This is a genomic window from Lampropedia hyalina DSM 16112, from assembly GCF_900129055.1.
In the GTDB taxonomy this organism is placed as follows: domain Bacteria; phylum Pseudomonadota; class Gammaproteobacteria; order Burkholderiales; family Burkholderiaceae_C; genus Lampropedia; species Lampropedia hyalina.
The window spans coordinates 1-57,297 of the sequence record NZ_FQUZ01000021.1; the positions used below are offsets into that span (position 1 = coordinate 1).

51 protein-coding genes (1 of these 51 only partly in view) are annotated in these 57,297 nt (G+C 60.0%); 19 read left to right on the forward strand and 32 right to left on the reverse strand.

Going from position 1 to position 57,297, the window contains the following annotated elements; genetic code table 11:
- The 3 genes from BUE21_RS09320 to BUE21_RS09335 form a co-directional block, all read left to right on the forward strand.
- Positions 1-315: integrase core domain-containing protein (locus tag BUE21_RS09320; protein WP_234971103.1), on the forward strand; the 315-nt coding region annotated here is incomplete at its 5' end.
- A complete protein-coding gene (locus BUE21_RS14520) occupies positions 315-1,175 on the forward strand; it encodes a PKD domain-containing protein (RefSeq protein WP_407656060.1) in 861 nt (286 codons plus the stop codon). The genes BUE21_RS09320 and BUE21_RS14520, both read left to right, overlap by 1 nt.
- Positions 1,176-1,663: 488 nt before the next feature.
- Complete coding sequence (locus BUE21_RS09335) at positions 1,664-1,954, forward strand: helix-turn-helix domain-containing protein (protein ID WP_143164482.1); 291 nt, start codon at positions 1,664-1,666, stop codon at positions 1,952-1,954.
- Positions 1,955-2,005: 51 nt separating this feature from the next.
- On the opposite strand, the gene BUE21_RS09340 is transcribed toward BUE21_RS09335, so the two are convergent.
- The 3 genes from BUE21_RS09340 to BUE21_RS09350 form a co-directional block, all read right to left on the reverse strand.
- Positions 2,006-2,482 (reverse strand): FKBP-type peptidyl-prolyl cis-trans isomerase, encoded by a 477-nt coding sequence (locus BUE21_RS09340; RefSeq protein WP_073356419.1) that lies wholly within the window; start codon positions 2,480-2,482, stop codon positions 2,006-2,008.
- A gap of 83 nt (positions 2,483-2,565) precedes the next feature.
- Positions 2,566-3,390 carry a zinc ABC transporter permease subunit ZnuB gene (znuB, locus tag BUE21_RS09345; RefSeq protein ID WP_073356420.1) on the reverse strand — a complete coding sequence of 275 codons (825 nt, stop codon included), beginning with the start codon at positions 3,388-3,390 and terminating at the stop codon, positions 2,566-2,568.
- Positions 3,380-4,291 carry an ATP-binding cassette domain-containing protein gene (locus BUE21_RS09350; RefSeq protein WP_073356421.1) on the reverse strand — a complete coding sequence of 304 codons (912 nt, stop codon included), beginning with the start codon at positions 4,289-4,291 and terminating at the stop codon, positions 3,380-3,382. The genes znuB and BUE21_RS09350 overlap by 11 nt, the downstream gene beginning before the upstream one ends.
- A gap of 96 nt (positions 4,292-4,387) precedes the next feature.
- Here BUE21_RS09350 and znuA point away from each other — a divergent pair, with 96 nt between their 5' ends.
- The 5 genes from znuA to BUE21_RS09375 all read left to right on the forward strand — a co-directional run bounded on the left by znuA (position 4,388) and on the right by BUE21_RS09375 (position 11,038).
- Positions 4,388-5,404, forward strand: coding sequence for a zinc ABC transporter substrate-binding protein ZnuA (gene znuA / locus BUE21_RS09355; RefSeq protein ID WP_073356422.1), 1,017 nt, complete (start codon positions 4,388-4,390; stop codon positions 5,402-5,404).
- Between the two features lie 114 nt (positions 5,405-5,518).
- The gene (locus BUE21_RS09360; protein ID WP_234971104.1) at positions 5,519-6,082 is read left to right on the forward strand and encodes an RNA polymerase sigma factor; all 564 of its coding nucleotides are present in this window, start codon (positions 5,519-5,521) and stop codon (positions 6,080-6,082) included.
- A 19-nt stretch (positions 6,083-6,101) separates the two neighbouring features.
- Complete coding sequence (locus BUE21_RS09365) at positions 6,102-7,298, forward strand: FecR family protein (RefSeq protein ID WP_073356423.1); 1,197 nt, start codon at positions 6,102-6,104, stop codon at positions 7,296-7,298.
- 138 nt (positions 7,299-7,436) lie between these two features.
- Positions 7,437-9,842, forward strand: coding sequence for a TonB-dependent siderophore receptor (locus BUE21_RS09370; protein WP_084523117.1), 2,406 nt, complete (start codon positions 7,437-7,439; stop codon positions 9,840-9,842).
- A gap of 74 nt (positions 9,843-9,916) precedes the next feature.
- Positions 9,917-11,038, forward strand: coding sequence for a YncE family protein (locus BUE21_RS09375; RefSeq protein WP_073356424.1), 1,122 nt, complete (start codon positions 9,917-9,919; stop codon positions 11,036-11,038).
- A gap of 90 nt (positions 11,039-11,128) precedes the next feature.
- Here BUE21_RS09375 and BUE21_RS09380 read toward each other — a convergent pair whose 3' ends face one another.
- The 10 genes from BUE21_RS09380 to mltG all read right to left on the reverse strand — a co-directional run bounded on the left by BUE21_RS09380 (position 11,129) and on the right by mltG (position 20,532).
- Positions 11,129-11,770: an NYN domain-containing protein gene (locus BUE21_RS09380; protein WP_143164484.1), complete on the reverse strand. Its 642-nt coding sequence runs from the start codon at positions 11,768-11,770 to the stop codon at positions 11,129-11,131.
- Between the two features lie 308 nt (positions 11,771-12,078).
- Complete coding sequence (gene dusA / locus BUE21_RS09385) at positions 12,079-13,113, reverse strand: tRNA dihydrouridine(20/20a) synthase DusA (protein WP_073356426.1); 1,035 nt, start codon at positions 13,111-13,113, stop codon at positions 12,079-12,081.
- Between the two features lie 150 nt (positions 13,114-13,263).
- On the reverse strand, positions 13,264-14,823 hold the full coding sequence (gene ahpF, locus BUE21_RS09390) for an alkyl hydroperoxide reductase subunit F (protein WP_073356462.1): 1,560 nt from the start codon (positions 14,821-14,823) through the stop codon (positions 13,264-13,266).
- A 163-nt stretch (positions 14,824-14,986) separates the two neighbouring features.
- Positions 14,987-15,550 (reverse strand): alkyl hydroperoxide reductase subunit C, encoded by a 564-nt coding sequence (gene ahpC, locus BUE21_RS09395; RefSeq protein WP_073356427.1) that lies wholly within the window; start codon positions 15,548-15,550, stop codon positions 14,987-14,989.
- Positions 15,551-15,750: 200 nt separating this feature from the next.
- Positions 15,751-16,488, reverse strand: coding sequence for an ankyrin repeat domain-containing protein (locus BUE21_RS09400; RefSeq protein WP_073356428.1), 738 nt, complete (start codon positions 16,486-16,488; stop codon positions 15,751-15,753).
- Positions 16,485-17,294 (reverse strand): TatD family hydrolase, encoded by an 810-nt coding sequence (locus BUE21_RS09405; protein WP_073356429.1) that lies wholly within the window; start codon positions 17,292-17,294, stop codon positions 16,485-16,487. The genes BUE21_RS09400 and BUE21_RS09405 overlap by 4 nt, the downstream gene beginning before the upstream one ends.
- 39 nt (positions 17,295-17,333) lie before the next feature.
- Positions 17,334-17,705 (reverse strand): PilZ domain-containing protein, encoded by a 372-nt coding sequence (locus tag BUE21_RS09410; protein ID WP_143164485.1) that lies wholly within the window; start codon positions 17,703-17,705, stop codon positions 17,334-17,336.
- Between the two features lie 36 nt (positions 17,706-17,741).
- On the reverse strand, positions 17,742-18,818 hold the full coding sequence (gene holB, locus BUE21_RS09415) for a DNA polymerase III subunit delta' (protein WP_073356464.1): 1,077 nt from the start codon (positions 18,816-18,818) through the stop codon (positions 17,742-17,744).
- A gap of 20 nt (positions 18,819-18,838) precedes the next feature.
- The gene (gene tmk / locus BUE21_RS09420; protein WP_073356430.1) at positions 18,839-19,543 is read right to left on the reverse strand and encodes a dTMP kinase; all 705 of its coding nucleotides are present in this window, start codon (positions 19,541-19,543) and stop codon (positions 18,839-18,841) included.
- The gene (mltG, locus tag BUE21_RS09425) at positions 19,543-20,532 is read right to left on the reverse strand and encodes an endolytic transglycosylase MltG (RefSeq protein ID WP_234971109.1); all 990 of its coding nucleotides are present in this window, start codon (positions 20,530-20,532) and stop codon (positions 19,543-19,545) included. The genes tmk and mltG overlap by 1 nt, the downstream gene beginning before the upstream one ends.
- Positions 20,533-20,659: 127 nt before the next feature.
- On the opposite strand from mltG, the gene ygfZ reads away from it, so the two are divergent.
- Positions 20,660-21,631: a CAF17-like 4Fe-4S cluster assembly/insertion protein YgfZ gene (ygfZ, locus tag BUE21_RS09430; protein ID WP_073356431.1), complete on the forward strand. Its 972-nt coding sequence runs from the start codon at positions 20,660-20,662 to the stop codon at positions 21,629-21,631.
- Between the two features lie 114 nt (positions 21,632-21,745).
- Here ygfZ and rpsI read toward each other — a convergent pair whose 3' ends face one another.
- Positions 21,746-22,141: a 30S ribosomal protein S9 gene (rpsI, locus tag BUE21_RS09435; RefSeq protein ID WP_073356432.1), complete on the reverse strand. Its 396-nt coding sequence runs from the start codon at positions 22,139-22,141 to the stop codon at positions 21,746-21,748.
- A gap of 11 nt (positions 22,142-22,152) precedes the next feature.
- The gene (gene rplM / locus BUE21_RS09440; RefSeq protein ID WP_073356433.1) at positions 22,153-22,584 is read right to left on the reverse strand and encodes a 50S ribosomal protein L13; all 432 of its coding nucleotides are present in this window, start codon (positions 22,582-22,584) and stop codon (positions 22,153-22,155) included.
- A 232-nt stretch (positions 22,585-22,816) separates the two neighbouring features.
- Here rplM and BUE21_RS09445 point away from each other — a divergent pair, with 232 nt between their 5' ends.
- From BUE21_RS09445 to cobT, 5 genes are all read left to right on the forward strand, one after another.
- Positions 22,817-23,743: a 23S rRNA (adenine(2030)-N(6))-methyltransferase RlmJ gene (locus BUE21_RS09445; RefSeq protein ID WP_073356434.1), complete on the forward strand. Its 927-nt coding sequence runs from the start codon at positions 22,817-22,819 to the stop codon at positions 23,741-23,743.
- 13 nt (positions 23,744-23,756) lie between these two features.
- Entirely contained in the window at positions 23,757-24,059 is a 303-nt protein-coding gene (locus BUE21_RS09450; protein ID WP_073356435.1) for an Rdx family protein, read from the forward strand.
- A 157-nt stretch (positions 24,060-24,216) separates the two neighbouring features.
- A complete protein-coding gene (locus BUE21_RS09455; protein ID WP_073356436.1) occupies positions 24,217-24,507 on the forward strand; it encodes an H-NS histone family protein in 291 nt (96 codons plus the stop codon).
- 751 nt (positions 24,508-25,258) lie between these two features.
- The gene (locus BUE21_RS09460; RefSeq protein ID WP_073356437.1) at positions 25,259-26,701 is read left to right on the forward strand and encodes a cobyric acid synthase; all 1,443 of its coding nucleotides are present in this window, start codon (positions 25,259-25,261) and stop codon (positions 26,699-26,701) included.
- 35 nt (positions 26,702-26,736) lie between these two features.
- Positions 26,737-27,810, forward strand: a complete 1,074-nt coding sequence (gene cobT, locus BUE21_RS09465; RefSeq protein WP_073356438.1) for a nicotinate-nucleotide--dimethylbenzimidazole phosphoribosyltransferase — start codon at positions 26,737-26,739, stop codon at positions 27,808-27,810.
- A gap of 157 nt (positions 27,811-27,967) precedes the next feature.
- Here the strand turns inward: cobT and BUE21_RS09470 are convergent, their stop codons facing one another.
- From BUE21_RS09470 to BUE21_RS09515, 10 genes are all read right to left on the reverse strand, one after another.
- A complete protein-coding gene (locus BUE21_RS09470; RefSeq protein WP_073356439.1) occupies positions 27,968-31,105 on the reverse strand; it encodes an efflux RND transporter permease subunit in 3,138 nt (1,045 codons plus the stop codon).
- 161 nt (positions 31,106-31,266) lie between these two features.
- Positions 31,267-31,722, reverse strand: a complete 456-nt coding sequence (locus BUE21_RS14525) for a DUF333 domain-containing protein (protein ID WP_234971105.1) — start codon at positions 31,720-31,722, stop codon at positions 31,267-31,269.
- 50 nt (positions 31,723-31,772) lie between these two features.
- Positions 31,773-33,203: a surface lipoprotein assembly modifier gene (locus BUE21_RS09480; protein WP_159435837.1), complete on the reverse strand. Its 1,431-nt coding sequence runs from the start codon at positions 33,201-33,203 to the stop codon at positions 31,773-31,775.
- 118 nt (positions 33,204-33,321) lie between these two features.
- On the reverse strand, positions 33,322-35,064 hold the full coding sequence (locus BUE21_RS14225) for a hypothetical protein (RefSeq protein ID WP_159435839.1): 1,743 nt from the start codon (positions 35,062-35,064) through the stop codon (positions 33,322-33,324).
- A gap of 93 nt (positions 35,065-35,157) precedes the next feature.
- Positions 35,158-36,114, reverse strand: a complete 957-nt coding sequence (locus BUE21_RS09490) for a hypothetical protein (protein WP_073356443.1) — start codon at positions 36,112-36,114, stop codon at positions 35,158-35,160.
- 417 nt (positions 36,115-36,531) lie between these two features.
- The gene (locus BUE21_RS09495; protein WP_073356444.1) at positions 36,532-39,216 is read right to left on the reverse strand and encodes a TonB-dependent siderophore receptor; all 2,685 of its coding nucleotides are present in this window, start codon (positions 39,214-39,216) and stop codon (positions 36,532-36,534) included.
- Between the two features lie 225 nt (positions 39,217-39,441).
- Complete coding sequence (locus BUE21_RS09500) at positions 39,442-40,512, reverse strand: FecR family protein (protein ID WP_073356445.1); 1,071 nt, start codon at positions 40,510-40,512, stop codon at positions 39,442-39,444.
- Between the two features lie 5 nt (positions 40,513-40,517).
- A complete protein-coding gene (locus BUE21_RS09505; protein WP_234971106.1) occupies positions 40,518-41,039 on the reverse strand; it encodes a sigma-70 family RNA polymerase sigma factor in 522 nt (173 codons plus the stop codon).
- Between the two features lie 174 nt (positions 41,040-41,213).
- Positions 41,214-42,947 (reverse strand): ATP-binding protein, encoded by a 1,734-nt coding sequence (locus BUE21_RS09510; protein WP_234971107.1) that lies wholly within the window; start codon positions 42,945-42,947, stop codon positions 41,214-41,216.
- Positions 42,948-42,986: 39 nt separating this feature from the next.
- Positions 42,987-43,781 carry a cytochrome C assembly family protein gene (locus BUE21_RS09515; RefSeq protein WP_073356467.1) on the reverse strand — a complete coding sequence of 265 codons (795 nt, stop codon included), beginning with the start codon at positions 43,779-43,781 and terminating at the stop codon, positions 42,987-42,989.
- A gap of 135 nt (positions 43,782-43,916) precedes the next feature.
- Between BUE21_RS09515 and ffh the strand changes: the two genes are divergently transcribed.
- Both ffh and BUE21_RS09525 read left to right on the forward strand, forming a co-directional pair.
- Entirely contained in the window at positions 43,917-45,299 is a 1,383-nt protein-coding gene (gene ffh / locus BUE21_RS09520; RefSeq protein ID WP_073356447.1) for a signal recognition particle protein, read from the forward strand.
- A 230-nt stretch (positions 45,300-45,529) separates the two neighbouring features.
- On the forward strand, positions 45,530-46,015 hold the full coding sequence (locus tag BUE21_RS09525) for a hypothetical protein (protein ID WP_073356448.1): 486 nt from the start codon (positions 45,530-45,532) through the stop codon (positions 46,013-46,015).
- A gap of 27 nt (positions 46,016-46,042) precedes the next feature.
- Here the strand turns inward: BUE21_RS09525 and BUE21_RS09530 are convergent, their stop codons facing one another.
- The 7 genes from BUE21_RS09530 to BUE21_RS09560 form a co-directional block, all read right to left on the reverse strand.
- Entirely contained in the window at positions 46,043-46,693 is a 651-nt protein-coding gene (locus BUE21_RS09530; protein WP_073356449.1) for a histidine phosphatase family protein, read from the reverse strand.
- Between the two features lie 25 nt (positions 46,694-46,718).
- Positions 46,719-47,336, reverse strand: a complete 618-nt coding sequence (locus BUE21_RS09535) for a DUF4136 domain-containing protein (protein ID WP_073356450.1) — start codon at positions 47,334-47,336, stop codon at positions 46,719-46,721.
- Positions 47,337-47,465: 129 nt separating this feature from the next.
- Positions 47,466-48,410, reverse strand: coding sequence for a tRNA 2-thiocytidine(32) synthetase TtcA (ttcA, locus tag BUE21_RS09540; protein ID WP_073356451.1), 945 nt, complete (start codon positions 48,408-48,410; stop codon positions 47,466-47,468).
- Between the two features lie 159 nt (positions 48,411-48,569).
- The gene (locus BUE21_RS09545) at positions 48,570-49,889 is read right to left on the reverse strand and encodes a hypothetical protein (protein WP_073356452.1); all 1,320 of its coding nucleotides are present in this window, start codon (positions 49,887-49,889) and stop codon (positions 48,570-48,572) included.
- Positions 49,886-50,833, reverse strand: coding sequence for a hypothetical protein (locus tag BUE21_RS09550; RefSeq protein ID WP_073356453.1), 948 nt, complete (start codon positions 50,831-50,833; stop codon positions 49,886-49,888). Before BUE21_RS09550 ends, BUE21_RS09545 begins: the two co-directional genes overlap by 4 nt.
- 248 nt (positions 50,834-51,081) lie before the next feature.
- Positions 51,082-53,349: a hypothetical protein gene (locus BUE21_RS09555; RefSeq protein ID WP_073356454.1), complete on the reverse strand. Its 2,268-nt coding sequence runs from the start codon at positions 53,347-53,349 to the stop codon at positions 51,082-51,084.
- A 27-nt stretch (positions 53,350-53,376) separates the two neighbouring features.
- Complete coding sequence (locus tag BUE21_RS09560) at positions 53,377-53,706, reverse strand: YkvA family protein (RefSeq protein ID WP_073356455.1); 330 nt, start codon at positions 53,704-53,706, stop codon at positions 53,377-53,379.
- A 337-nt stretch (positions 53,707-54,043) separates the two neighbouring features.
- On the opposite strand from BUE21_RS09560, the gene tkt reads away from it, so the two are divergent.
- The 3 genes from tkt to BUE21_RS09570 form a co-directional block, all read left to right on the forward strand.
- Positions 54,044-56,083: a transketolase gene (gene tkt, locus BUE21_RS09565; protein WP_073356456.1), complete on the forward strand. Its 2,040-nt coding sequence runs from the start codon at positions 54,044-54,046 to the stop codon at positions 56,081-56,083.
- Between the two features lie 118 nt (positions 56,084-56,201).
- Positions 56,202-57,290 carry a hypothetical protein gene (locus BUE21_RS14530; protein WP_143164486.1) on the forward strand — a complete coding sequence of 363 codons (1,089 nt, stop codon included), beginning with the start codon at positions 56,202-56,204 and terminating at the stop codon, positions 57,288-57,290.
- Positions 57,287-57,297 carry the 5' portion of a hypothetical protein gene (locus BUE21_RS09570; protein WP_143164487.1) on the forward strand. Its footprint extends 958 nt past the window's final position, so 11 of the gene's 969 nt are visible here — the first part of the coding sequence; the start codon lies at positions 57,287-57,289; the stop codon falls past the right edge of the window. Before BUE21_RS14530 ends, BUE21_RS09570 begins: the two co-directional genes overlap by 4 nt.

Below are 57,297 nucleotides of genomic sequence, written 5' to 3' on the forward strand. Positions count from 1 at the left end.
GGCCAGCGTTGCAAAGAAATGAAGGTAACGCCCTCCATGGGGACGGTGGGTGATGCCTACGACAACGCCATGGCTGAGAGCTTTTTTGCGAGTCTGGAATGTGAGTTGATTGACAGGAGAAGTTGGCCAACAAAGGCAGGAGCCAAGCGCGACATCTTTAGCTGGATCGAGGGCTGGTACAACCCGCACCGGCTGCATTCAGGCATCGGTTACCTGTCGCCTGTAGAGTTTGAAAAAAGGAGGAAAGGCAGCAAGAAATCTGTTTCCAAACCAACGCCAGAAATGGCCGATCCAGTGTTCTATACCCTCCGGTAATGTGGGGGAACTTCAGCAGTGACAGAGATGGGGATCCCTTGACCTATCAATGGAGCTTGGTGTCAGTGCCTTCCCTGAGTCAGGTAGCTTTGTTGAATGCAACTGTAGAAAGTACGAAGTTTACGCCAGATCAGCCTGGGACCTATGTGGTGGAACTGGTTGTCAATGATGGCCGTGCCGATAGTCTGCCCAGCCGGGTTGTGGTAACGGTAGATCCTGTCAATGCAGTTCCCACGGCGAATGCGGGTAGTGCAAGCACTATTCTTGTGGGCAGCAATGTGCTCCTGGATGGCAGAGCCAGCACGGATGCTGAAGGAGAAAAACTCAATTATCGCTGGACATTGTCTGGGCCTAGAAACAGCGTCGCAGTTCTCTTGGAAGCAGATACCGCGACTCCCAGTTTTCTTGCAGATGTGGCTGGCGATTATGTAGCAACCTTGATTGTCAATGATGGTGAACAGGATAGCGAGCCAGCACAAGTGGTTATCAAAGCAGCCAAGGGACTCAAACTCTATTCAAGTTCGGGTGAAAGTTCTTTGCCTTACTATGCACAGACTTCTAGATCTAGTGTCTCTATCGGCGGATCCAATGTGATGGATATTGACAGATTTAGATTGCAGGCAGAAATCGGCACTTACACGATCGTTAATGTATCGGCCACCACAAACATGAATGCACAATTAATCAATCCAAGATTTGACGGCTTGTATGAAGGTTTGGTCATTACACCGGGTAATGTTGCAGAATTTACACTGCGGTCAAACAAGACAAATGGCCAGACAGTGGAAATGACGTACCGCTTCACTATCAAGGAGACGGGTGAAACGTTTATCTATACGGGAAACTTCAATTTCCGGTGAGCAAAGCACAAAATTGTGCTGAACAGTGCCTTGGGGGGGATGCGGGCACAGTTCATCGGAGTTGATGGATTTTATTTGACGATCAGTGTTCGCGCTCGTTGTGGGCGTGGCCGTGGGTCACTTCCTATGCGGATGCGGGCGTATCGACAGCATGTGCGCCATGAAGCGCACATGCTTGCCAGCGAGCGGGTGGTGCCATTCAGCAGCACTTGCTGGCCTTGGATATCGTGGGCTATGCTTGCTCCCTACTTTCTAGGTACTGGCAAACTGGGTAAAAGAAACACGATGTAACCATAATGTGATCGCCCTGTCGTGACGGCATTGTTCCTTGTAAAAAGGTGTTTTTCTATACAAAATAAATGCATTGAATCAATCAATCTGTATAGAAAAATGTCGATATGAAGTCCTGCACCCTGTAACTGTATTGCCAGGATCAGTGGCATGACATGGCCGAGCATATGCAGGTGCTGGCCTGAGGAGGGAGTCGCATGGATAAACGCTACAAGGCCTTGAGCCTGCCGGAGCAGTTGCTGCTGCGCAAGCAGGCCATCGATGACGTGCTGGCCCACCCGGAGTGGACGCTGCCACAGTCCGTAAGGCACCTCAAGCGCACCATGCGCCTGACCAGCGCGGAACTGGCCGGCATGGCGGGTATTGCCCAGAAAACGTTGCTCGACATCGAGCAGGGACGCAGCAGTGGCAACGTGCAGACGCTCAACAAGCTGTTGGGTGTGCTGGGCCTGCAACTGGGTGTGGTGCGCAAGAGTGCCCGCAACTGACTGCCCTGTTGGGCCTTGCTGATCTGAGGCGCGCCCTGTGCCGCAAGAAAATCAATGGTGGTGGCCGTGTTCGCCGTGGGCGTGGCCGTGGGTCACTTCCTCGGCGGATGCGGGGCGTACCGACAGCACGCGCACCACGAAGCGCACATGCTTGCCTGCCAGTGGGTGGTTGCCATCCAGCAGCACTTCCTGGCCTTTGATCTTGAGGACGTGGTAAACCCGTTCGTTGCCTTCTGCATCCGGGCCACGCAACTGGCCGCCGACTTTCACACCCGCCGGAAACTCGGCGCGGGGGATGCTTTTGAGCAGGTTCTCGTCGCGCACGCCAAAGCCTGTTTCCGGTGGCAGGTCGATGGTGGTGGAATAACCCACCTCCTGGCCTTCCAGGGCGGTTTCAATGGCGGGCAGCAGGTTGTCGTAGCCGCCGTGCAGGTAGGCGACTTCTTCCACGCGCGATTGCAGCGGCTGGCCGTGGGCGTCGTCCAGACGGTAGCGGATGGTGACGACGGAGTCTTTTTGGATGAGCATGGTTGGCAGTCAAGTAAGAATGAATGAAAGGCAGGAATATACCGGCCTTTTGCCCTGTTTTCTCTCGCTTGGCACCGCAATGCTCAGAGGCGTTGCGTTCCGGCCTTTTGGCCCGCTGGCAGCCACTGCGGCCACGGCAGCAGGCTGCACAGGAACAGTCCCAGTGCCGCCACCACGATGGAGGGGCCGGAAGGCGTGTCCCATTGCAGCGACCCCCACAGCCCGCCTGAGACCGCCAGCATGGCCATCACGGCCGCCAGCACCGCCATGGCTTCCGGGGTGCGCGAGAAACGCCGTGCCGCCGCTGCCGGAATGATGAGCAGCGAGGTAATCAGCATGATGCCCACCACCTTCATGGCAATGGCGATCACTACGGCCATCAGCAGCATGAAGCACAGTTGTGCCCGTTGCGGATGCAGGCCTTCGGCTTCGGCCAGTTCGTGGCTGATGGTGGAGGCCAGCAGGGGCCGCCACAGCCAGGCCAGCAGGGCCAGCGTCAGCAGCCCGCCCGCCCAGATCAGGGCGATGTCGCCGGAGGTGACGGCCAGAATGTCGCCGAACAGAAAGGCCTGGAGGTCGATGCGCACCCAGTACATGAAGGAGACGATCACCAGCCCCAGGGCCAGTGTGGAATGCGACAGGATGCCCAGCAGCGCGTCGGTGGAGAGGGCGCGGCGGCGTTGCAGCAGCAGCAACAGCAGCGAGATGGCCGCTGCCACCACAAACACGCTGAGCAGCAGGGGAAGCTGCATCAGCAGGGCCAGTGCCACGCCCAGCAGCGAGGAGTGCGCCATCGTGTCGCCAAAGTAGGCCATGCGCCGCCACACCACAAAGCAGCCCAGCGGGCCGGCCACCACCGCAACGCCCAGACCGGCAAGCAGGGCGCGGACAAAGAAATCATCGAGCATGGGGGCGGGTCTCCGGGGTGTGCGCAGGCGCGGGCGGGTGAGGGTGGGGATGCGCGTGGGGATGGGTGTGGGGTGTGCCATCCTCCGGGCCGTGGTGGTGGCCGTCGCCGGGGTGGCAGTGGTCGGTGATGCTGCCGTCGGCGTGCTGGGTGCGGCCATCGGGCAGGTGTACATGGTCGTGGTGGTGCTGGTAGATGGCCAGTGCGCGGGCGGCGCGGGGGCCGAACAGGCGCAGGTATTCCGGGCTTTCGCTCACCACCTGGGGCGTGCCCCGGCAGCACACATGGCCGTTGAAGCAGATGACGGTGTCCGTCTCGGCCATGACCACATGCAGGTCGTGGGAAATCAGCAGGATGCCGCAGCCGGTGCGCTGGCGAATGTCACGAATGAGGTCGTAGAGCGCGATCTCTCCTGAAAAGTCCACGCCCTGCACCGGTTCGTCCAGCACCAGCAGGTCGGGCTGACAGGCGATGGCACGCGCCATCAGGGCACGCTGGAATTCGCCGCCCGACAGGTGCTGCACGGCGGCATGTTCCAGGTGCGCGATGCCGGTGGCTTCCAGGGCGGTGCGGATGGCGGCATCGTCCAGCCGACCGGCCAGCGTCATCAGGCGGCGCACTGTCAGCGGCAGCGTCCAGTCCACAGCCAGCTTCTGCGGCACATAGCCCACGCGCAGGCCGGGCATTCGTTGCACCGTGCCTTCGCTGGGGTGCAGCACGCCCACGGCCATTTTCGCGCTGCTGGATTTGCCCGAGCCATTGGGGCCTATCAGCGTGACGATTTCGCCACGGCGCACGCTCAAGTCCACCCCCCGCACCAGCCAGCGGCCTTCGCGCAATACCCCGGCGTTGTGCAGGGACAGTAAAACTTCATGAGAGGGAGATGAGGGCGGCGCAGCCATGAGAGTCTCTGAAAAAATGATATTGAGTTATTATTGTGACGATGCTGTCGGAAAACCGCAACAGACCTCCATTGTATGGATTCTCATCTCCTCGCCATGCCACTGAAAAAAATCACATTGACGGCCTTCGCGCTGCTGGCCTGCGGGCTGGCTCAGGCACAGACCGCTTCCGTGCCTGCACCTGCTCCTGTCGCTTCCACCCGCACTGCCCCGGCCGGGCAGACTGCGCCACGGGTGCTGGTCTCCATCAAGCCCATCCACTCGCTGGTGGCGGCCATCATGCAGGGCGTGGGCACGCCCCAGGTGCTGCTCGATGGCAATGCCTCGCCGCATACCTTCCAGTTGCGGCCCTCCCATGCCCGCCAGATTCATCAGGCCAACGTGCTGTTCTGGGTCGGCCCCGATCTGGAAAAGTTTCTGGAAAAACCGCTTCAGGCACTGGGCGACAAGGCTCAGGTGGTGACGCTGGCCGATGCACCGGGCCTGCAATTGCTCGATTACCGCAGTGGCGGAGCCTTCGAGTCGCACGACCACGATTCTGCGCACGATCGGCATGACCATGCAGACGACCACGACCACGACCACGGCGAAGGCAAGGACCTGCACTTCTGGCTGAACCCGCTGAACGCGCAGGCACTGGCAGGTGAAATCGCTGCCCGCCTCACCCAGGCCGACCCGGCCCATGCCGAGCACTACCAGCGCAATCTGCAAACGCTGCAACAGCGTCTGGCGGCACTCGACAGTGAGCTGTCCAGTCTGCTCCAGCCCGTGCAGGACAAACCGTTTGTCGTCTTTCACGATGCCTACCAGTACCTGGAGGCACGCTATCACCTCAACGTGAGCGGTTCCATCACCGTCAGCCCCGAAGTGGTGCCGGGTGCGGCGCGCATTGCGCAGATGCGCCAGAAAATCCAGTCGCTGGGGGCTGCCTGTGTGTTCTCGGAACCGCAGTTCGAGCCGCGCATCATCCAGACGCTGGTGCAGGGCACACCGGTGCGCACCGGCGTGCTGAACCCGGAAGGCGGAGAGTTGCCAGCAGGCGAAAACCTCTACTTCGACCTGATGCGCAGCAACGCCAAGGCACTGCGCGATTGCCTTGGTCAGGGCCTTTGAGATCGTGCGCGAATCCTGACCCTCTGCGGCGTGCCATCCCTCGCGGATAATACGCCTCTCGCCCGCTTGGACTGGCCCAGCCGCCGCCACGTCAGCCACCGGATTTTTTCTGTCATGCCCGTGATGGAGGATGGCGTGGCCAATTCACTCTCGACCCAGAACTACCAGGAACTGCTGAACTTCTGCACCCGGCACACCCGTAACCGCGATGATGCCGCCGACCTCGTGCAGGAAACCTATGCCCGCGCACTGGCCCTGATGCAGGCGCAATCTCCATCCACCGATGCCGTGCAGGATGTGCGCGCCCTGCTGTACCGCACACTGCGCAACCTCCTCATCGACCAGCACCGCCGCCGTCAGTTGCGCCAGCATGAATCACTGGAGCATCTGTCCGAAGCCGAATGGCCGCTGCTGCCTGCCCATCTGCAACCCGAGGCCGTGCTGGCATTCTCCCAGTACGCCCGGGCCATCGTCGCTGCCATCGAGAGCCTGCCGCCGCGCTGTCGCGAAGCCTTCGTGCTCAGCCGCTTCGATGGCTGGCCGCACCAGCGCATTGCCGAACACATGGGCATCTCGCGCAACATGGTGGCACAGCACATGGTGCGCGGCATTCTGGTCTGCAAGGCCGCACACCAGCGGTTTCATCAGTCTCCTCTGCCCGGTGTGGCCGGGCATTGAGCGTATCCCGCCTCATTCCATGCGCCACGTTCCTGCTGCCTCCTCCTGCCCTGCCTCTTCTGGTGATGACGAAGGGCTGGCCGACTTCCTCGCTGGGCAAGACCCGGTGGAAGTCGCTGCCGCGCACTGGCTGGTGCGTCGGCAGGAAGGGCTGAATGCCCAGGAGCAGGCCGAATACCAACACTGGCTGCAACAGGACGAAAAACACGCCCAGGCCATTGCCGAACTGGAAGAAGTCTGGGGCGATATGGACGCACTGCCCGATGACGACGTGCAGGCCCTCCAATCCGGCCTGCCACAGCGCGAGGAACGCCAGCCGTGCGGCCTGCCACCAGAGCCGCAAAATCTTCCCACTCCTGACCAACGGCCAGTCACAGCGGACATCGGCAGGCCGTCATCCAGAACACCCCCGCCCCGCATCCGCTGGCTGGAAACCCTGGTACTGCTCATCCCCCGTCTGGCGGTGCTCCTGTTCATGGTCACCATGCTGGGCGCGGGTTGGCTGGGTTGGGAAAGCTGGCAGCGCAAACCCACCTTTGTACAGGCTTTCCAGACCGAACGTGGCCAGCAGCGCAAGATCGACCTGCCCGATGGCAGTCGGCTCTGGCTGGATGCCGCCAGCCGTGCCGAAGTCGCCCTCTATCGCCAGCGGCGCGAAGTGGTATTGCCGCAGGGGCAGGCCCTGTTCAGCGTGCAGGCCAGCACCACCCAGCCGTTCCATGTGCTGGCCGGGCCGTTGCGCATCACCGTGGTCGGCACGCAATTCTCTGTGCGCAACGACCTGGTGACCGCTGCCGATGGCAGCACCACCGGCAGTGTCAGCGTCGTGGTGGAACAGGGGCATGTGCATGTGGCTCGCCTTGATGAGAAAGCCAAAAACGCCACATGGCCGCTGGAACTGGGCGCGGGCCATGCCATCACCACCGATGCACAAGGCCAGATCACCCGCCAGAGCACCACCGCCACCGATGCCGCCCCTTGGCGACAGGGCCGCGTCGTCTTTGACGGGGCAACCCTGGCGCAGGCACTGGCCGAGTTCGAACGTTATGGCAACACCCACCTTGTCATCCGCGATCCTCAGGTTGCTGCGCTCAGAATTCACGGCAGCTACAGCCTGCACGGCCTGCCATCCTTTGCCAGCGCATTGCCACAGGTACTGCCGGTGCGCCTGATACGCGGGGCGGATGGCAAGACCGAGATCGTGATGCGGCGGTGAAGCTCCAGGGTGTGCATCGACCCGAGAAGATATTGGGTTGTAATAAATCGTAATTGCATTCGTTGTCACCTCAACACAAAACCCCGTCGTGCGTCTTCAGTCCAGAACCCATTGTTTTTTTGGATGGAGAACCATTGCATGCAAGCCCGCATCTCGTTGAAGAAGTCCCCGCCTGGCCGGGGCCGCCGCAGTACCGCTGCACCAAAGGTCAGCACTGCCACTGAAAATCTGTTTTTCAGGCCCGCACCGCTGGCCTTGGCGATGGCACTGGCCGTGGGCGGGGCCGGGTATTGGCCGCAGGCCGTGCAGGCGCAGGCCGCCAGCCGCATCCAGATTGCTGCACAGCCGCTGGGCAGCGCACTCCATGAACTGGCGCGTCAGGCCGGGCTGCAACTCACCGCCACCCCTGATCTGCTGGCGGGCAAAACGGCACCGGCTGTGTCTGGAACCCTGACGGCACAACAGGCACTGAACCAGTTGCTGGCAGGCAGCGGGCTGGTGGCGAACATGGATGGCAATGCGGTGGTGATACGGCCTGCACCGACGAAAACCCCAACCCCGACCGGCAGTGCGGTGAATGCCTTGCCTGAAGTGGTGGTCACGGCTGCGCTGGACAACAGCGGCACCACCGAAGGCACGGGCAGCTACACCCAGACCGGCCCCAGCGGTGCCGCTACCGGCCTGGGCCTGAGCCTGCGCGAAACGCCGCAATCGGTCACGGTCATGACGCGCCAGCGCATGGATGACTTCAAATTGGAGACACTGACTGATGTGATGGAACAGACGCCGGGCATCACCGTCGTGCGCCAAGGCAGCCACGTTGGCTTTCAGGCGCGCGGCGCAAGCGTCAATTTGCAGACCGATGGCAGCCGCCAACGCTCCTCGGGCTACAGCTATTTCACCAGCACCAATTTCTCACTGGACAACCTGATCGACATTGATCGTATCGAAGTGCTCAAAGGATCCAATGGTTTGATTGCCGGCCAAGGCTCGACCGGTGGCACCGTCAATTTGGTCCGCAAGCGGCCGACACGCGAGTTTCAGGCGCGTGCACAAGCAAGTGCTGGCAGTTGGAGCAACTACGGCGTGCAGGCCGACATCAGTGGGCCGCTCAACGACAGTGGCACATTGCGTGGGCGACTGGCTGCTACCCTGAGTGATGGCAAGGGTTTCCGCGATGACGAAGAAAGCAAAGGCCGCGCCCTGTTTGGTACCGTGGAACTGGATCTCACGCCTGATACCACACTGGGAGCGGGGCTGACCTACCGCCAACGCGAAGAGCGCGCCATTTCACTCTGGTCATCCATTCCCATCTACGAGAACGACGTGTATGTCGGCACGCGTCCACGCTCGACCAACATGGGCGGGGCTTTGAGCGGTTACAAGCAAGACTCACTGAACGCTTTCGTGCGGCTGGAGCACCGTTTTGCAAACGATTGGACCAGCAAGGTACAGGTTGCACACGAGAACATTGAAATCCCGGAGATGCTGCTGTACGACGCGGGCGAAGACATCGCCCAGGCCACGCGCTACCTGGATACCAAGAACAAAACCTCCAGCCTGATTCTTGATGTCAAGGGGCCGTTGCACCTTTGGGGGCGCGAGCATGAGCTGTTGCTGGGTGCTGGCATGTACGACAACCAGTCCACGTTCGACTCCAACAATTTTGGCGCGAGCAAGCATGATCGAGAGCAGGCTTACGGCTATGCGGCTGGCCACTTCCGCCTTGCCGAACCGTTGAAGTTGATCACCGGCCTGCGCGTGACACGCTACAAGGCAAGCGATTTAACCTTGTACGGCAGCGGCGGCTACAACGAAAGTGGCGTGCTGACGCCTTATGCAGGTTTGGTGCTGGATGTCACACGCGACATCTCTCTGTACGGCAGCTACGCGAGCATCTTCACCCCTCAGACGGCACAGGACGAGCAAGGCCGCACTCTGGATCCACAAGAGGGCCTGAGCTACGAATTGGGCACCAAAGGTGAATTCTTCGATGGTCGCTTGAATGCCAGCATCGCGCACTTCTGGATGCGAAACGACAACGTTGCCGAGCAAACCGGCGGCAAGACACCCGGCGGAGCCGATGCCTACCGTGCAGTGATGGGGGCCAGCCGCCGGGGATATGAGCTGGAGTTTTCTGGCGAGGTGGCGCGCAACTGGCAAATGCAGGGCGGCTACACGATGAACAGCAGCAGCCTGAGCAGTGCCAGCCGTTATCCAAAACACCAGTTCAAGCTGGGCACGACTTATCGCTTCGGCGACGCGACCCTGCAAGGCCTCTCTGCCGGTATCGCAACGCGTTGGCAAAGCAAAACATCGGTCACCGTTGCCTCCAACGGCCGCTCCATCGAGCAACCCGCGTATTGGCTTCTGGATGCGATGTTGCGCTATCAGATCAATAACCAACTGAGCGTAAGTGCCAACATCAACAACGTATTGGACAAGAAGTATTTCTCCGACGTTGCCAACGCTTCAGGCTATGGGCTTGGTTACACCTGGGGCACCCCGCGCAGCTTTGACATCGGCGTGCGCTACGACTTCTGAGCCAACGCCCTGCATCTGCTCCCTCGGCTGCAAAGTGCAAGGGAGCTTTCTTTCTTCTTCCTGGATTTGCCCTCATGACGATCTCATCTTCCTCCTTCCCGCAACGCGCCCTGCGCCTGGGTGCGGCCGCGCTGGCCTCGCTTTGCCTGCTGGCCTGCACTTCGACTCCTTCCACACCATCGGCCGCTGCACCGGTGTCTGCCACACCATCTGCGGCCATCTCCCAGACCCGTCTGCGCGGCGTGTATGAGCTGGTTTACAGCAGCACCAACAATGCCATCTACGTGGCCAGCATGGGCGAACGCTTCGGCGACGGCAAGGGCGGCTTCATCTACCAACTGGATGCCAATACCCTTGCACTGCAAAAGACCATCGAGCTGCCGCTCAAGCCGTTCGCGCTGGCCATCGACAACCGGGCGGGCATTCTTTATGCGGGCCATTCGCTGGAGAGCACCATCACGGCCATCGACGTAGCCACTGGCGCGGTACGCGGCACGGCGCGGCTGGAGCTGTTGAACGATGAGGGCAAGGCCATTCGCACCCGGCAGTTGCTGGCCGATGAAGCCACCGGCACGCTGTATGTGGGCGGTGTCGGAAAGGGTGGCATTCTCTGGGTGCTGGATGGCCGAACACTGGCGCAAAAGCAGGTGTTGCGCTCGCCCGATGGCAAAAGCATCGGCCTTGTGCTGGATGCCGATGCGCAGCGTCTTTACACCGGTGCCACGGGCGCATTCGAGGTCATCGATACGCGCAGCCTCAGCCGTGTTGCCCTGCACACCGTGCCCAAGCCACCGGGGCAGGAAGACAGCTATGGCCGCTATTTCGTCAATCTGGCATGGGACAGCCGCACTGGGCGGTTGTTGGCGGCTGAATCCACCTATGCGGGTGAATTGTTTGTTTTCGATGCGCAGACCGGCAAGGTGCTGCACACGGTGGAGACGGGCAAATCGCCCGTGGGCATCCGCTTCAATCCGGTGCGCAATGAAGTTTATGTGGCCAACCGCGAAGGCGGCACCGTCACGGTGATCGATGCCAGCAGCTATGCCATCAAACGCCAGATTGCACTGTCGCTGCATCCCAACAGCCTGGCGTTGTCGCCCGACGGGCAGGTGTTGTTTGTGTCGGTGAAGCGGGAGTTTCCGAAACAGGGAGAGCTGGCACCGATGGAAAGCGTCGTGCGCATCGATCTGCGTTAAAAACGTAAACACGTTCTAACAACGGCTGGGTCGGTTGCCCATCACCCAGCCCCAGACCTGCTGGACGGGTCTGGGCTGTACTGGCAATGCTCAGCGGAACAGGTCGTCCAGCAGGTCGGCGCAGTCGTCTTCCTGGATGCCGTCGATCAGGTCGGAGAAGGGCAGGTGGTAGGCGGCTTCTTCCACCAGCCGTTGCGATGTCTTGGCGTAGTTGGGCAGGTCGAAGGAGGGAACCAGCACGCGCACGCCCTTGCTTTGCAGCTTGCGCACCAGCGGGGCGAAGTCGGATGCGCCGGAGAACAGCACGACCACGTCGAATTGCTTGTGGATGGCCAGGTCGTAGGTTTCCAGTGCCAGGTTGATGTCCACGCCTTTTTCCTCGGGGGGCGAGACGGCTTCGTTCATCGGCTGGTAGTGGGCGACCACGCCAGCCCACATCAGAACCTGATCCTGGAAGCGGTCGGTCTCAAGTTGCTTGAGGGGGTCGCGCGTGTTCTGCACGGCCTTGAGGGAGAAGCGACCCCGGAAGAAGTGTGCTTCGGCAATCTGGCATTGGGTCACGCGCCCATCGGTTTCGAGGGCGGCGATCTGGTGGCGCAGGTAGTTGTGCAGTGCGCTGATGTTGAGGTGGCTTTGGCGGTCGTGGCTGAAGCGGTAGTAGTTGCTGATGCGCCAGAAGAAGCTGCCATCGTAGATCACGGCGATATTGAGAACGGATTTAGAAGACTGCATGTAGTGTGCTGGTTGGATGAGATGGGTGTTGTGCAAAACGTCTGATTGTCAGAAAAAGCGATCAAAAATGAGTTGATGTTTGGTGGCAATCGAGGGTTTTGGCGGAGGTTTCCCTGGGGGTGAAAAAAAGAAACGTGGAGGGTATCCACGCACGATGCGGTGCTGGCATGGATGGTGTGGCGCAGATCGCAGGGAGTTCCCACGCCGACTTGCCGGTGCGGGTTGGCGAAGACAGCCAAGGATGACTTGTGCTGGCGACGGCCGAAAATGATAACAGCGGTGGGCATGTTTCGCTGTGTAAAGACCCGTCAGTCGGTACTGTGCGCATGGTGCAGGGCATGCAGCCGCTCCTGTACCGCGCGTGCAGGCAGGTGCTTGAGGCGGTGGTCGCTCCAGGTCTGCCGCCATTTGCGCGCACCGGGCAGGCCGCTGCGCAGTCCCAGCAGGTGGCGGGCGATGCTGTACCAGGAGGTGCCGTGCTGCTGTTGCTCGGCTTCCATGTAGGCGACCATTTGCGCCTCCACGGCTTCGCGGCTGCGGGCCGTGGCCGGGTCGGGGCTGCCGAAGAAGTGGCTGTCCCAGCCTGCCAGCCACCAGGGGTTGTGGTAGGCCTCGCGGCCTATCATGGCTCCATCGACCTGCTGCAACTGTGCATCGACTTCGGCGGTGGTGCGCAGGCCGCCATTGACGACGATGGTCAGGTGCGCAAAGTCCTGCTTGAGCCGTGCGGCCACGGCATAGCGCAGGGGCGGGATGTCGCGGTTTTCCTTGGGGCTGAGTCCTTGCAGCCAGGCGTTGCGGGCATGGACGATGAAGACCTGACAGCCTGCCTGGGCGATCTGGCCGACGAAGTCGCGCACAAAGCCGTAGTCTTCGTCCGCATCCAGGCCGATGCGGTGCTTGACGGTGACGGGCAGGTGCGTGGCATCGGTCATGGCCTTGATGCAGTCGGCCACCAGCAGCGGCTCGCGCATCAGGCAGGCCCCGAATGCGCCGCGCTGCACGCGTTCGCTGGGGCAGCCGCAGTTGAGGTTCACTTCGTCGTAGCCCCATTCCTGCGCCAGCCGGGCGCAGCGTGCCAGGTCGGCGGGTTCGCTGCCGCCCAGTTGCAAGGCGATGGGGTGCTCGCAGTCCGAGAAGCGCAGATGCCGTGCCACGTCGCCGTGCAGCAGCGCGCCGGTGGTGACCATTTCGGTGTAGAGGCGGGCGTGGTGGCTGAGCTGGCGGTGAAAGTAGCGGCAGTGCCGGTCGGTCCAGTCCAGCATGGGGGCCACGCACATGCGCCAGGGGCTGGGCGCAGCGGTGGCCACGGCAGTGTCGGTGGCAGGCAGGGACGTTGGCATCAGTGGGGTGTGCAGGCAATAGAAGGAGGTACAACAAAACCCCCGTGCTGCACATGACAGGACAGGGGCGTGGACAGAGCGGCGATTCTACTGGAGTGGCGGGCCACTCGCTTTCGCCCTGTTCTGCCACCGGGGTGGTGGCAGCCGGTTTTATGCCGGTGCGCTGGTGCGGATGAGGTGGTCGAAGGCACTGAGGGCTGCCTTCGCGCCTTCTCCGGCAGCAATCACGATCTGCTTGTACGGCACGCTGGTGCAGTCACCGGCGGCGAATACGCCCGGCACATTGGTTTTGCCGTGGGCATCGACGACGATTTCGCCCATGCGGTTCAGCTCCACGGTGCCCTTGAGCCAGTCGGTGTTGGGCAGCAGGCCGATCTGTACGAAGATGCCTTCCAGCGGCAGATTCTTCACTGTGCCGGAGACACGATCCTTGTAAGTCAGGCCATTGACCTTGCCTTGCGCGCCGGTGACTTCGGTGGTCTGGGCGTTGAGGATGACATCCACGTTGGGCAGGCTGCGCAGTTTGCGTTGCAGCACGTCGTCGGCCCGCATCTTGTCGGCAAATTCCAGCAGGGTGACGTGGGCGACGACACCGGCGAGGTCGATGGCGGCTTCCACACCGGAGTTGCCGCCGCCGATCACGGCCACGCGCTTGCCCTTGAACAGCGGGCCGTCGCAGTGCGGACAGTAGGTCACGCCCTTGGTGCGGTATTCTTCTTCACCGGGCACGTTCATGGAACGCCAGCGTGCGCCAGTGGCCAGAATGACGGTCTTGGCCTTGAGGCTGGCCCCGTTCTCCAGGCGCACTTCCACGCCGCTGTCGGTGGGCACCAGCAGCTTGGCCTGTTGCAGGTTCATGATGTCCACTTCGTAGTCGCGCACATGGCGTTCCAGGTCGGCGGCGAAGCGTGGGCCATCGGTCTTGGGCACGGAGATGTAGTTCTCGATGTCCACGGTGTCCAGCACCTGCCCGCCAAAGCGTTCAGCGGCCACGCCGGTGCGGATGCCCTTGCGGGCGGCATAGATGGCTGCGGCTGCGCCAGCAGGGCCGCCGCCGACGATCAGCACGTCGAACGGGTCTTTCTGGTTCAGGGCCTCGGCGGCACGGGTGGCCGCACTGGTGTCGATCTTGTTCACGATCTCGGCCAGTTCCATGCGACCCTGGCCGAATGGCTGGCCATTGAGGAATACGGCGGGCACGCCCATGATTTCGCGCTCGTCGATTTCCTTCTGGTAGAGCGCGCCGTCGATGGCGGTGTGGGTGATGCCGGGGTTGAGCACGGTCATCAGGTTCAGGGCCTGAATCACGTCCGGGCAGTTGTGGCAGGTGATCGAGTAGTAGGTCTCGAAGTGGTACTGTCCCTTCAGGCCGCGAATCTGCTCCTGAAGCTCTTGCGGTTCCTTGGAGGGGTGGCCGCCGATTTGCAGCAGGGCCAGCACCAGCGAGGTGAATTCGTGTCCCAGTGGCACACCGGCAAAGCGCAGGCCGCTGATGGTGCCGGGGTTGGTGATGAGGAAGGAGGGCTTGCGCTCGTTGTCGTCGAGGCGTTCGACGACGGTGATTTTCGTGCTCAGGGCCTTGATCTCGTTGAGCAGGCCTTTCATCTGGCGCGATCCCTCGCTGTCGTCCAGCGAAGCGACCAGCTCCACGGGCTTGGTCAGACGCTCCAGGTAGGCTTTCAATTGGGTTTTGAGGGTATCGTCCAGAATCGACATGGCAGGTTTCTCGCGCTAAAAAACGGTGTAAACGGTGGAATTGTTGTGGATTTAACAACAATCAGACGCAAGCTAGGGATTTCAGGGTGAAAAAAACCGGGTGACCAGCACCCGGCATGGCTCATGAAATAGGCGTCTGTCTCAATGGGGCAGTGGTTTAGATTTTGCCGACCAGGTCGAGCGAGGGAGCCAGGGTGGCTTCGCCTTCTTTCCACTTGGCAGGGCAGACTTCGCCAGGGTGGGATGCCACGTACTGGGCGGCCTTCACTTTGCGCAGCAGCTCCTGTGCATCACGGCCGATGCCACCGGCGTTCACTTCGATGATCTGGATCTTGCCATCGGGGTCGATCACGAAGGTGCCACGGTCGGCCAGACCAGCTTCTTCGATGTACACGTCGAAGTTGCGGGTGATGGTGCCGGTGGGGTCGCCAATCAGTGGGTACTGGATTTTGCCGATGGCGGGGGAGGTGTCGTGCCAGGCTTTGTGGGTGAAGTGGGTGTCGGTGGAGACACCGTAGATTTCCACGCCCAGCTTCTGGAAGGCTTCGTAGTTGTCGGCCAGGTCTTCCAGCTCGGTGGGGCAGACGAAGGTGAAGTCGGCAGGGTAGAAGAACACCACAGACCATTTGCCCTTCAGGTCTTGTTCGCTCACATCGATGAACTTGCCGTTGTGGAATGCGGTGGCCTTGAAGGGCTTGACTTCGGTATTGATTTGGGACATTGCGGTTTCTCTCCAGAGTGTATGAATGCAATCGATGGCAGTCCTGCTGCCTGTGCCGTGAAAGTCAGGAAACGACTTGTTTTCAGCGACAGACGAAGATTAACCCAGTTTTCATCATTGAACAAATAGATTGATTGGATTATCTCGATAGCTAATGGTAATCAAAAGGCCACGGGCTTGTCACACATGGCCGCAGCCGTTCAGCGGGGGCGGGCGGACAATTCGCGCTGGGCTGCCCATTCCTGCATGCGCGAGACCAGCCGGTCGCGGTTAGCGCGCAGGGCGAAGTCGCTGGCGGTGAGGCCCTGGTCGTTTTGCAAGGCGGTGTCGGCACCGCTGGCGATCAGCAGTTGCACCACGGCCTCGGAGCCGTAGCTGGCGGCCAGCATCAGCGGTGTGGTGTTGTTGGGGGAGCGGGCATTGATGGGCGTGCGATAGACCAGCAGCAACTGGATGATGGCCTGCTGCTCGTCGGTCTGGCCCGAGGCCGCGTAGTGCAGGGCGTTCCAGCCGGGGGTGTTCACGGCCGCGCCCCGGCGCAGCAGGTGCTGCACCATCTCCAGGTTGCCCGTCAGCGCGGCAATCATCAGGGGCGATTCCTTGCGGCGGTTGCTGAAGTTGATGTCGATGTGCTGGGACACCAGCAGCGCGTACAGTGCCTTGTCGCTGTCCAGTTGCAGCGCGAGGGTCAGCGGGGTCTGGCCGTCCGGGCCGATGACATTGACGTTGAGTGCCTGCTCTTCCAGCAGGCGGCGCAGTTGCCTGCCGTTGTTGCGCTTGACGGCGGTGAATATGGCTTCTTCGGGCTGGTCGTTGCCCCGTGCCACGGGGGGCAGCAGCCCTGCCATCCCTGCCAATGTGGCCAGCAGCACGGAGCGTCGGGTCATGCGGGCGCGCGGGCTGGGGCAGGGCCACGATGGCGGGGGCGCAGGGGTCATGGGGCGTTCACTCCCTGAAACAGAGCGTTGAAGTTCGCGCTGGTGGCTTGGGCCAGCTCATCCACGGCCATGCCGCGCAGGCCGGCAATGTGGTGGGCGACATGGGCGACGTAGGCGGGCTGGTTGGTCTTGCCCCGGTAGGGCACGGGTGCGAGGTAGGGGCTGTCGGTTTCCACCAGCATGCGATCCAGCGGCACGAAGCGTGCCACCTCCTGCAGCGTGCGGGCACTCTTGAAGGTGACGATGCCCGAAAACGAGATGTAGTAGCCCATGTCCAACACCTGCCGGGCCACGTCCTGGTCTTCCACGAAGCAGTGGAACACGCCACCGGCCTGGTTGTGGCGGCCATCCTCGCCTTCCTCGCGCAGGATGTGCAGGGTGGCGGCGGTGGAGTCGCGGGTGTGGATGACCAGCGGCTTGCGTGTCTGGCGGGCGGCGCGGATATGGGTGCGGAAGCGTTCGCGCTGCCACTCCATGTCGGCAATGCTGCGCCCGCCCTTGCGTTCTTCCATCTGGTAGTAGTCCAGCCCGGTCTCACCGATGGCAATGACGCGCGGACGCTGCGCCAGTGCGGTCAGCTCCTCCAGCGCAGGCTCATGCACCCCTTCGTTGTCGGGGTGTACGCCCACGGAGCACCAGAGGTTGTCGTGCTGCATGGCCAGGCCGTGGACGGTGTCGAATTCTTCCAGCGTGGTGCAGATGCACAGGGCGCGGCCGACCTGTGCGGTCTGCATGGCAGTGAGTACGGCGGGGATGTTCTCGATCAGGCCGGGATAGCTCAGGTGGCAGTGGGAGTCGGTCAGCATGGGGCGATGGTGTGCAGGGCAGGGCGGGGGAGCGCGTTCTTACACCGTATGGGTGGGTTTCTCGGAATTGAGGGCCGCGCCGAGTTTGTTTTCGATGGTATGGCGCAATTGTGCCGATTTTTCGTCGGCAGGGAAACGCACGCCCACGCCCTGGGTGCGGCCACCGGGCGCGCCCGCCGGGGTGATCCAGGCGACTTTGCCCGCAATCGCGTATTTCTGTGGATCGTCGGGCAGGCTGAGCATGACGAAGATGCTGTCGCCCATTTTGTAGGGTCGCTGTGTGGGCACGAAGATGCCGCCTTCCTTGAATAGCGGAATGAACGAGGCGTACAGTGCGGCCTTTTCCTTGATGTTGAGCTGGATGACGCTGGGGCGTACCGGACGCGATTCGGTGTCGGAAATGTCGGACATGGCGGAACTCCAGGGTTCGGGTCAATGAATGGGAGGCTATCGCCTGCGTCCCCAGTGTAGGGCGTTTCGGGCCTGTTCCACCAGGCTGGCCAGCATCAGTTCGGGAGCCAGCGGGTGTTCGGCGGTGCGGGCGGTCTGCGCCAGTTGCTGTGCCCATTGTCCCAGCGCGGCCCACGCGGTGCTGGCAAGGGGCGCGTCGGTGGCGGGTTGCCACGCGGTCAGGGACTGGGGCGGGAAGTAGCGTGGTGCGCCGCCTGCCAGCAGGCTGTGCAGGTCGTGGCAGAGTTTTTGCAGCACGCGCACGGCCTGCGCGGGCGGCAGCGGAGCGAGCAGGCCGGCATGGCCCTGCGCCAGTGCCTGGGGCAGGTTCAGCCAGTCCTGCACGTTCATGCCGCTGTGCGCCAGTGCCAGCGCGTCGAGTGGGCGGCCACCAACGATTTGCAGCAGCGTCGCCGCCTGCGCCTCGGCCACGCCGTGCCGGTGCAGCCAGTCGGCGGCTTCGCGGGCATCGGGCCACTGCATGGCCCAGGTGTGGCAGCGGCTGCGGATGGTGGGCAGCAGCCGGTCGGCGGCATCGGAAACCAGCAGAAATCGGGTGCCGCCGGGCGGTTCTTCCAGTGTCTTGAGCAGGGCATTGGCCGTGACGGCATTCATGTTTTCGGCCGGGTACACCAGCACCACCTTGCCGCGCCCGCGCGAATCGGTGCGCTGGGAAAAGGTAATCATCTGGCGCATGGCATCGACGCGAATATCGCGGCTGGGTTTGCGCTTGGTGGTCGATTTGGCTTCGCCATCGGCGGCATCGCCACTGTCCACCGTCCAGCCCAGTTCCAGTTGGTGGGCTTCGGGCATGAGCACCAGCAGATCGGGGTGGGTGCGCACGGCAATGGCGTGGCAACCGGCACAGTGGCCGCAGGGCGCGGCCGCCGGTGCATCGGGCGGGCGCGATTCGCACAGCCAGGCACGCGCCAGATACAAGGCCAGCCCGAACTGCCCCAGCCCCGAGGGGCCTTGCAGCAGCAATGCGTGGCCGGGCTGGTGCAGCAGGCGGCTGGCTTGCCGTGCCAGCCAGGGCATGTCAGCGGCATTGGTGGTGGCCGCCGCAGCGTTCATGGGGGTGGAGGTGGTCTTGCTCATGCGTACACAGGCGGCGTGGTGGGGCCGGACAGATAGCCGCGTTGCGCAAGGCACTGGCGCACCTGAGTGGCCACCTGCGCAATGGGCTGGTGGGCATCGATGCGGCAGAACCGCTCGGGAGCCTGCTGGGCGCGGCGGGCATAGCCAGCGGCCACGTTGGTGAAGAAGGCCAGCGTCTGCGCCTCGAAACGGTCGGGGGTGCGGGCCTTCTGCAAGCGTTCGGCCGCAATCGCCGGGGGCAGGTCGAACCAGAGGGTGCAGTCCGGCGACTGGAAGTGTGGGCTGTCTGCGGCTGGTGTGGTCTGCACCCATTGCTCCAGCCATTCCAGTGCCACCCAGTCCACGCCCCGGCCCGCGCCCTGATAGGCGAAAGTGGCATCGGTGAAGCGGTCGGACACCACCGTGTGTCCTTGCTCCAGAGCGGGCACGATGGTCTCCAGCAGGTGTTGGCGGCGGGCGGCAAACGCCAGCAGGGCTTCGCAGCGGGCATCCATGCCTTCGTGCAGCAGCAAGGCGCGGATTTTTTCCGCCAGTGGCGTGCCGCCGGGTTCGCGTGTCAGCACCACGGTGTGGCCAGCGGCTTCCAGGGCCTGGGCGATGGTGGCCAGATGCGAGGATTTGCCTGCGCCGTCAATGCCCTCGATGCTCAGGAACAGCCCTTTTCTGGCGGGGGTGGGCGCAGCAGTGTGGCAGGTGGGCATCAGCGTCCCCGGATGTAGCGATCGACTGCGCGGTTGTGCTCGGGCAGGCTGTCGCTGAACTGGCTGCTGCCATCGCCGCGCGATACGAAGTACAGCGCGGTGGTGGCTTCGGGTTGCACGGCGGCCAGCAGCGAGGCACGGCCGGGCATGGCAATCGGTGTGGGGGGCAGGCCCGCACGGGTGTAAGTGTTCCACGGCGTGTCGGTGTCCAGGTGCTGGCGGCGCAGGCGGCCTTCAAAGTCCGGCCCCAGACCGTAGATCACCGTGGGGTCGGTTTGCAGGCGCATACCGCGCCGGATGCGGTTGGTGAACACCCCGGCCACCTTGCCCCGGTCGCTCTCCAGCCCGGTTTCCTTCTCGACGATGCTGGCCAGAATCAGGGCTTCCTCGGCCGTGCGCAAGGGCGTGGCAGGATCGCGCTGGCTCCAGGCGGCTTCCAGCATATTGTCCATGGCCCGCATGGCCTGGCGCAGCACGGCCAGATCGCTGGATTTTTTCGCCACCGTGTAGGTATCCGGGAAGAAGCGGCCTTCCGCCGCCATGCCCGGCCGCCCGAGTTGTTCCATGATCTGCGCGGCCGTCAGTCCCTCGGTTTGCGCCAGCAGCGGCTGGCGTGCCAGAGCCTGGCGCATCTGGTGGAACGTCCAGCCCTCGATGAAGGTGATGCTGACCAGCGTCTGCTCCCCATTCACCAGACGTTCGAGCAAACGCCGGGGCGTGGTGCCCGGCTCCAGTTCATAGTAACCGGCTTTCAGCGAACGGCCATGACCGGAGAGGCGAAACCACAGATGCAACACATCCGGCGGAGCCTGCACGCCCGCTGCCACGGCAGCCCGTGCCACGCCCTGCGCCGACGCACCGCGCGGCACGGTCAGTTCGACGGGTGCATGTTGCAGCTTCAGAGGCTGTTGCGTCCACCACAGGCCATAGGCTCCCAGGCCGCCCAGCAGCAGGAGGATGAAAAAAATGAATAAAGCCAGCTTTCGCAGCAAGGGAGTGAATCCTCTGTTAAAACAGGTGGCAGATTCCGCCTGGCCGCGCAGTGATCGTGCAGTCATCAAGGGCAGGCGGATGTTCTGAAAGCATCGAATCATAAAGTAAACCAGCACTTCGACTATGGCCAATTCCTTTCACGGTATCGCCCCGATTGCCCATCTGGGCGTATTGCTTGCCAGCGGCGAGGACTCCCGCCAGTTCCTGCACAGCCAGCTCAGCAATGATTTCAAGCTGTTGGGGCACGACAAGGCACGACTCGCCGCTTTTCTCACCGCCAAGGGGCGGATGCAGGCCAGCTTCATCGGCCTGCGCCATGGCGAGCAGGACGTGCTGCTGATCGGCGACCAAAGCCTGCTGGCCGCCGTGCACAAACGCCTCTCCATGTTCATCCTGCGCAGCAAAACCCGCCTGACGGATGTATCGTCACAATGGCGGCTCTACGGACTGGCCGGGGATGCCGTGACAGCCCTCGCACCCCAGACCCAACAGCCCTGGGATGTGCAGCAGCCTGCGCCAGGGCAGTACGCCATCCGCCTGTACCCGGCACTGGGCGCAGAGCGTGCCCTCTGGCTCGCTGCGGCAGAGACTCCCGCGCCGGGCGAACTGAACCTGTCCGCATCGGACTGGCTGCACAGCGAGGTCGAAAGCGCAGTGGCCACGCTCAGCGCGCCGGTGATTGATGCCTTCGTGCCACAGATGCTCAACTACGAATCGGTGGGCGGCGTTCACTTCCAGAAGGGCTGCTATCCCGGCCAGGAAGTGGTGGCGCGCAGCCAGTTCCGGGGGGCCATCAAACGCCGCACCTTTGTGGCACACGGCCAGCAGGCCACTTCCGAGCCACCGATTGCCGCTGGCGATGAAGTATTCGCAGAACACCACCCCGCTGCCGATGCCTCGCCCTGTGGTCTGGTCGTGCAGGTGGCTCCCGTGGGCACAGCAGAGACCGGCGCATTCGCTGCACTGGTGAGCCTGCAAACCAATGCCGCCGAGGGCGAGCTGTCCGTGCGCAAGGCCGGTGCCGAAGCCGCCACCGCCCAGGCCGTGCCCATTACCCTCGCACCCCTGCCGTATCCGTTGCGCGACGATATTTGAGATGGGGGAAGGGCCTGCCTCAGAAGTGGGGCAGAGCCGTCCTTTGCCAGGCATGAAAAAAGCCACGCGGGCCAGAAACCAGCGTGGCTTTTTGTGCCGCAGCACCCAGGCGGATTAACGCTTGGAGAATTGCTTGCGACGGCGGGCGGAGTGCAGACCGACCTTTTTACGTTCCACTTCGCGGGCGTCGCGGGTCACATAACCGGCGGCACTCAGTGTGGGCTTGAGGGTTTCGTCGTAGTCGATCAGTGCGCGGGTAATGCCGTGGCGCACTGCACCGGCCTGACCGGATTCGCCACCGCCATTGACATTGACCAGAATGTCGAAAGTCTCGACATGATCGGTCAGCACCAGTGGCTGCTTGGACACCATGATCGAAGTCTGGCGGCCAAAATATTCCTGAATGTCCTTGCCATTCACGGTAATCTTGCCCGAACCTTTTTTGAGGAAGACACGTGCCACGCTGGATTTGCGGCGGCCGGTGCCATTGTTCCAATCACCAATTGCCATCTGAAAGCTCCTTAGATTTCAAGCACTTTGGGCTGTTGGGCGGTATGCGGGTGCTCTGCGCCGCCATACACCTTGAGCTTCTTGATCATGGCATAGCCCAGTGGCCCCTTGGGCAGCATGCCCTTGACGGCCTTTTCCAGCGCGCGGCCGGGGTGCTTGGCTTGCAGATCACGGAAGTTGATGGCCTTGATGCCGCCGGGGTGGCCGGTGTGGCGGTAGTACACCTTGTCCAGGTCCTTGTTGCCAGTGACCTTGAGTTTGGATGCGTTGATGATGACGATGAAGTCACCTGTATCAACGTGAGGTGTGTAAATGGCTTTGTGTTTGCCGCGCAGACGCAGGGCAACTTCGCTGGCTACCCGGCCAAGCACCTTGTCGGTGGCGTCGATCACAAACCATTCATGTTGCACCTCAGCGGGTTTTGCGCTGACTGTATAAGACATGAATAATCCTTTGATGGATGAATAACAACCCTTTTCCACGGTCGGTGCTCTTCTTGTGATGGAGCCTCTTAGGTGGGAGGTGCCATGCCGCACTGCAAGCGGTGCGGCGGGCATTTTGCTGCGGGGTCGTGCAATCGCTGCAAAACCCGACATTATAGCGTTCATTCAAATAAATCAGCCATTTTTTTCTGCGAAGCTCTTGCCCCCACGCCAGACCGCTACCATATCCGCCATGTTCAGTTATCGACACGCCTTTCACGCAGGCAACCATGCCGATGTGCTCAAGCACACGGCCCTGCTCTGCATTCTCCAGCACCTCACGGCCAAGGAAACCCCGCTCAGTGTGGTGGATACCCATGCCGGGGCCGGCCTGTACCGCCTCGACGGGGATTTTGCCCAGACCAGCAACGAGAGCGAGGAGGGGGTGTTGCGGCTGTTTGCCAGCCAGCCCGCTCCCAGGGCCGCTGCCATCCAGACCTATATGGCGGCATTGCGGCACTACAACCCCGGCATGGCCGATGGCGGCAAGCTGCGCATCTATCCCGGCTCTCCCGTGCTGGCCCAGCATTTGTTGCGTGCGCAAGACAAGCTGCACTTGTTTGAATTGCAGCCTGCCGACATGCGCGCGCTGCGTGGCAATACCGAGCAACTGCAAGCCAACAGCAGGCAGGTGCAGGTGTACCACGAGGACGGCTTTGCTGGCGCGTTGCGCTTGCTGCCACCTCCGTCACGCCGGGGCCTGTTGCTGTGCGACCCCAGCTACGAACTCAAGAGCGATTACGCCCAGGTGCATGCGTTCATCGGTGCGGCATTGAAGAAGTTTGCCACCGGCGTGTATGTGGTCTGGTATCCGATCATTCCCCGACCGGAAGCCCACGAATTGCCGCGCAAACTCAAGGCACTGGCGCGGCAGGCAGGTAAATCTTGGCTGAATGCCAGTGTCACGGTCAAATCCAGTGCAAAGTCGGGTATTCAGTTGCCTGGCGAGAAAGTCAAACGCCCTGGCATGGCTGCCAGTGGTATTTTCATCATCAACCCACCCTATCCACTCAAGGGCGCGCTGCAATCGGCCTTGCCGGAACTCAGCCGTGCCCTGGGGCAAGACCATCTGGCAGGATTCAAGCTGGAAAATGGTGAGGCCAGCAGCCAGCGTCCATAAATACACCATGTCCATGCCTTCCGAAACCATCGCCGCAGTTGAACCTCTGCCGCGTATTACCATTCGCTATTGCACCCTGTGCCAATGGCTGTTGCGGGCAGGCTGGATGGCGCAGGAGCTGCTCAATACCTTTGGCACGGCACTGGGTGAGGTCGCGCTGATTCCCGATACAGGCGGCATATTCCAGATTCACTGCAATGGCGTATTGATCTGGGATCGAAAAGTCGATGGCGGCTTTCCCGATGTCAAGACACTCAAGCAGCGTGTGCGCGATCAAATTGCCCCGGATGTTTCTCTGGGGCACATTGATCGTTAGGGAAGCTCTGCAATAGGGAGTCGTGTGGCCATGGAACCGCGCATGGCGTTGGACTCATGTAAAAACCCTGTATGGCGGGTAATGGTTATTTCGAGAGAATAAATCCATATATAATGGCTTCACTTCAATTATGGATAGTTTCCCAACAAGGAAAATCATGAGCAACCCTACACTCGACGAACTGCTGTCGCAACAGCAAACCCTCCAGCAACAGATTGACGAAGCACGCCTTCGCGAAAGCGGAGAGGCCCTGCAACAAATCAAGGCATTGATTAAAAAGTTTGACTTCACACCCGAGCAGGTGTTTGCTGCTGGCAAAAGCAGCACCGAAGTCAAAAAGGTTCAGCCCAAGTACCGCAATCCGGCTACTGGCGAGACATGGACTGGCCGTGGCAAGCCACCGCTGTGGATTCAGAACCAGGATCGCGAGCAGTTCCTGATTGCCTGAAACCCCGGATAAAAAACGGGCTGGCATTCACTGGCATGCTCATACAAAACCCCGCATTGGCGGGGTTTTGTATTGGAGCGTTTGCTTGTATTCTGAATCAGTGGTCGGGCTTCTGAAAGGTCTGCGCAGATACGCATTTTTCCGAGGAATTGCACGCTTCTCACACCATCTGTCCGACTTGTTTGGGTATCCAGAAACAAGGATGCGTGGGCCGGATCGAATCATTCAGTGTCTCCCTGGGGGCTGGACTATGGCTTCAATCCGTTTTGCCACTAGATATGGCCAAAAATACAAACTGTGCAAGGCATTGCGCGGGGCTTTCCGATTGACCGAGAACCCTGGTGTCTGAGTCGTGAATGGTATAAGGGTTAATGGTTTTTGGTCCGCATGGATTGCCACAAGCGGGTGTATTGGTGTGGTTCGCAGACCATCTGCCTTCTTCCTGCCAGCATCTTTCGTATTCGACGAATATGCACGATTGAAATCGTGGTTGGGGTTTGTAAAAAACATTTCCATCAGTAGGGTTTTGGGTTCTTGAATGGATTGCATGCAGTGATGGCAGTGGGAATGGGGAATTCTTCCGAAATGGTTTTTAATACCAGTGTGCGGATTGGTTGATGGGTGAGCATCAAAATGGCGTGGGTTTTTCTGGACTTTGCAGGTTTCTCGAATGGCTGATTCATTGCTTCCCCTACCCTTTCCTTCCTATTCATCTGGCGATGACCATTTGCCGCCGCGTGCCTTGTGCATCATGGTGCTGGGCACCAGCAGCCATGCGGGCAAAAGCTGGCTGGCCACCGCGCTGTGCCGCTGGTACAGCAACCGGGGCTATCGGGTGGCTCCCTTCAAGGCGCAGAACATGAGCAACAACGCCCGCGTGGTGGCTACGCCCGATGGTGGGCAGGGCGAAATCGGCAGTGCGCAGTATTTCCAGGCTCTGGCCGCACGCACGGTGCCCGATGTGCGCATGAACCCGCTGTTGCTCAAGCCCGAAGCCGATACCCGCAGCCAGGTGGTGGTGCTGGGGCAGGTGAGCGACACCTTCACACGCATGCCGTGGCGTGAGCGTGGCCCCCACCTCTGGCCGGTGCTGGCGCAGGCTCTGGATGCGCTGTGCGCCGAAAACGATGTCGTGGTTATTGAGGGAGCCGGTTCCCCCGCTGAAATCAACCTGCACGACAGCGACATGGTGAACATGCGCGTGGCTCGGCATGTGCAGGCGCATTGCCTGCTGGTGTGCGACATCGACCGGGGCGGGGCATTCGCCCATCTCTACGGCACCTGGGCACTGCTGCCACCGTCTGAGCAGGCATTGCTCCGGGGCTTTGTGCTCAACAAGTTCCGGGGCGATGCCGCCTTGCTGGAGCCAGGGCCGCAGATGCTGCACGACCTGACCGGCGTGCCGGTGGTGGCCACCATTCCGATGCTGTGGCAGCATGGTCTGCCGGAGGAAGATGGCATGTTCCACTCCGCTGCCCCGGCATCTGGCACGGTCAGCCCGAAGGCAGCACACACGCGCATTGCCATCGTGGCCTACCCGCGCATCAGCAATCTGGACGAGTTCCAGCCGCTGCACAACGTGGCCGGGGTGCAGCTGGTGTGGGCACGCACGGTGGCCGATCTGGCCGATGCCGACTGGGTCATCCTGCCCGGCTCCAAGGCGACGGTGGCCGATCTGCACTGGTTGCGCCAACAGGGCCTGGACCGTGCCATTGCCGACCATGCCGCGCAGGGGCGGCGGGTATTGGGCATCTGTGGGGGCCTGCAAATGCTGGGCGAGGCATTGGTCGATAGCCACGGTGTGGACGGCAATGCCCACGGTCTGGGCCTGCTGCCGCTGGTGACGCAGTTCGCCCCAGACAAAACCGTGCGGCACAGCCAGGTGCGCATGGGCACGCTTACCGGCGCGTGGCAGGCCCTGTCGGGGCTGGAGCTGCATGCCTACGAGATTCACCACGGCCAGACAGCCGTGCATCCGGCCATGCTGGCCGCAGGGCAGGGTGTGCAGACTGCCATGGAGGGGCTGGCATGGGCGAATGCGTCAGGCCATGTGCTGGGCTGCTACCTGCATGGCCTGTTCGAGAGTGCAGCGGTATTGCAGGCCCTGTTCGGTGCGCAGGCACAGGATATGGATGCTGTGTTTGACCGTCTGGCCGCAGGGGTGGACTCCTGGTTTGCAAGGCCCGTTGCCTGAATTCATTTTTTTCTGAAACTTTTCTCCTGCCTTTCATGACTGCTTCCATTCCTTCCCCGCTGGCCGATGTGCTGGCCCGTATCGTGGCACCGGGCACACCGGCTCTGGCCGACGCGCTGCAACATCTGCTGGATCACAAGACCAAGCCCGTGGGGTCGCTGGGGCGGCTGGAGCCGCTGGCACGGCAGATCGGCGGCATTCTGGGCACCACCGAACCCCGTCTGGAAGCTCCGCAGATGCTGCTGTTCGCCGCCGACCACGGTCTGGCGCGGCAGGGCGTATCGGCCTACGGGCAGGAAGTGTCGTGGCAAATGGCGCAGAACATCCTGCACGGCGGGGCGGCCATCAGCGTGCTCACGCGCCAGCATGGCATCGGCTTGACGCTGATCGATTGCGGCATCGCCCAGCCTTTGCCCGCCCACCCGCAATTGCGCAGTGCCAAGGTATTGCCCGATGGCAGTGCCGATGCCAGCGAGCAACCGGCCATGACCCTGCCGCAGTGCCTGCAAGCCATCGAGGTGGGGCGCGAAGCCGTGCGCCACGCCCCCGGCAATGCCATCCTGTTAGGCGAGCTGGGCATTGGCAACACCTCGGCGGCTGCCCTGTTGCTGGCACGGCTGGAAAACCTGCCGATTGAAGACTGCACCGGCGCGGGCACCGGCATGCACGGCGCGGCCTGGGAACACAAAGTGGCCGTGTTGCGGCAGGTTCTGCACACCCATGCAGCCGTGACTGAACCGCTGGATGTGCTGGCGGCCCTGGGCGGGCTGGAGCTGGCCGCCATGGTGGGCGCGGTGTTGCAGGCTGCGCTGGAGCAGCGCGTCATTGTGGTGGATGGCTTTGTCACCAGTGCTGCCGTGCTGGTGGCGGCGCGCTTGCAGGCGCAGGTGCTGGGCTATTGCGTGTTCTCGCACCTGTCCCACGAGCAGGGGCATCGCCTGATGTTGCAGGCATTGCAGGCCAGCCCGCTGCTGCAAATGGACTTGCGCCTGGGCGAAGGCTCCGGCGCGGCACTGGCCTGGCCACTGCTGGAATCGGCCTGTCGCATTCTGTGCGAGATGGCCAGTTTTGCCAGTGCCGGGGTCTCCACGGCACGAACTGCGGTCTGAAATCAATTGGCATATTGACCCCACTGCGTCATTGCGGCGAAGGCCGCAATCCAGTGACGACGTTGAAAAAACACCGGTATTGCCCAATGGCACATGGGGTGACTGGATTGCGGCCTTCGCCGCAATGACAGGCGGCTTCAGAACCCTGTGGATGAACTCAGACGGTGGCCGATGGGGCCGGGTGTTGGTGGCCTGCCTCTGCGGCATCGACCTGATCGTCGCGCCGCTCTCCCGGTACGCGCTGGCGGGCCAGCAGCAGGTAGATGGTGGGCACCACGAACACCGTCAGCAGCGTGCCCACCGTCAGACCGCCCACGATGACCCAGCCGATCTGCATGCGGCTCTCGGCCCCGGCTCCGCTGGCCAGTGCCAGCGGCAGCGAACCCAGTACCATCGCGCCGGTGGTCATCAGAATCGGGCGCAGCCGCTGCTCGGCGGCATGTACCAGTGCGTCCACCTTGTCCATGCCTTGCTGGCGCAACTGGTTGGCAAACTCCACGATCAGAATGCCGTGCTTGGTAATCAGCCCCACCAGCGTAATCAGGCCAATCTGTGAATACACGTTCAGCGTGCCACCCGTCCAGCGCAGGGCCAGCAGTGCCCCCACCATCGACAGCGGCACCGACACCATGATGATGAGCGGATCGATAAAGCTCTCGAACTGCGCCGCCAGCACCAGATAGATGAACACCAGTGCCAGCGCGAACACCAGCGTCATGGCCCCTTGCGAATCGCGGAACTCGCGCGACGCGCCATTCAGGTCCACCGAATAGCCGTTGGGCAGAATCTGCGCCACGGTGGCATCCATCCAGTCCAGGGCCTCTCCCAGTGCGTAATCGGGCGGAATCTGCGCCGTGAAAGTGGCAGAACGCCGTTGCCCGAAGTGGTTCAGCTCGCGCGGACTGGCCGTCTCCTGCCAGTTCACCAGGGCCGACAGCGGCACCATCGCCCCCGCTGCCGTGCGCACATGAATCTGCTCTATCTGCGCCGGGGCCAGCCGTTCGCCCGGCCCGGTCTGCACCAGCACATCGTATTGTTCGCTGCCCTTCTGGTAGCGCGTGACGGTGCGCCCGCCCAGCAGCGTCTCCAGCGTGCGCGAGACCGTCGCCACGTCTACGCCCAGATCGGCGGCGCGTGCCCGATCCACCTCCAGCCGCACTTCTGGCGTGTTCATGCGCAGATCGACATCCAGCATGGAAATGCCGGGGTAATCTTCCACGGCCGCGCTGATCTGCTGCACCACTTCGTGCAGGGCTTCGTAGGATTCGCTGGTCTGAATCACATACTGGAACGGGCGGGAGCTGATGCTCATGCCCAGCGGCGGCGGCATGTTCAGAATGCTGAACACCCCCGGCAGTGTCTGGGTGTCGCGCCGGATGTCGCCCATCAGATCGAACACGCTGCGTTCGCGCTCGCTCCAATCGACGGTGCGCAGAATCACATTGCCATTGACCACGCTGGGGTTGCCGATGTTGGCAAAGATGCGGTCGAACTCCGGGTACTTGCGGGCAAAGTCTTCCACGCGCTGCGCGTGCGCATCCGTGTATTCCAGCGATGCACCATCAGGAGCCGACAGGCGCACCTGCAAGGTGCCCCGGTCTTCCATCGGGGCCAGCTCCGAGGGCAGGCGCGGGTACACCCAGGCCAGGGCCACGCCACAGGCCAGCATGGCCAGCAGCACCAGCCAGCGCGCTTGCAGCAGCTGACCGCGCGGGCCGCTGGCGCGGGCCGTCACCAGCCAGCGAAGCAGCCGCCCATACGTCTGCGACATACCCGTCAGATGCCGCTCCATGAAACGGTCGAAGCGATTGGGCTGGGGGTTGTGCTTGAGCAGCACCGAGCACAGCATGGGCGAGAGCGTCAGGGCCACGAAGCCCGACACCAGCACCGCCCCGGCCAGTGCGAGCGCGAACTCGGCAAACAGCCGCCCCGTGCGCCCCGGAGTGAAGGCCAGCGGCGCGTACACCGCCACCAGCGTCAGCGTCATGGCCACAATCGCAAAACCGATCTCCCGCGCACCCTGGAGTGCAGCGGCAAACGGCTCCATGCCCGCCTCGATGTGGCGATAGATGTTCTCCAGCATCACGATCGCATCGTCCACCACCAGCCCGATGGCCAGCACCAGAGCCAGCAGCGTCAGCGTGTTGATGGAAAACCCCGCCAGAGACATCAGCGCAAACGCGCCGATCAGGCTCACCGGAATCGTCACAATCGGAATCAGCGAGGCCCGCACCGTGCGCAGGAACACAAAAATCACCAGCACCACCAGCACCACCGCCTCGGCAAGCGTGGCGTACACACTCGCAATCGAGCGTTCGATGAACACCGTGTTGTCGTTGGCAATGTCCACCTGAATGTCATCGGGCAGTTCCTCGCGCAACACCGCAAGAGCCTCGCGCACCCCGGCTGCGACCTCCAGCGGATTGGCCGTGGCCTGCCGCACAATCCCCATCGACACCGAATCCACGCCATTGAAGCGCACCCGGCTGCGCAGGTTCGCCACGCTTTCCTCCACCCGCGCCACATCGCGCAGGCGCACCGAAAACCCATTCACCGTCTTGATGACCACCGCCTCGAACTCTTCCACCGTGGCCAGATTGGTCTGCGACACCACATTGAACTCGCGCTGCTGCGATTCGATGCGCCCTGCAGGCAATTCGAGGTTCTGGCTGCGGATGGCCGCCTCCACCTCGGCCACCGTCACCTGATAGGCCGCCAGCCGCTGCGGATCGAGCCACACTCGCATGGCGTAACGCCGCGCCCCGTAAATGGGCGTATCGGCCACGCCCGGCACGGTTTGCAGGCGGGGCCGTGCCATGCGTTCCATCAGGTCATTGATCTCCAACTGGCTGCGCTGCGCACTGGCGAAGGCCAGGAACATCACCGGAAAGGCATCGGCCTCTACCTTGGCGATCACTGGCTCGTCCACCTCGTCGGGCAGGCGGTTGCGCACCCGCGATACCCGGTCGCGCACCTCGGCGGCGGCCGTGTCGGCATTTTTCTCCAGCAGAAACCGCACCGAAATCTGCGCCTGCTCGGCCCGGCTGATGGACGTGATCACATCCACGCTGTCGATGCCCGCAATCGAATCCTCCAGCGGCTTGGCCACCTGCGACTCCATCACCCGCGCCGACGCGCCGGGGTAGTTCACCCGCACCGTCACCACCGGCTCGTCGATCTGCGGATACTCGCGCACCGGCAGGCCCAGGAAACTGACCGCACCGATCAATAGAATCAGCAGCGACAGCACGGTGGCAAACACCGGCCTGCGAATGGAAATTTCAGAAAGGGACATGGAGGTGGCAAGAGCAGCAACAGACGCAGAAGCAAACAGAGGCAGCGTCAGTCACGCCGCTACCCCGAATGCCGAAAGTATAGGCTTACAGGGAAAAACCCTGCATGGCCAAGCCACTCACCGGATGCCATGGATCGTTCCCACGCTCCTGCGCGATCTGCTCAGACCGCCTTGCACTGAATGGCAGCCATTCTTCCAATCTCCAGCGTCAGATCATCTCCCTTGCCACGGATGGTGTTGGGGCCGTTGCTGTAGATGAACCCGGAGCCGCTGGGCTGTTGTTTCAGTTCCACCGTGGCACCTGCGCGCTCCAGTTGCGCCCGTTCCTGATCCACAAAGTAGGTCACCGTCACGTTCTGTTGCGGCTCGCAGCGATAGCGAACCACATTGACCTTGGGTAGGGTGGAGGATGCCTGGCTGCTGCGGAACAGCTCCCATTCATCGATCTCTCGTCCATCGGGCAAGACACAGATGCCAGCCTCTCCCGCCGGGGTTTTCTCGATGCGCAGTGTTCCGCCCGACTGCACACAGAACTGCGAGGCTGGATTGGCGAGTTGAACCGGAGGTGCTTCTTTCTCGGGCGCAACCGACGAACAGGCGGCCACAAGAGCTGTCATGGCAATGGGAATAAGGTATTTCATGCGGCCAGTTTACCCCATAGTCCTTTTCAGAACGCCCGCTCCAGCGTCAGGGCCAGTTGCTTTTCGTCGCGGTCGTAGGCATACAGATTGCTGTTTACCTTGGAGTAGCTGAAGTTGATTTTCGGCGTGAAGCCCGCCACCTGCCAGTGGCGTTGCCACAGCGAGGCATCCAGCCCGTATTCGTCATCGCGGCGCAGGCGCAGCAGGAACAACTGATAGGGGTCATCAAAGCGGCGGCGTGTGTAGCGCACACTGGCGCGGCTGCTCAATCCGTTGCCGAAATTCTTCACCGCCCCTGCCTGTACCGTCTGGCGCAGCGAAGACTCCTCCCCGCCACGCGCATTTTCGTCCTGCACTGCCAGAGCACCGAACACCCACCAATCCGGCGACATCACCCGCACCAGACTCAGTGACAGCGCGTGAATATTCCCTTCGTAATTGCGGTAGTTCTCGCCCGAATAACTGCGCTCCAGCCAGGAATAGGTGCCCGACACCTGCCAGCGCGTGCCCAGCCAGCGGCCATGTTCCGCGCTGATGCCCCAACTGCGGCTGTAGGAATCACCTCCCAGCCACATCTGGTTCACATTCGGAGTGATGGCATACCAGGAACGAATGTCCTGCCAACGCCAGCCCGCCCGCGCATTCACCGCAGTCTCGTTGTAGTCCGAAGCATTGCGGTATTGCGCTGCACTGCCACCTGCTCCCAGCGTCAGGAAATGATTGCCGCGCAGATTGAATTCCCTGCCGACATGCCCCGCCACGTTGAAGCCGTGGGCACTGCGCGGCAGGTCCTTGGCATCCTTCTCCATCTCCCAGAAGTAATACACATCGTTTTCGTCCTTGCCCACCGGCAGGTACAGAAAACGGTTGTCGCTGGCATTCTGCACGTTGCTTGTCCATTCATGCCCCAGCGTCAGGTTGCCACTCCAGCCCTGTCGTGCGGCCAGAGCCTGCTGGTATTGCAGGGCACTGTGCCGCGCGGCAGGCACCAGGCGCATATCGCGCAGCACCGTCTGAAGGGCTTCGCCCGCATCCCGGTACGCCTTGTTCTCCAGCAGCATGGCGGCCAGATCCAGGCGTACATAACTCAATGTCGGATCATGGGCCAGCATGCGACGGTAGCGCGTGATGGCCTCGTGGTGGCGACCCGCACGGCGTGCCAGCGCACCCTGCACAAAATCCACCAGCATGGCATCCGCCCCCTCCATCTGCGGATAGAACTGCATCACCCGCTCCAGCGTATCCCAATCCTCGCGCAGCATGGCCGTGTTGATGACATGTTCGGCCAACGGGCGATTGGCTTGCAGGTCTTCATCGGTCACCTGTGGCAATGGCGCATTGGCCTGCTCACCCCCAGCCGATGCCCCACTGGGCCGCCCGATGGGAGCCTGTTGGCGCAGTGTGGGCAGAGGCTGGGTGAGCAGGCGGTCGTCCTGGGGCGTGGCTGTGACTGGCATGACTGGCGCGGTCGGTTGTGCCGCCAAGCTGGTCGCGCAGACTGACAATGCGAGCAAAAGAAAGGGGCGATGGGGCATGGCACTCCTGAAAGACAAGAATTGTCGCTTTGTTCAGGTATCAAAGGGCGTATTGCGAACCAGTCGAATATGCCTCGAGTTGCTGGCCGCTCTTGTCCAGCAATGGCTTGGTGCCTTCAGGCGTACCGTCAGTGACCCAGAGCTTGGCTATGTTGCTGGTTGAACTTCCTTCGTGAATCTGGAATATGGCCCGATTGGAACCAGCTTGCTGCCAGCCAATTGAGATGTTTTTAGTAAGAAAAGCATCTACACCTGCGGTGGACAAACGTTTGGTGCCGTTAGCAGTGCCATCGGTACTCCAAAGGTAGTATGGGGCTTGACCGCTGGTAACGCCTTCTGCAGTCATGAAAACCAAGCGATCGCTTAAGACAAAGACATTTTGAGGATTAAGACCACTGGGTCCGGGAATGGCATCCTTGACGATTTGTGTGCCTGCTTCGGTGCCATCGCTGACCCACCATTCAGAGCCAGTGACACCTCGGTCGTTGACGGTAAATAGCAGCTTTCCATCTAACACAGCATGGAGGCTGACACGCATGATATCTTTGACTAGCCGAAGGTTTGTGCCATTGGGATTAATCGCATAGAGCTTGGCGGTCTCATTATTGGTGGCTGCTCCACTGAAATAAAGTTCACCGTTGAATTCAATCGGGGTATTGTTGAACCATGCTGCATTGAATTCTGTAGTGCCAGCCGCTGTGCCGTCGGAAAACCATTGTTTCTGGTTGGCGTCCTGTAAGTATATTCGGCTACCTACTACATAGAAAGATCCTGCTGTCTGATTCAAACCCAGATCTGTTACCGTGCCGTTGTTATCTATTGCATAAACCTTGTTTTGTGACTTGAAAAACAGTTTGTCTCCAGCAATGGTTAAGTTTTCTGCTCCGTTGAACGCACTGCCATTGAAAAGCACTTTTTGTGTACCTGTCTCGGAACCATTGCTGACCCATAAGGAGCCACCTGAGCCGTCATTTGCTGTGAAATAAAGCTTGCTGCCCAAGGCCACTAAGTTAGAAGGTATGGAGCCCGTACCGACGCCAGCAGTTACAGTTGTGTGGATATCTTTGACCAAACGGGTGATTGTCCCATTAGTGGCACGCAACTCCCAGCCGGTGGCACTATTGACATCATCATCCTTGGCTGATATGTAAAGTTCATTATCTACCAGTGCAGATACGCTGTTGGTAGTTGTGTTGTGAACCATTAATGCAGGGTTTAGCCATTGAGCCTGTGAGCCATCAAGTTTGGCAGTAAGAACATTTAGCCCACTACCTGCTGTAGAGGGGAGTACCGAGACTAGCCTTTGTTGCACCACTGCGGTGATTTTCTGATTGCATTCTACGACCTGTGATGTATCACTAGTTAAGCTGGCCAGCAAGCTGCCATTGGCTTGTAATGTGCCGGCCAAAGGCTCAGAAAACGCGCAATTCACCAGGTAAGGTTGTTCGGTGGTTAGCTTCAGATTACCCAGTGTGATCTGGGTGTTGTTGGCGTTCTCGATGGCAAGGCTGGCACTTGACGATGTGAGGTTGGCATTGGCACTGCCGTAGGTGACAGGCAGTGTAATTCCCTCGGGAAGACCTTGTATCTGAAGGGTGAGTGTGCGGCTAACTGGTTCAGTACTAGAGCCGCCGCCATTGTTGCCTGTATTCCCTCCGGGATTATCGGGCTGTGTTGTGGAACTATCGCTGCTGCCACCACCACCACAGGCAGCAAGCATTAGTGCAATGCTCAGGCAAGTTAGTGTTTTTGCACCGGGGAAGGAGAGAGAATGATTTGTCATGATTGGCAGAAGAGGAAGAATGCTGTGTGGGGTATATTTCGGAAATAGCCCCATCCCAAACAGGGAGGGGCTTTGGGATGGTTTATTCAGCGATTACCGTTTGCCGATGATGGCCACGCCGCCAATTCGCTCGGGCAAACCAATGATGGTACCGGCGACTTCTCGGGCTACATCAGTGCCACTGTTGGTGCCAAAGAAGTTCAGGTAGTATTTGGGATCTACCGTGGTAGTACTGTTGGCAACAACGATGTTCCACAAGGCGACTTGCGAGGCGTCGCTCGGGTTCTGGGCTCCAGCCGTGACGGAGCCGCCTTCAATACCTGCTGAGCCGACAATACCGTTGGCATCCGCTATCAGGCTGGTACTGTCCAGTGTGCCACTGACATTCAGGCTGCCTTGCGTACCGCCATTCCAAGAGGCGGGCACAAGAATATTGTCAAGTGTGAACAAGCCAGCCCCAGTCTGAGTGAGCAGATCCACTGTATAGCTGAAATTACCCGTTGGGAAATTGCTGAATGCAATGCCGTTATAGGTATAGCTGTCTTCTGGCAAAGCCTGCAATGCGGTCAGTGTGCTACCTTGCCCGACTACAGCCTTCACGAAGTGTTTGCGCTCCTCTTGTTCGTGGTTTGCACCCTTGGTCAAATTACCGGCAATCGCGGAATATTCCTGGTAGTAGAAACGGTAAACCACATTGCTGCCACGGGTGCCATCGGAGTATTTATAGGTGCCAGCATTCCCGAGTTTGATGCCGTTTTCGTCTGTCGAAATCAGCGAATTGGCGGAGCCAGTAAATGCAGTTTCCAGGTTGATGCTGCTGGCGGATGGGGCGGATACGCCGGTGGTGGGGTTGGCGACCCCATTGATGGGGCTGTTTGTCGGGCCGTAAACCACTCCTTCGTAAGTGAAGGATCCACGGAATGCCGGAGTGTCACCGGCGATGTTTTGCGTGCTGTTGAAGTCAATGGTCAGGTTTTGTGCCTGCGCTGCACCGATGGCAGCAAAGGCAGCGATGGTGACCAGGGACAGGCGGCCAAGTTGAATAGCCATAAAGATTTTCCTTTGAATGATATATAAAAATGCCAGTGGTGTGAAATAATTCCACAGGCGGATATTTGACGTTTTTCAGACGTCAAATTCTATGGCTACCCGACATTTGATGAATGTTGAAATGTTGGGTTGCCTTGAGTTTTTATCGTGGTGTGTGGCATTGTTGAAAAATGCTGTTTTTGTATCTGTTATCAATGGTGTGTAATGTAAGTCAGTTTTTATGTTTTTGATATATTCCATGAAGATTTTGTGGATATTGGATTTTAAAATGGCAATAATCATCCATGAGGCTAATTTAATGGCCTCGTGATTTTTTTATGGAGTGCAGCCTTTTTTTTATGAAACTATTTGTCTGGCCTGTTGAGAAAATATACTGTCTTGTGCAATGTTGATGCTGCTGAAATTTTTTATTACATGTCAAAATTTCATACTGATGCTGGCAGTGAAGCTGCGTGGTATTCCGTAGTTCCCTGTGCTGGAGTTGGTGAAATAGGTCTTGTCGAACAAGTTGTTCACATTGACCCCGATGGTGCTGTTCTTGTTGATGCGCCAGCGAGCCATCAGGTTGTAGGTGGCATAACTGCCTTGCCACCAGTAATAGTCTGTACCATCTTCTTTGACATATCGAATATTGCCTCGTCCGGCGGATTGCCAGTAGGCTCCACCACCTATGGTGAATTGGCGGTTGTCGCCAAAGTCGTAGCTGCTGAATAGCTTGAAGGAATTTTTTGGAAAGAAGAATTGTGATTCGAAATCTTCGCCCGTTTCGATGCCCCAGAAGTCGCTGGGCAATTTCTGACGCTGGTGTACATAGCCACCCATGACTTGCCAATTAGGGGTAATTTGGCCAGCGGCATTGAACTCCATTCCATAAACGCGGTATCCGTCCAGGCCGACATAACCTTGCCAATAGGTACCGGGGTAATTGGGGTTTTCGATGTAGCGGTTGGTTTGGATCGGGTAGTTGTCCTGCGTCATCGTGAAGTACGTCGCAGCGATATTGAGGCGGTTGTCGAAGAAGCCACCCTTGATGCCCGCCTCAACGGTGTTGGCTTTCAGAGGATCAAGCCAGTCGCCACTATCGACATCAATGGGAAATGCGTTGTCGAGGGTGTTGGGTTTTTCGATGCGTGCATAGCCGGCATAGACGTTGATGCTGGGAGTCAGTTCATAGACCAGACCGCCATAGGGCTGGAAGGTGGAAGGCTGGCTGTAGATTTTTTCACCCTTGCCGTAGCGGGTGCCGAGGATGACTTGCAGGCGTTCAAGCGGGCGCAGACGTACGGAGCCGTAGATGCCTTTCTGGTCACGTTTGAATTGGTCGATGCGGTAAGGGGTTTCCCATGAAGGCACCAGACCGATTGCAGCCCAGTTGGGAAGATCGAGTGCGGGCATGGCGATGTCGCCATCATTCCACTGGCTGGGGCGTAGCCATGCTTCGGTTCGCCAATAGGTGCTGTTGGGATCGTCCACCTGCGATTGCTGGTTGGGGCGGGTGACGTCAGACATGGAGGGATGGTTGTAATTGGTGCGGTCGGACTTGGTCTGGTTGGCACCGATGACGAAGTCGTGCTGGCGGCCCAGCAGGTCAAACGCACCTTTGAGATATACGTCAAAGGCATTGGTGGTGTTGTCGTAGTGTTCACGGCCCCAGGCGTAGCTCGCTACATCCCACTGTGGCATGTAGAAGGTGGTGCCCATCACGCCATAAAGGCGGTCGCTTTTGGCGTTGAAGTGGTTGTAGGCACCGACGATTTGCCAGCCGTTGTCGAACATGTGGTCGGCATGGACGAAGATGTTGCTGTAGTCGAAGTCGCGGTAGCTCCAACGGGTGGCGTTGTTGTAGCTGCGGCCCAGCTCGGTGTTGGGGCTGTTTCTGTTGGTTGTGCGTGTGATGCCATGCGGACCGGTACCGTCGAGGCGACGGTTGATTTGGGTGCCGCCCAAGCTCAGGCGGGTTTGCGGCGTGATGTCCAGTTCGGTGATCGCATACAGGGTTGTGCCTTTCTGCTTGACGCGGTCGATATAGGCATTGCCGTGGTCGCCGGTAGCAACAATGCGGCCGCGCCAGGTGCCACTGGTGTTGAGGGGGGTGGAGAAATCGAGTTCGGTTCGTTTGGTACTCCAACTGCCATATTTGAAGTTGGCCAGCAATTGCCGCTCTTGCCGCGGTTTCTTGCGTACGAAGCTGAGACTGGCAGAAGGATCGCCTTGGCCGGTGGTCAAGCCTGTGGAGCCTCTGATGATGTCTATTCGTTCGTAGAGGAACGAGTCCTGCATGCCGACGGCAGTGCGGTTGCTTTGGTTGTTTTGCGCACCGAAGGCGGCTCCATCGGTCATCAGGCCGTCGATTTGGAAGCTGTTGATGGCAAAGCCGCGTGAATAGTATTCCACCCGCCCCGCACCGGGTACGCCGTTTTCGACCACGGTGACACCGGGTGTGTATTCGAGGACTTCGCTGATGTTGGTGGCATTGAGGTCCTGCACCAGTTTTTCGGTGAAGGTGGTGATGGTTTGCGGGGTTTCCTTGACCAGCAAATCCAGCTTGGCGGCACTGCTGCTCTGGCTGACGGTGTACTGGGTGGCGGATTCCACTGCCTGGGGGGCTTCCAGCGAGGTGATGATGGTCACTTCGGGGAGGGTGTTGGCATTGCTGCTGTGGCCGCTGGTGGGCTGGGCCTGGGACGCAGGGCGGGGCCGCAATGTGTATTCGGTCGCACTCTGTGGCTGAACTTCCAGGTTGGTGTGGCGCAGCAATTGTGCGAAGCCTTGCTGCACGGTGTATGGCCCTTGCAGGCCGTTGCTGTACTGGTCGGCGGTGAGTTCCGGCGCGAAGGAGAGGCTCACCCCGGCTTCTCCGGCAAAGCGCGACAGTACCTGGGTCAGGCTGCCTGCGGGGATGCTGTAGTGGTTTTGTGGGCTGGTCGCGCTGTGGGTGGCGGTGGCGTGGTTTGGCTGGGTCTGCGCGATACCGGCTGTCGGGTGGAGTGCGCTGGCTCCCAGTGCGAGCAGGGCCGCACAGGCCAGCAGTGAGCGAGGGAATTTATTTGAATAGTGATGGTAATAGTCATGCAAATGAGATGTTTTTATTTTGTTGGGCATGGCAGGTTCTGGTGTGGTCAGGGGTGTGAATGGGGGAAGGGAGTGCCTGAATGGCTTACTTTGGATATGCCGTTTGGGAATGGCAAAAAGGGCCATGTTTGGCGTTTCATTTTTGTAAAAAAATGAAACGCCTTGGTGGCTTGGTGCGAGAGCCGATGCGGTGGATGCAGCCCGCAGGGCACGGCTTGACCGTGCGGGACTGTTCAGAGAACCTTGAACAGGTTTTTACAGGGTATTGGTATTGGCTTCGACGCTGACCCAGTACGGGCGTTTGCGGATGCGTATGGGCAGGGTGGCGGCGACGATGTCGAGGATTTTGTCGGTGTCGCGCAGTTGGTATGCACCCGAGAGGCGCAGGTGTGCCACTTCGGGGGCGCAGCGAAGGTGGCCGGGGCGATGGCGGGCGAGTTCGCGCAGGAAGTCATCCAGTCGCATGTTGTCGGCGTAGAGCACGCCGTGGCTCCAGCCAGTGGCCAGCGGGATGTTGGCGGGGCTGTGGTGAATGTGGTGTGGGTCGAACCAGGCTTGCTGGCCGGGGTGCAGTTGCAGGGGCGTGTCGTGGCTCTGGCCGGGGTGAATGGCAACGCGGTGTTCGAGTACGGCCACCCAGGTGAGCGTGTGGGTCGGTTGCCAGTGAGTGGGGAAGTTTTCGCGTGCCGCTGTGCCGATGCCCGAGGCAGGCAGGATGCGCACGGCAAACCGGGTGCCCAGTGCCTGTATGCGGCCTTGCGGGGTGTGTACCCAGAAGGGGCGTGGCGGGGAGGCGGTGTCGGGAGCGGTCTGCACCAGGATTTCTCCCCGGTAGAGTTGCAGGCGGCGTTCGTCGGGGTGGTAGTGGATGTCCAGTGCGGTGGCGGTGTTGAGCTGGATGCGAGTGCCATCGGGCAGGGTGATGTCCTGCCGTTCGCCGGTGGCGGTGCGGTAGCCGGCTTGCCAGCTTTGCCAGAGGGCGTGTCGATGGGCCTGCCAGGCCAGTGTGCCCACCAGGCCGATTCCTGCGATGGATTTGAGGACGGTGCGGCGCGGCAGGGAGGGCGGGCGTGTGAGTACGGGGACTCCCAGAGTGGGCGGGATGCTGCCGAGTTTCTGGCTGAGTTGCTGGGCGGTTTCCCAGGCTTGCTGGTGGGAGGGGTGGGCCTTGCACCAGGCATCGAAATCACGCCATTGCCGGGGGCTGGCCTTGCCGGAGTGCAACAGTGCCAGCCATTGCGCGGCTTCGCGGATGATGCGGGCAGAGTCGCCCTGAACGGCCAGCCGGGTGTGCGGTGGTGGGTCGGGAGAAGCGGAGGCGGGCATGGCGGTCAGTGGCCGAGTGCGTCCTGCATCATCAGGGTCAGGCAGACTTCAAAGGCGCGGGCCATGTGGCGTTTGATGGTGCGTTCCGAGAGTTGCAGCTCCTGGGCAATGTCTGCATAGGCGAGTCCTTCCAATTGCGAGAGCAGGAAGACCTGGCGCACGGTGGGGGAGAGTTCGCCGAGCAGCCGGTCGAGTTCTTGCAGGGTTTGCCAGACGATCAGCCGTTCTTCCTCGGAGGGCAAGCTGGCGGGGGGCAGGGCTGCCAGGGTGTCCAGCCATGCCTGTTCGACGGCCATTTTGCGCCAGTGGTCGTGCAGCAGCCCTTTGGCAATGGTGGTGAGGTAGGCGCGTGGCTGGCGCAGCTCTCCAGGCGGCAGGTGCTTGCCGAGCAGGCGCACAAAGGTGTCCTGCATCAGGTCGGCGGCGATGTCGGGGTTCTGCACCCGCTGCTGCAACCAGGTCTTGAGCCACGAATGGTTCTGCTGGTACAGCATGGCAACTTGTTCGGACGGGGATGATCCTTGCATGGTCATGGTTTGACAGGGGCGAAGCCCGACAAAAGATGGAAGATGCCACGAGGCAATGCACCTGCACTGTGCGATTGCGGGCAATGGCAGGCTGCGTGCGCCCCAACGCGCTATGGTAAACCCGCAGTGGGGCACATGGGGCATCGTCCACCCCGCTGACATGGGATAGCCAGTCTATGCGTCGGATGGCGCAGAGGTTGCTTGCGGTGATGCGCAAGAGGAGGCCAGACCATGAAAGTATACGGTGAAGGCGTTGCCCGCCACCATGCCGCGCTGGGTGGGAATGTTCTGCCGCTGGTAGCCGATGCGGGCATGGTGGCGTTCGCAGAGTTCACGGCAGAGGAACAGCCCCAGCCCCGATGAGCGGCTTTCCGAGGAGAAGAATGGCTCGAACAGATGGCGTTCGACGGACTTCTCCAGAGGCTCGCCATCGCTCCAGACTTGCAGGAAGGTCTGGCCGCTGGAATCGATGCCGGTGGCCACTTGCAGGGAGTCGGGGTGCGGCCCCATGTAACGCCGGGCGTTGTCCAGCAGGTTCAGCAGAATGCGGCGTAGATGTTCGTGGTCGAACGGGACGTGTACCTCTGGCGCGTTCAGGTGCAGGGCGTGCGGTGCCGGGGCCATGCGGTGCTGGCTGATCCAGTCCTGCCAGACTTGGGCGGTGGTTTCGTCCAGGGGCAGCGTGCTGTCGCTGGCAGTGCCGGTTTCGGTGGCCTGTCGTTGCACCCGCACAATGTCCAGAATGTCTTCGGCAATGCGCCTGAGGCGTTCGGCGTTCTGCCCGATCATGGTGGTCAGGCGTTGTGATCCCGGATCGGGCAGGTCTTCGGCGAGCAGGGCATTCGCCTGCACGATGGCCGACAGCGGATTGCGGATTTCATGTGCCACAGCCGCCGACATGCGCCCCATGGCAGCGAGTTTCTCGGTGCGCAGTTGTGCCTGCATGGCGCGCAGGTCGTGCAGAAAAATCACGCACTGCACTTCCATGTTGCGGCGCAGCCGGGTAGGCTGTGCGGTCAGCCATGAACGGGCGTGGACACCCCAGGGGGTTTGCTGCCCACTCGCCAGCGTCAGATCGGCAGATTGGGGCTGGTGATGGATGAAGGTACTTTGGACCAAGGCCACCAGCGGCTGCCAACTGGCATCCTGTGTCAGCAAGAAGGGCAAACGGTGTTGGGCTGGCAGACCGAGAATCTCCCGTGCCGCAGGATTGAGGGAATTGACCGACAGGTCTCGCCCCAGCACGATGACGCCATCGTTGAGGTTGCGGATGATGAGTTCGCTGATCTGGCTTTGCAGCAGCGCGTGGCGGCGGCTTTTGCGCGCTTCCTGCTCCTCGCTGGACAGGCGGGTGGCCAACTGGTGTACCAGCAGGGCCAGCACCAGAAACCCCAGCCAGGTGACGAATGCCTGGTAATAGACCTGGGGACTGGTGGCACTGAACCCTTTGGGCCAGCCACTGACCAGCATCAGAACAGCAAAAAGCGTGGCAATCGTCAGTGCCATGACGCTGGTACTGCCCATGGCCGCTGCCATCAGCACAGGGATGCCGAACAGGGCCAGAAAACTGATGGAGCCACCGGCATACCACAGTTGCAGCAGGGCGCAAACGCCGATGTCGAACCCCACCGTCAGCAGCCAGTGCCAGGCCAGTCCACGGCGGGGGCGCACATGGCGCATCAGTCCCCGCAGCAGCATGGCTTGCGAAAAGTAGATGCCCACCAGCCACAGCACCCTGGACGAAACCGTGCCATCCATGACGTGCTCGGCCAGCAGCAGCACACCGATGGCCAGTGCCAGCATCAGGCGACCGGTCAGAAAACCCGCCCACAGCCGCTGGAATGGCTCGGAAGAGGCCACCAGTGAACGCCGCAGGCCCAGCATGTGCAGAAGGTCGGAAAAGCCCATTTTTGGAAGTGCAGAGTGACGCAAGACGCAGAGCTACCGCTACAGGATGATTTCCTGTACGAAGCGCGAACCCACATAGGCCAGCAGCAGGAACACTGCACCCAGGTTGAGTATATTCAGTGCCTTGCGCCCACGCAGCCCCGTGCGCCAGCGTCCCAGCAGCAGGGCGGCAAACGTCAGCCAGGCCAGCACGGCAAAGACCTGTTTGTGCTGCCATGCCCAGGCACGTCCATACACCTGTTCGCCAAACAGCAGGCCGGCCAGCAGGGTGGCCGACAGCAGCACAAAACCAGCCGTGACAAAACGGAAGGTCAGCCGCTCCAGCGACAGCAGGGGAATGCCCTCGTGTGAGTCGATGGCATTGCGCATCTTGCGGTCGGCCTGCCGCATCAGCCAGCCGTGTGCCACGGCCGTGGCAAACAGGCCATACGAGGCAATGCCCAAGGCCAGATGCAGTGCCATCCACGGGGTCTGGTGCGCCTGCAAGTTGTTCAGTGCATGACCCGGAAACATCGTACCAATGACCACGGCCACCGCCCCGAACAGGGCCAGTGACCAATGGGGCCGAAAACGCGGCATCAGCAGGTACTCGATGCCGTAGATGGTCAGCACCAGCCAGGCCGTCACCGAAATGGCCGAGCCAAAACCGAAGTGCGCCTGCTCCTGCCCCAGACTGCTGACCAGTGCCATGCCGTGCAGCAGCCAGGACATCCAGACACTGGCCTGCGCCCATTTCGGGTGCGAACGGCAATGAAACAGGCCCGCCAGGCCATAGGCCAGCACGGCCAGACCCGCCAGTACCCAGGTTGCAGGAGAGGAGCTGATTACAATCATGGCCACAGTGTACCTTTTGGTGTTGCAGTGCCGCACAAAGAGCCTGCGGGCATCGACACACCGATCGCCCTAGGGCGAATCTGATGGAGGACACGCCCCAGGCAACCTCTTATTTTTCTTGCTGCGGAGAATCACATGGCATCAGCCCTGAGCGACAAGCTCGCCAAAATCGTCAAGGAAATGCGCGGCCAGGCCCGCATCACCGAATCCAACGTCCAGGACATGCTGCGCGAAGTGCGCATGGCCCTGCTGGAAGCCGACGTGGCCTTGCCCGTGGTGCGCGAATTCATCGCCCGCGTCAAGGAAAAGGCACTGGGGCAGGATGTGGTCGGCTCGCTCAAGCCCGGCCAGACGCTCGTGTCCATCGTCAATAAGGAACTGGCGGCCATCATGGGCGAAGGCCAGGCCGAACTGAACCTCAACGTGCAGCCGCCCGCCATCATCCTGATGGCCGGTTTGCAGGGTGCGGGCAAGACCACCACCACCGCCAAGATCGCCAAGCTGTTGCGCGAGAAGCTCAAGAAAAAAGTGCTCACCGTCTCGGGCGACGTGTACCGCCCCGCAGCCATCGAACAGCTCAAGACCGTCACCGCCCAGGCCGGGGCCGAATGGTTCCCCAGCACCCCCGACCAGAAGCCGCTGGACATAGCCACCGCCGCGCTGGACTACGCCAAGAAGCATTACTTCGACGTGCTCATCGTCGATACCGCCGGGCGGCTGGCGATTGACGAAGTACTGATGAACGAAATCCGCGAACTGCACAGCACGCTCCAGCCCGCAGAAACCCTGTTCGTCGTCGATGCCATGCAGGGGCAGGATGCCATCAACACCGCCAGGGCGTTCAAGGAAGCATTGCCGCTCACGGGCATCGTCCTGACCAAGCTCGATGGCGATTCGCGCGGCGGCGCGGCCCTTTCGGTCAAGCACATCACCGGCGCGCCCATCAAGTTTGCCGGGGTCAGCGAGAAGATCGATGGCATCGAGATTTTCGATGCCGAACGCCATGCCGGGCGCATCCTGGGCATGGGCGACATCGTGGCACTGGTGGAGCAGGTCACGTCCGGCGTGGACTTGCAGGCCGCGCAAAAGCTGGCAGAGAAAGTCAAGAGCGGCGACAGCTTCGATCTGAACGACTTTCTCATGCAGTTGCAGCAGATGAAGCAGATGGGCGGCCTCTCCTCCCTGCTCGACAAGCTGCCCGGTGAACTCGCCGCCAAGGCCGGTCAGATGGACATGGACCGCGCCGAAAAAGACATTCGCCGCAAGGAAGGCATCATTTGCAGCATGACCGCACTGGAGCGCAAGAAGCCGGAACTCATCAAGGCACAGCGCAAGAAACGCATTGCTGCCGGTGCGGGCGTACAGGTGCAGGAAGTCAATCGCCTGCTCAACGAATTCAACCAGATGCAGGGCATGATGAAAAAAATGAAGGGTGCGGGCATGATGAAAATGCTGCGCAAGCTCGGCGGGACCAAGGGGCTGCTGGGCGGTGGCGGCCTGCCGAAACTGCCGTTCTGATGGTGGATGCGGGCGGCGCAACGGGTTTTGCAGACCTTCCCTAAGACATGGAGTAGTCAAGAAACTGAAATGAAGTGCGCTTAGACTGGCCTCACCATACAACGGGCTTTGAGGTGGCCAGCATGTTGATACAGAGAACACCCCACGCCGCAAAGGCATTGTCTGACAGGGCTGCATGCTCGTTGCGCGAACGGCAGCTTTTGATTATGTGCAACGGAACCCGCAGCAGTATGGATATCGTCACTCTGCTGGGGCATGAGGTGCTGCCGTTGCTGTTGCAAATGGAAGGCAAAGGGCTGCTGACGGGTGTTTCGCAGCCCATCAAGGAAGCCATTGGAATCAAGACGATTCCTGTGGAGCCGCCTCCCAAGCCTGTATTGCCGCCACGCTCCAAAAGTCCATCGCTGGCATCGGCCAAGGTTTATGTCATGGATCTGATGCAATTGCAGCAAAACGAAAGTGCCGAAAAGATTGCACGGGCACTGCAAGTGGCATCAGAACCCAATGAAATGATGAAGCTGATGTTGTGGGCCTTGGCCACCATCTTGCAGCGTTCAGGCGAAAGTTATGCCGAACGGGCCGTTCAGCGAGTGTTTGAGGTCATCCCCGCCGCGCACTTGCAGGAATTCATGAACTACGCCCAGGAATTCAACATCCCCCTGTTTGATCGCATCACCCAACTTTATCGCGCACACCTGCCCACGCCCAGCGCGTGACCTGCGGGCCGTGCCAGTGCCAGGGTTTCAGGCAATGCCTTCATCGAGTGCCAGCGTGGCCGGGCCATCTTCCAGATGGGCAATGTCACCCCAGGCCAGCAACGTGAAGGCATCGGGTGACCACAGAAAGCGGTGAATCGAGGCGTTCTCGATTGTCCAGGTGCGCGGTGCATCCAGCCCCTGTCCCGTGGCATGGCGGTAGAGAATGTCCAGCACACCCCCATGCGTCACCAGGACAATGTGCGCATCCACATGGGCCTGTGCCAGATGCGCCACCCCCTGCAATACCCGTTCATGCAAGTCCAGCAGGGATTCTCCATGCTCTGGAGTGAAGTGCAGATCGCGCTGCTGCCACGGCAGGGCAATGTCAGGGAACTGTTCGGCAATCTGCGTGGCTGTATGGCCTTCCAGTACGCCAAAGGCGCGTTCGCGCAGCGCGGGCTGGGGCACAGGGGCGTGCCGAATCTGCTCGCCCAGGCTCTGGGCGGTTTGCCAGGCGCGTTGCAGATCACTGCTGTAGAGTGCATCGAACGCCTCGTCTTGCAGGGCGCAGGCCACCTGCCGGGCTTGCCACATGCCTCGGGCATTGAGCAAGACATCGGTGTGGCCCTGAATGCGCCCCGACTGGTTCCAGTCGGTCTCACCGTGGCGAACGGCCGTGATGCGGGTGGATTGCATGGAAAAATACCAGGTATGCAGACGTTCAGGGAGCCACCGTGTGGTGCAACACCCTCACGCCCTCTGCCGGGGTGGGGAAACCGTCGAGAGCGGCCTTGAGCAGCGCGCGGTAAATCTCGGCTTCGTTGAACCACACGTCGTCATAGCGTGCCTGCGTTTCATACACCACCTGCCCGGTGGAATCGCGCAGCACCAGCCGCACCTCCAGCACATACACAGTGGGCGGGCGATCGCGCCAGTTGCCGTAGTAGCCCAATACCGGATGCCAGCCCCACGGCCCATAGCCCATGCCCCAGGTAAAGCCCAGATCATGCGGCCAGTACGCGCGGTGGCTGCTGGCATGGCTGAACAGCTCCAGCCGGTACGCGCCATTTGCATCGTCGCGTTGCATTCCGTGCTCTGCCAGAGCCTGCGTGGTCACGGCTTCCAGCAACTGGCGTTGCCGCCAGGCACCATCGCGCCGCAGACCCTGCTGGGAGGGCAGACGCTCCAGCCGGTAGGTGGCGGGGTCAGGCTGTGCCGTCAGCGTGGAATAACTCTGTACCTGACTTTCAATCGTGCGGGTGCTGGCGCAGCCCGTGATGAACAGCGCGCTGGCCGCCAAGGCCAGTGCCAGGGAGACTTTTTTGAATCGTTGCTGCATACAAACCTCCTTTGCCGGCAAAACCAACCACCCAATACGGCGATTCAGATACTGTGACTGTGCGCCACAGCACCGATTGTGGCGCAGCCACCGCCACCCGCATGCTTCAAGAACACGCCGACAGTGGGGTTACTGAACCTGAATGGCAATGCCCAGCGTGTCGCCATCGGCAGCCGGGGCGAAATGCTCGGTGAACGTGTCGGGGTCAAATGCCGTATCGCCTGCCGGATCGGCAATGCCTGTCGCTTTGGCGTGGTAGAAATCGTGCAGCTTCGGATCCATCATGTGCGTCGTCACCACGTTCTGCATCGAACGGAACATGCTCTCCAGCCTGCCGGGGTACTTCTTGTCCCAGTCGCGCAGCATCTCTCCCACGATCTGGCGTTGCAGATTGTCCTGACTGCCGCAGAGGTTGCACGGAATGATCGGGAACTGCTGGTATTGCGCCCATTGCACCGTGTCTTTTTCCGGGATGTAGGCCAGCGGGCGAATCACCACATGCTTGCCATCGTCGCTCACCAGCTTGGGCGGCATTCCCTTCATGCGGCCCCCGAAGAACATGTTCAGCAGCAGCGTTTGCAGAATATCGTCGCGATGGTGGCCCAGCGCAATCTTGGTGCAGCCCAGTTGATCGGCCACCGTGTACAGAATGGCGCGGCGCAGGCGGCTGCACAGCCCGCAGGTCGTCTTGCCCTCGGGAATCACCCGCTTGACGATGCTGTAGGTGTCCTGGGTCTCGATGTGGAAGTCCACCCCTTGCGCCCGCAGATAGTCGGGCAGGATGTGATCGGGAAAGCCCGGCTGCTTCTGGTCCAGGTTCACCGCCACGATGTCGAAATGAATCGGCGCACGCTTTTGCAGCTTGCGCAGAATGTCCAGCATCGTGAAGCTGTCCTTGCCGCCGGACATGCACACCATGATCTTGTCGCCTTCCTCGATCATGTTGAAGTCGCTGATCGCACGCCCGACTTCCCGGCACAGGCGTTTTTCCAGCTTGCGCGCTTCGCGCTGGTCTTTCTCGGTTTTGCTGAGGGTACGGGGGGCTTCGGTAATGGCGTTCATCGGCGTGGGCATGGGCAAAAAAGAGGACGGGCCGAACCCGACCCGCAAACCGGCATTTTATCGAATGCCCGCCCATCTGCCACTTCCTTGAGCAAGGAGGCAGGGCAATCGTGCCATGCGATGCCCCGACATGACGATGCCTAGGAGTTTCAGGCGAGGGCAACGCTGCGTTCAGTGGTTTCCCGATGTGGCTGTCGCCTTGATTGGCGGTTTGGCCAGCAGTGACTGGCTTGGAACCTCAATGCTGAAGCGGTAATGGCCATTCTCATCCGGACCTTGCAACTTCTCCCTGGGGATCATCAGAGGCGGCTGGTCTGCGATCTGAATCGTGGCACTGTGGGGTACGGCTCCTGCCGGTGTCTGAATGATTCCATTGATGGTGGTGCTGTCCCCTTCAGGTGGAATGATGAATTCATCGAGTAGGACGACTGGGACAGGTGGTGTGGCCGTTTCGCCAGCGGTAGTGTTGATGCCTGCTGCGAGCGTGGTGGTCTCGCTGGATGGTAGTGGGGTTTCAGTGCCTACCGTGGTGGTTTCGGCGTGGTTTGAGGAGGTTTCTCTCGGCTCTTTTGAAAAAAAAACAGCAACGGCCACCACCACTACTACTATTGCGACCCCTGCGGCTGCAACAGGCACTGTACTTGAGGTCTTTTTAGGTTCTGGGCGAACAGTAGATGGCTTCAGATTGGCTGTCGAATATTTTGGGGTTTTGGCAAGTGCACGAGTTTCAGGGAGTGGGACAGGTTTTGCCAAAGGAATCAGCCGGTTTCTCAGTGGCTTTGCCGATTGGCTGATCAGCAAGGCCAACGGAAGCTCATCCTGCATCAAGGCAAGCAAGTCATTTTCTGCGTATTCCTGCCCATCCACCAGATTCAGCAGGGCCGCAGAGCCTGTTTGTGTGCCGGACAGCAAATCCCGTATGCGTGCCATCCATGCCTGGGTTGCCTGGGGTGAATCCAGTTCTCCCAGCCACGAGCCTTGGGGCGCGTGGGCACTGATGGCGGTGTTGGCAGTGGCCGCAGGCAGTTTTTGCAGAAAGGTGGACAGCAGGTTTGCCGCAGTGTGAGCGGTTTCCAGGCTTCCTGGGTCTGCCAGCAACTGGTCGATATTGACCTGTGTTTCGTTGAAAACCTCATCCAGCAGGCTCGGCAGTGTGCTGCCCGTGCCCTGCGTGCTGAATGTGGTCAGTGCCTGCTGAAGCAGGCACAGCACTTTTTCCGCATCTTCTGCATCTTTCGCGCTGCCGCTGCTGGGGTCGGCCTCCAGCACGAGCGTGTAACGAATGGGCGTACTGACGCGGTCCCGGCGTCGGGATGGCAGTCCGCTGATATAGCCTCGCCATTGGCCAGGCCCTTGGGCTTGCACAATGATGGTCGGTTTCTCAAAAGAGGTGCCTTCTTCATATGGTTTGCGCCACCACGGCTGGGCCGGTGTGGCCCCCAGAAATCCATAATCACGGCCATAACCACGGGTTTGAATGAATATTTTCATGAGGGCTTTTTCCCTGAATGAATGACGCGCATCCGGCTGCCCGGTTTTTTCTTGGTCAGCAGTTGCAGCACTTGGCCGATATTGCGGGCTTTCTGCATGGTAGCTTCTGCATCGTTTTTCTTGAAACGAGCGTATTTTTCATCACTGGTCTCGTAGTCGAACAGCCATGTTCCGATGTCTTCTAGCAAGGTTTTGTTTTCTGCTGCTTGCCGGGCAGAGTATTGCGCCTCGATGGACTTTTCTTCCGCTGAGCGATGCAGCACTTTTTCTTTGAAAGACACGATCTGGTGACTGATGGAAATCAGCAGGCCATCGGCTCCCTTGACCGATAGCTTGCCATCGCCGCGCACCTTGAAGGAGGGCGAGAACGTGTAACCGCCATCCACCTGTCTGTCCTCTCTCCATTCTGCTTCGACAAATTCCACGCAGCCAATCGTATCGACGGGCATGTACAGAATATCGGTGTGCCCTGCATTTTCTTCTTCAATGATGTCGGGAAGGGGGTGGTAAATACTGGTGACGGCACGAAACAGTTCATCGGAGCGATCCGTGGAGCCGCCGTTGTCCGCGAAATAGCTTTCGCACTTGACAGGGCAAAGAATCAGCAATCCGGGTTCGTCGGTGTGCTGTGAGCGCGTTTTTGCCCATGCCCGCACGACATCTTCCACTTCCGCCACATTCAGGATGCCGGGAACGGCTTTTTTTTGCTTGCTGATCATGGCTTCCATGATGAGCGAGGCATCGATAATGACCAGCAATACTGTGCTTTGCTGAATGAACCGCACGCAACGTGCCCAGTCCCCTCCCTGGTCGTTCGCAAGCGAGGTGGGGCTCATCCATTTTCCAGGGAAGTCCAGCAGCTTGAGATTGACACCCTGTTCTTCGTCAGACTGGTTGTAACCCAGGTACAACTGGAACTCGAATGCCTCCTGTGTGCCTTCCATTTTGCCGGCATCGAATTCCCGGGCATACAGTGAGCCGCGCAGGGCGTTGTCGTGCTGGCTGATGCGTGCGCGGGTTTTGCCATCCTTGCTTTGATGCTGACCGGGGAGCCTGCCAGCAAATCCTTGGCGTTGGCGAGAATGGAAGTCACCAGCGAGGTTTTGCCGACCCGACTGGGGCCGACAATGCCGATCTTGAATTCCACGTCGTTTGTATCACTCATTCAATTTCTCCGTAATGGCTGTTTGGTTTATTGGGACAGGGTTTCCCGAATGGCTTTGGCCGCACTCTGGACGTTGGCAATGCGGGTATTGGCCGCTTCCAGTCCAGCAAAAATGCCGGGCCAGATGTCGTCGCGGTACGAGCGCGCCAGCCGGTGAAAGTGCGTCAGCGATTCGCCAGAGCGAATGAACGCATCGTCGAATTGCTCCACCGTGGCATGAATCACCAGGGCCGGAGCCAGGGCTTCTCCAATCAATGCTTTCTTGGCAGAATAAATGGCCTGCCGTGCCAAAGCGGTCATTTCCAGGAAAAGCTGTCCTGCGCCTTCTTCATCGGGGCGGCAGGCGTAGCGTACTTTTTGAACCTGGGGGTTTTCTGGATCGTCGTATTCCCATTCCAGGGCATCCAGTGACTGGCGAACCCGTGGGTGCAGTTGGGTGCGATAGTCCAGGCGCAGATCGAGCAAATCCCGGGTTGCCGATGCCAGGACCGTGCAAGGTTCGGGGGCTTCGTGGAGCAGTTTTTCCAGTTGCTCCAGCGCGGCCTTGCCCTCCTGTTCTGCGAGGAGTCTGCCGAGGTGGGGGCGCAGAATATCGAGGATTCTGGCCCACAGACCATCGGTCGATTGCTGGAAATAGCCATCAATTTCAGCGAACTTGTGGCTGATTTCCACGCGAATCCGGTTGCTTTCATGAATGCCGAATCCACCACTGCCTTTGTCGGCTTTCATGATTTTCAGGGCATCCTGGCACCAGGCTTCCTTGCCTTTGCCAAAACCGGCATCAATCCACGATTTGGCCGATTGGTAGGCGCACTCCACCGCTTCCACATAGCGATTGTCTTCTTCCTTGGCGCGGGCCTGTTTCTTGAGTTCGAGCAGGAAGTTGTGCAGTTCGCTGGCAATGTTTTTGTGCATCTCCCCTGTTCTCTTGTACAGGTCTTCGGCGGCACTGGCTGTGGGTGCATGCGTTCTGCCTGTGCGCAGTGCATTCTCCACGTCGTCCAGAAACTGTTGGATCTGCTCCTGTGTGGCGCGGTAGCGGCTGCGGGTTCCTTCCAGGATTTCGGCATCCATGACCGGCAGTCTTTCTGCCAGATGGCGCAATACCGGGTGCAGCACCTGTTCATAGACCGCTTCTTGCTTCAGGGCATTGGTCTCGTAAACCTGGTAATGGCGGTTGGGTTCGCCATCATTGACATTGCGCAGGACATCGCCGCGCAAGGCCGTAATGAGCGACTCTGTCGCTCCCCCTGTGTTGAGCACCAGCGAGACGAAATCACGCCGGTTCTTGATGAACCCACGCGCCTTGTCCAGCAGGTCGGCAGCAGCTCCGTCTTCCTTGCCCCAGTAGGCCATCCCTTCGACGGGACGCTTGACCATCAATACCAGGTCCACTTCATTTTGCAAGCCCGACAAGTGGTACTCCTCTGCGTTGGCTGCGAGTTCGCCCAGGCCCGGCAGGTCGATGATGCCCAGTTGCTCTACCTGGGCATAGGGAAACTGGCATTCGATGCGCACGTCGCGCACGGCCAGATAACGTCGATCGTTCTCCCCGGCTTCGATCTGGGTGGCGGTAGGGTAGGCGACATATTGGCGCAATTCATCCAGCGAAACGGTTTTTTCGCCGCCGGTGAGGTCTTGCTCATAGGAGGGAAGAGCCAACTGCATTTCCCGCAGGCGGCGCAAGATGGTGATGGCACTGCTTTCCTGGCGTTTGCTTTCGGGCAGTTCCCGTTCCGATGGGGGGTAGGCGTATTGGCTGAAGTCTTCGAGCCGTTGCGGGGCCTGCGGCAACCCCAATTCTGTGTGGTAAGGCTGTAGCACGTCCTGACGGAAAGAGGCGTAGGTGTGCAGAATGAGGGTGGCCCGATGCTGCTGCTCGGAATGGAAAATGCGGCTGCGCACCGCTGTCACAGGCAAACCACTGCCTGTTGGAATCTGTTCGTCACCCAGGCCGGAAATGGCTTGCAACAGGGTGCTTTTCCCTACTCGGGCGCGACCGCTGACCCCGATATTGAGTGTGTTGCGGGAGAACCGGGCCTTGATCTGGTTGAGGTTCTTCAGGGTTTCGGCAATATTGCTGTCAATCTGTTCGATGTGAAACCCTGAAAAATTCCTCTTGAGCGACTCGGAGGTTTCTGGGTGCGTTTTCAGTGTTTCAATCGCCTCCTCCAGTGCGCTGATCTGTCGATCCAGTTTTTTCCACTGCTCGATTTCTTTCTCGACCTTGGCAAGCTGTTCTTTGCGGGAATGGAGGATCGCTGTAATTTTCCGTTGTGCTTCAGAGTGTTCCATGAATGTATTCCTTGCAGTTGGGGTATGTCAGTTGAACCATTGGCGCATTTTCTGGGCGGTTTCTTCCTTGATCTCTTCGGTCACATGTGCCGACACAGTGGCCAGTGCTGCGGCCAGCGCGCCCAGGTCATCGGTGAAGCCTGCGACGGGGAGGACATCGGGGATGGCATCGATGGGCAGGATGAAGTAGGCCAATGCGCCGTAGATGGTGGTTTTCGCCCAGGTGGGGGTTTTGGCATCCTGCGCGGTGTAGTAGAGCCAGAGTGCTTTCTCGATGACTTCCTTGCCCGCACTTTGGCCGAAGTTCTTGACTTTGTCCCAGAAATTGGTGTCGCTGTAGTGTTCGGTGGTGTTCACGGTTTTCTCCTTTTTTCGGATAGGAGGGTGTCGGTTGTCTCTGAATATTGAGATTCATTTGCGAAAAAGCAAGCAGTCGATCTTATTACATGGCGGCGACAGGTGGTGTCGTTCTCGGAATCAGTAAAACAATTTTTGGTATGGGGGGCGATGGTCAGAACAAATCTGGAAAATTCAATAGACACAGCGGCGGTCGGGATGCAACCATGAAATTCGATATTTGTGGCTGGCAGATTAGAATGCCGCCTTTGCAGGCGGTCAGATGGCGCATCGATGGCGCACAGGTACGGTGTTCTGCGGCTGCCCATTTTTTGTTACCCCACCTTCTGGAGTCTTTATGGCCAACACCACCGCGATGGCCAATGCAATTCGTGCATTGGCCATGGATGCCGTTCAACAAGCCAATTCGGGCCATCCGGGCGCGCCCATGGGCATGGCCGACATGGCCGTGGCCTTGTGGGCACGCCATCTGCGGCACAATCCTGCCAATCCGCAATGGGTGGATCGGGATCGCTTCATTCTCTCCAACGGCCACGGCTCCATGCTGCTGTACGCGCTGTTGCACCTGACGGGCTACGATCTGCCCATCGAGGAGCTGAAGAACTTCCGCCAACTGCACAGCAAGACCCCCGGCCACCCGGAGGTGGACATTACCCCCGGTGTGGAAACCACTACCGGTCCGCTGGGGCAGGGCATCACGAATGCCGTGGGTTTTGCACTGGCCGAGAAGCTGCTGGCCGCCGAGTTCAACCGCCCGGAACATGCCATCGTCGATCACCACACCTATGTGTTCCTGGGCGACGGCTGTCTGATGGAAGGCATCAGCCACGAGGCTGCCGCATTGGCCGGAGCCTGGAAGCTCAACAAGCTGGTCGCACTGTACGACGACAACGGCATTTCGATTGACGGCCAGGTGGCTCCCTGGTTCGTGGACAATACCGCCGAGCGTTTCAAGGCCTATCAGTGGAATGTGATTGGCCCGGTGGATGGCCACGATGTGGACGCGGTCGATGCAGCAATTGCCCAGGCCAAACAAAGCGGCGACAAGCCCAGCCTCATCATCTGCAAGACCCATATTGGCAAGGGCAGCCCGAATCGCCAGGACACCGCCAAGGCCCACGGCGAGCCGCTGGGAGCGGAAGAAATTGCCCTGACCCGTGCCCAGTTGGGCTGGGATGCCGCGCCGTTCGAGATTCCCGCCCCAGTGTATGGCGACTGGGATGCCAAGGCAGGCGGCACACAGGCCGAACGCGACTGGGATGCCCGCTTTGCTGCCTATGCCCAGGCGTACCCGGAGCTGGCGCAGGCGTTTTCGCGCCGCGTTGCTGGCGCATTGCCCACGAATTTTGCTGAAATCGCGGCACAGGCCCTGGAACAGGCCCATGCCAAGCAACAGGCCGTGGCCACCCGCAAGGCCAGCCAACTGGCACTGGAAGCCTTTACGGCCGCCCTGCCGGAACTGCTGGGCGGTTCCGCCGACCTGACCGGATCCAACCTGACGAATACGCCATCCACCCCCGCACTGCGGCTGGATGCCCAGGGTGCCGTGGTGCGCACCGACGATGGCCGCATCGGTCGCCACATCAATTACGGTGTGCGCGAGTTCGGCATGGCCGCCATCATGAACGGCGTGGCCCTGCATGGCGGTTTCATTCCCTATGGCGGCACTTTCCTGACCTTCAGCGACTACAGCCGCAACGCCATCCGCATGGCCGCGCTGATGAAACGGCGCGTGGTGCATGTCTTCACGCACGACTCCATCGGTCTGGGTGAAGACGGCCCCACCCACCAGTCCATCGAGCACGCGGCCAGCCTGCGCCTCATCCCGAATCTGGATGTATGGCGGCCTGCCGACACTGCCGAAACCACAGTGGCATGGACGCAGGCTTTGCTGAACCAAGACCGGCCATCGGCCCTGCTGCTGTCGCGCCAGGCCGTGCCGTATGCACCCAAGCGCGATGTGGCACTGGCCGACATCGGGCGCGGTGCGTATGTGCTGGCCGAACCCCAGGATGCCGGACTGGATGCGCCCGCCCAGGCGGTGCTGATCGCCACCGGCACCGAAGTGGCCTTGGCCTTGCAGGCGCAGAAGCTGCTGGCCGGGCAGAACGTGGCAGTGCGCGTGGTCTCCATGCCCAGCACCAGCGTGTTCGACCGCCAGGATGCCGACTACCAGCGTGTGGTGCTCTCCCTCGGCCTGCCCCGCGTGGCCGTGGAAATGGGCACGACCAGCCTGTGGTGGAAGTACGGCTGCACCGCCGTGGTCGGCATCGACAGCTATGGCGAATCCGCTCCCGCTGCCAAACTGTTCGAGCACTTTGGCTTCACACCGGAGAACGTGGCCGCTACCGTGCAGGCGGTGCTGGATCCGTCGTAACAGGTATAAGTATTAATAATGCTGTGAAAATAGTGCCGCTGCGCTAAAGTGTTTGCGGCATCTTGTTCGTTTTTTTACTGTAGTGCCTATGAGGTAATGATATGAAAAAATTTTACTGTTGTATTATGTTTTTTTAACATCTTTGTGTTATGCAGATGGATGGCTAGAATCAGTGGAGCCAGATGCTTATTCCGGGTGGGCATGTGAGTTTGGTAATTCCGGTTATGTTGGAATTCATGTGTGGCGAGATGATGGTTTGTTTTTGGGGGGTGGTAATGCTGCTCTAAATCGTGAGGATGCGGTTAAGAACGCATGTAATAGTGAACATAGCTCACATGGGTTTAATTTGAAATTCGATTTGCCGAATCATGTTTATGATGGAAATTACCATTCTGTGAGTGTTTATGCGATATTTGATGATGGAAGTAATGAGTTATTGGGGAATTCTCCAGTCAATATTTTATTTGTTGATAAAAGTATCCCTCCTAGGCCAACGAGAATAGGGATGGTTGTAGGTAGAGATTTAGATTATCCGTATCCATTATCAATTCAGGGGCATGTTGGAATATGGGATGGATATAGGGTTATAGAGGTTTTTAATGATAATAGTAATAGAAAAAACAGGGTCCAGAAAATATCGTGGGAAGAGTTTTCGCGAGAGACCAAGGCTTGGCCTAATGTGAATAAAGATCTGCCAGATTATTATATATCAACTTGTATTAAGGAGTATTGTGCTGAAAATCCACTGGATTATGAAGAGACTAGATCTCGTTTGAAAGTGTATAAGGCTATTATAAAGAGGGCGGAGCAGATTATGGTGATTGGGGCTTCGTATACATATTCGGCTACACCAACGCCAGCAAAACCTGGAACTTTGGTTCCAGTAATAAATCCGAAATGTTACTCTGGGCCATTTTCGACTACATCAGGAGGTGGCGTAGCTGGGAACTCGAGTTCTTGTATTATTGGGTACAAGGAAAATTTAAAACCTATTCCTGGTGTATATAGATGTGATTCGTTTGTAGTAGATGCTTACGCTTCTACTGCGCAAACTAGATATGCACTTTCGTCTTTTCAAACATCTCTTTCTTTTTATAATAATCAAAGAAAACAGCAGGAAAGTTGGCAAAAAAATATGGTTGAGTTGGCAAATATGTTTCGTACACCAAACCGAATCTATGGAAAAATAAAGGATGGAATGTGGTGAAAAAATT

Excerpts from the sequence above, each read along its gene's own strand:
- BUE21_RS09400 (WP_073356428.1), bottom strand. The coding sequence starts at position 16,488 with ATGACCCCTGCGCCCCCGCCATCGTGGCCCTGCCCCAGCCCGCGCGCC.
- BUE21_RS09405 (WP_073356429.1), bottom strand. The coding sequence starts at position 17,294 with ATGCTGACCGACTCCCACTGCCACCTGAGCTATCCCGGCCTGATCGAG.
- ffh (WP_073356447.1), top strand. The coding sequence starts at position 43,917 with ATGGCATCAGCCCTGAGCGACAAGCTCGCCAAAATCGTCAAGGAAATG.
- znuA (WP_073356422.1), top strand. The coding sequence starts at position 4,388 with ATGCCACTGAAAAAAATCACATTGACGGCCTTCGCGCTGCTGGCCTGC.
- BUE21_RS09470 (WP_073356439.1), bottom strand. The coding sequence starts at position 31,105 with ATGTCCCTTTCTGAAATTTCCATTCGCAGGCCGGTGTTTGCCACCGTG.
- BUE21_RS14225 (WP_159435839.1), bottom strand. The coding sequence starts at position 35,064 with ATGACAAATCATTCTCTCTCCTTCCCCGGTGCAAAAACACTAACTTGC.
- BUE21_RS09480 (WP_159435837.1), bottom strand. The coding sequence starts at position 33,203 with ATGCCAGTCACAGCCACGCCCCAGGACGACCGCCTGCTCACCCAGCCT.
- BUE21_RS09515 (WP_073356467.1), bottom strand. The coding sequence starts at position 43,781 with ATGATTGTAATCAGCTCCTCTCCTGCAACCTGGGTACTGGCGGGTCTG.
- BUE21_RS09505 (WP_234971106.1), bottom strand. The coding sequence starts at position 41,039 with ATGCAAGGATCATCCCCGTCCGAACAAGTTGCCATGCTGTACCAGCAG.
- BUE21_RS09525 (WP_073356448.1), top strand. The coding sequence starts at position 45,530 with ATGGATATCGTCACTCTGCTGGGGCATGAGGTGCTGCCGTTGCTGTTG.
- BUE21_RS09380 (WP_143164484.1), bottom strand. The coding sequence starts at position 11,770 with ATGCAGTCTTCTAAATCCGTTCTCAATATCGCCGTGATCTACGATGGC.
- BUE21_RS14520 (WP_407656060.1), top strand. The coding sequence starts at position 315 with ATGTGGGGGAACTTCAGCAGTGACAGAGATGGGGATCCCTTGACCTAT.
- BUE21_RS09410 (WP_143164485.1), bottom strand. The coding sequence starts at position 17,705 with ATGTCCGACATTTCCGACACCGAATCGCGTCCGGTACGCCCCAGCGTC.
- rplM (WP_073356433.1), bottom strand. The coding sequence starts at position 22,584 with ATGTCTTATACAGTCAGCGCAAAACCCGCTGAGGTGCAACATGAATGG.
- ahpC (WP_073356427.1), bottom strand. The coding sequence starts at position 15,550 with ATGTCCCAAATCAATACCGAAGTCAAGCCCTTCAAGGCCACCGCATTC.
- BUE21_RS09375 (WP_073356424.1), top strand. The coding sequence starts at position 9,917 with ATGACGATCTCATCTTCCTCCTTCCCGCAACGCGCCCTGCGCCTGGGT.
- BUE21_RS09530 (WP_073356449.1), bottom strand. The coding sequence starts at position 46,693 with ATGCAATCCACCCGCATCACGGCCGTTCGCCACGGTGAGACCGACTGG.
- BUE21_RS14525 (WP_234971105.1), bottom strand. The coding sequence starts at position 31,722 with ATGACAGCTCTTGTGGCCGCCTGTTCGTCGGTTGCGCCCGAGAAAGAA.
- tkt (WP_073356456.1), top strand. The coding sequence starts at position 54,044 with ATGGCCAACACCACCGCGATGGCCAATGCAATTCGTGCATTGGCCATG.
- ygfZ (WP_073356431.1), top strand. The coding sequence starts at position 20,660 with ATGGCCAATTCCTTTCACGGTATCGCCCCGATTGCCCATCTGGGCGTA.
- BUE21_RS09340 (WP_073356419.1), bottom strand. The coding sequence starts at position 2,482 with ATGCTCATCCAAAAAGACTCCGTCGTCACCATCCGCTACCGTCTGGAC.
- BUE21_RS09335 (WP_143164482.1), top strand. The coding sequence starts at position 1,664 with ATGGATAAACGCTACAAGGCCTTGAGCCTGCCGGAGCAGTTGCTGCTG.
- BUE21_RS09360 (WP_234971104.1), top strand. The coding sequence starts at position 5,519 with ATGCCCGTGATGGAGGATGGCGTGGCCAATTCACTCTCGACCCAGAAC.
- BUE21_RS09365 (WP_073356423.1), top strand. The coding sequence starts at position 6,102 with ATGCGCCACGTTCCTGCTGCCTCCTCCTGCCCTGCCTCTTCTGGTGAT.
- BUE21_RS09545 (WP_073356452.1), bottom strand. The coding sequence starts at position 49,889 with ATGAAAATATTCATTCAAACCCGTGGTTATGGCCGTGATTATGGATTT.
- znuB (WP_073356420.1), bottom strand. The coding sequence starts at position 3,390 with ATGCTCGATGATTTCTTTGTCCGCGCCCTGCTTGCCGGTCTGGGCGTT.
- BUE21_RS09370 (WP_084523117.1), top strand. The coding sequence starts at position 7,437 with ATGCAAGCCCGCATCTCGTTGAAGAAGTCCCCGCCTGGCCGGGGCCGC.
- holB (WP_073356464.1), bottom strand. The coding sequence starts at position 18,818 with ATGAACGCTGCGGCGGCCACCACCAATGCCGCTGACATGCCCTGGCTG.
- BUE21_RS09350 (WP_073356421.1), bottom strand. The coding sequence starts at position 4,291 with ATGGCTGCGCCGCCCTCATCTCCCTCTCATGAAGTTTTACTGTCCCTG.
- tmk (WP_073356430.1), bottom strand. The coding sequence starts at position 19,543 with ATGCCCACCTGCCACACTGCTGCGCCCACCCCCGCCAGAAAAGGGCTG.
- BUE21_RS09535 (WP_073356450.1), bottom strand. The coding sequence starts at position 47,336 with ATGCAGCAACGATTCAAAAAAGTCTCCCTGGCACTGGCCTTGGCGGCC.
- BUE21_RS09445 (WP_073356434.1), top strand. The coding sequence starts at position 22,817 with ATGTTCAGTTATCGACACGCCTTTCACGCAGGCAACCATGCCGATGTG.
- BUE21_RS09490 (WP_073356443.1), bottom strand. The coding sequence starts at position 36,114 with ATGGCTATTCAACTTGGCCGCCTGTCCCTGGTCACCATCGCTGCCTTT.
- BUE21_RS09495 (WP_073356444.1), bottom strand. The coding sequence starts at position 39,216 with ATGCCCAACAAAATAAAAACATCTCATTTGCATGACTATTACCATCAC.
- BUE21_RS09460 (WP_073356437.1), top strand. The coding sequence starts at position 25,259 with ATGGTGCTGGGCACCAGCAGCCATGCGGGCAAAAGCTGGCTGGCCACC.
- BUE21_RS09455 (WP_073356436.1), top strand. The coding sequence starts at position 24,217 with ATGAGCAACCCTACACTCGACGAACTGCTGTCGCAACAGCAAACCCTC.
- cobT (WP_073356438.1), top strand. The coding sequence starts at position 26,737 with ATGACTGCTTCCATTCCTTCCCCGCTGGCCGATGTGCTGGCCCGTATC.
- BUE21_RS09510 (WP_234971107.1), bottom strand. The coding sequence starts at position 42,947 with ATGGGCTTTTCCGACCTTCTGCACATGCTGGGCCTGCGGCGTTCACTG.
- BUE21_RS09550 (WP_073356453.1), bottom strand. The coding sequence starts at position 50,833 with ATGGAAGGCACACAGGAGGCATTCGAGTTCCAGTTGTACCTGGGTTAC.
- BUE21_RS09450 (WP_073356435.1), top strand. The coding sequence starts at position 23,757 with ATGCCTTCCGAAACCATCGCCGCAGTTGAACCTCTGCCGCGTATTACC.
- dusA (WP_073356426.1), bottom strand. The coding sequence starts at position 13,113 with ATGCCAACGTCCCTGCCTGCCACCGACACTGCCGTGGCCACCGCTGCG.
- rpsI (WP_073356432.1), bottom strand. The coding sequence starts at position 22,141 with ATGGCAATTGGTGATTGGAACAATGGCACCGGCCGCCGCAAATCCAGC.
- ttcA (WP_073356451.1), bottom strand. The coding sequence starts at position 48,410 with ATGCCCACGCCGATGAACGCCATTACCGAAGCCCCCCGTACCCTCAGC.
- BUE21_RS09555 (WP_073356454.1), bottom strand. The coding sequence starts at position 53,349 with ATGGAACACTCTGAAGCACAACGGAAAATTACAGCGATCCTCCATTCC.
- BUE21_RS09500 (WP_073356445.1), bottom strand. The coding sequence starts at position 40,512 with ATGCCCGCCTCCGCTTCTCCCGACCCACCACCGCACACCCGGCTGGCC.